Annotated in this window: 49 protein-coding genes (2 of these 49 only partly in view); 13 read left to right on the top strand and 36 right to left on the bottom strand. The window is 39.0% G+C overall.

From position 1 onward, the window contains the following. The 3 genes from secA to WFY05_RS17630 all read right to left on the bottom strand — a co-directional run. Nucleotides 1-482: the start of a preprotein translocase subunit SecA gene (gene secA, locus WFY05_RS17640; RefSeq protein WP_340114234.1), read on the bottom strand. 2830 nt of this gene lie to the left of the window's left edge; 482 of the gene's 3312 nt are visible here — the first part of the coding sequence; its start codon is at nt 480-482; its stop codon lies off the left edge, out of view. Between the two features lie 423 nt (nt 483-905). Further along, nucleotides 906-1556: an outer membrane lipoprotein periplasmic chaperone LolA1 gene (lolA1, locus tag WFY05_RS17635; protein ID WP_340114233.1), complete on the bottom strand. Its 651-nt coding sequence runs from the start codon at nt 1554-1556 to the stop codon at nt 906-908. Between the two features lie 15 nt (nt 1557-1571). Next, entirely contained in the window at nt 1572-4001 is a 2430-nt protein-coding gene (locus WFY05_RS17630; RefSeq protein ID WP_340114232.1) for an FtsK/SpoIIIE family DNA translocase, read from the bottom strand. Between the two features lie 313 nt (nt 4002-4314). On the opposite strand from WFY05_RS17630, the gene arcC reads away from it, so the two are divergent. From arcC to rimK, 5 genes are all read left to right on the top strand, one after another. Beyond that, on the top strand, nt 4315-5271 hold the full coding sequence (gene arcC, locus WFY05_RS17625) for a carbamate kinase (protein WP_340114231.1): 957 nt from the start codon (nt 4315-4317) through the stop codon (nt 5269-5271). A gap of 66 nt (nt 5272-5337) precedes the next feature. Further along, nucleotides 5338-6336: an ornithine carbamoyltransferase gene (gene argF, locus WFY05_RS17620; RefSeq protein WP_340114230.1), complete on the top strand. Its 999-nt coding sequence runs from the start codon at nt 5338-5340 to the stop codon at nt 6334-6336. Nucleotides 6337-6594: 258 nt separating this feature from the next. After that, nucleotides 6595-7026: a hypothetical protein gene (locus WFY05_RS17615; RefSeq protein ID WP_340114229.1), complete on the top strand. Its 432-nt coding sequence runs from the start codon at nt 6595-6597 to the stop codon at nt 7024-7026. A 30-nt stretch (nt 7027-7056) separates the two neighbouring features. Continuing rightward, nucleotides 7057-7647, top strand: coding sequence for a c-type cytochrome (locus tag WFY05_RS17610; protein WP_340114228.1), 591 nt, complete (start codon nt 7057-7059; stop codon nt 7645-7647). 262 nt (nt 7648-7909) lie between these two features. Then, nucleotides 7910-9295, top strand: coding sequence for a 30S ribosomal protein S6--L-glutamate ligase (rimK, locus tag WFY05_RS22325; protein ID WP_340114227.1), 1386 nt, complete (start codon nt 7910-7912; stop codon nt 9293-9295). A gap of 18 nt (nt 9296-9313) precedes the next feature. Here the strand turns inward: rimK and WFY05_RS17600 are convergent, their stop codons facing one another. Continuing rightward, nucleotides 9314-11539, bottom strand: a complete 2226-nt coding sequence (locus WFY05_RS17600; protein WP_340114226.1) for a tetratricopeptide repeat protein — start codon at nt 11537-11539, stop codon at nt 9314-9316. A gap of 298 nt (nt 11540-11837) precedes the next feature. On the opposite strand from WFY05_RS17600, the gene WFY05_RS17595 reads away from it, so the two are divergent. Further along, entirely contained in the window at nt 11838-12476 is a 639-nt protein-coding gene (locus WFY05_RS17595) for a LysE family translocator (protein ID WP_340114225.1), read from the top strand. A gap of 12 nt (nt 12477-12488) precedes the next feature. Here WFY05_RS17595 and WFY05_RS17590 read toward each other — a convergent pair whose 3' ends face one another. The 9 genes from WFY05_RS17590 to WFY05_RS17550 all read right to left on the bottom strand — a co-directional run bounded on the left by WFY05_RS17590 (nt 12489) and on the right by WFY05_RS17550 (nt 24674). Further along, entirely contained in the window at nt 12489-13292 is an 804-nt protein-coding gene (locus WFY05_RS17590; protein WP_340114224.1) for an SDR family oxidoreductase, read from the bottom strand. 122 nt (nt 13293-13414) lie between these two features. Then, nucleotides 13415-15892, bottom strand: coding sequence for a DUF748 domain-containing protein (locus tag WFY05_RS17585; protein ID WP_340114223.1), 2478 nt, complete (start codon nt 15890-15892; stop codon nt 13415-13417). Between the two features lie 180 nt (nt 15893-16072). Further along, nucleotides 16073-17332 carry a competence/damage-inducible protein A gene (locus WFY05_RS17580; protein WP_340114222.1) on the bottom strand — a complete coding sequence of 420 codons (1260 nt, stop codon included), beginning with the start codon at nt 17330-17332 and terminating at the stop codon, nt 16073-16075. A gap of 92 nt (nt 17333-17424) precedes the next feature. Further along, nucleotides 17425-17844 (bottom strand): DoxX family protein, encoded by a 420-nt coding sequence (locus WFY05_RS17575; RefSeq protein WP_340114221.1) that lies wholly within the window; start codon nt 17842-17844, stop codon nt 17425-17427. 92 nt (nt 17845-17936) lie between these two features. Next, complete coding sequence (locus tag WFY05_RS17570) at nt 17937-19697, bottom strand: arylsulfatase (RefSeq protein ID WP_340114220.1); 1761 nt, start codon at nt 19695-19697, stop codon at nt 17937-17939. 33 nt (nt 19698-19730) lie between these two features. Continuing rightward, a complete protein-coding gene (locus tag WFY05_RS17565) occupies nt 19731-20186 on the bottom strand; it encodes a DUF1801 domain-containing protein (RefSeq protein WP_340114219.1) in 456 nt (151 codons plus the stop codon). A 38-nt stretch (nt 20187-20224) separates the two neighbouring features. Continuing rightward, nucleotides 20225-22012 (bottom strand): cation:proton antiporter, encoded by a 1788-nt coding sequence (locus tag WFY05_RS17560; RefSeq protein ID WP_340114218.1) that lies wholly within the window; start codon nt 22010-22012, stop codon nt 20225-20227. A gap of 128 nt (nt 22013-22140) precedes the next feature. Beyond that, nucleotides 22141-23397 (bottom strand): MFS transporter, encoded by a 1257-nt coding sequence (locus tag WFY05_RS17555; protein ID WP_340114217.1) that lies wholly within the window; start codon nt 23395-23397, stop codon nt 22141-22143. Nucleotides 23398-23438: 41 nt separating this feature from the next. After that, the gene (locus tag WFY05_RS17550; protein WP_340114216.1) at nt 23439-24674 is read right to left on the bottom strand and encodes a M48 family metallopeptidase; all 1236 of its coding nucleotides are present in this window, start codon (nt 24672-24674) and stop codon (nt 23439-23441) included. A gap of 135 nt (nt 24675-24809) precedes the next feature. On the opposite strand from WFY05_RS17550, the gene WFY05_RS17545 reads away from it, so the two are divergent. Continuing rightward, a complete protein-coding gene (locus WFY05_RS17545; RefSeq protein ID WP_340114215.1) occupies nt 24810-25856 on the top strand; it encodes a M20 family metallo-hydrolase in 1047 nt (348 codons plus the stop codon). A gap of 25 nt (nt 25857-25881) precedes the next feature. Here the strand turns inward: WFY05_RS17545 and WFY05_RS17540 are convergent, their stop codons facing one another. From WFY05_RS17540 to WFY05_RS17495, 10 genes are all read right to left on the bottom strand, one after another. Continuing rightward, a complete protein-coding gene (locus WFY05_RS17540) occupies nt 25882-27057 on the bottom strand; it encodes an alpha/beta hydrolase-fold protein (RefSeq protein ID WP_340114214.1) in 1176 nt (391 codons plus the stop codon). 107 nt (nt 27058-27164) lie between these two features. Next, on the bottom strand, nt 27165-28556 hold the full coding sequence (locus tag WFY05_RS17535; protein ID WP_340114213.1) for a glycoside hydrolase family 140 protein: 1392 nt from the start codon (nt 28554-28556) through the stop codon (nt 27165-27167). Then, on the bottom strand, nt 28553-29218 hold the full coding sequence (locus tag WFY05_RS17530; protein ID WP_340114212.1) for a class I SAM-dependent methyltransferase: 666 nt from the start codon (nt 29216-29218) through the stop codon (nt 28553-28555). The genes WFY05_RS17535 and WFY05_RS17530 overlap by 4 nt, the downstream gene beginning before the upstream one ends. 185 nt (nt 29219-29403) lie before the next feature. Continuing rightward, the gene (locus tag WFY05_RS17525; protein WP_340114211.1) at nt 29404-29910 is read right to left on the bottom strand and encodes a cupin domain-containing protein; all 507 of its coding nucleotides are present in this window, start codon (nt 29908-29910) and stop codon (nt 29404-29406) included. Between the two features lie 205 nt (nt 29911-30115). Continuing rightward, nucleotides 30116-31918, bottom strand: a complete 1803-nt coding sequence (locus WFY05_RS17520) for a T9SS type A sorting domain-containing protein (protein ID WP_340114210.1) — start codon at nt 31916-31918, stop codon at nt 30116-30118. Nucleotides 31919-32296: 378 nt separating this feature from the next. Then, nucleotides 32297-33046: a LytR/AlgR family response regulator transcription factor gene (locus tag WFY05_RS17515; RefSeq protein WP_340114209.1), complete on the bottom strand. Its 750-nt coding sequence runs from the start codon at nt 33044-33046 to the stop codon at nt 32297-32299. Between the two features lie 2 nt (nt 33047-33048). After that, on the bottom strand, nt 33049-33924 hold the full coding sequence (locus WFY05_RS17510) for a sensor histidine kinase (protein ID WP_340114208.1): 876 nt from the start codon (nt 33922-33924) through the stop codon (nt 33049-33051). A 161-nt stretch (nt 33925-34085) separates the two neighbouring features. Further along, entirely contained in the window at nt 34086-34919 is an 834-nt protein-coding gene (locus tag WFY05_RS17505; RefSeq protein ID WP_340114207.1) for a hypothetical protein, read from the bottom strand. 176 nt (nt 34920-35095) lie between these two features. Next, nucleotides 35096-35809 carry a LytR/AlgR family response regulator transcription factor gene (locus WFY05_RS17500; RefSeq protein WP_340114206.1) on the bottom strand — a complete coding sequence of 238 codons (714 nt, stop codon included), beginning with the start codon at nt 35807-35809 and terminating at the stop codon, nt 35096-35098. A gap of 6 nt (nt 35810-35815) precedes the next feature. Further along, nucleotides 35816-36433, bottom strand: a complete 618-nt coding sequence (locus WFY05_RS17495) for a sensor histidine kinase (protein WP_340114205.1) — start codon at nt 36431-36433, stop codon at nt 35816-35818. Nucleotides 36434-37082: 649 nt separating this feature from the next. On the opposite strand from WFY05_RS17495, the gene WFY05_RS17490 reads away from it, so the two are divergent. The 3 genes from WFY05_RS17490 to WFY05_RS17480 all read left to right on the top strand — a co-directional run bounded on the left by WFY05_RS17490 (nt 37083) and on the right by WFY05_RS17480 (nt 39904). Further along, nucleotides 37083-37430: a hypothetical protein gene (locus WFY05_RS17490; RefSeq protein WP_340114204.1), complete on the top strand. Its 348-nt coding sequence runs from the start codon at nt 37083-37085 to the stop codon at nt 37428-37430. A gap of 2 nt (nt 37431-37432) precedes the next feature. Then, nucleotides 37433-38794 carry a serine hydrolase gene (locus tag WFY05_RS17485; RefSeq protein ID WP_340114203.1) on the top strand — a complete coding sequence of 454 codons (1362 nt, stop codon included), beginning with the start codon at nt 37433-37435 and terminating at the stop codon, nt 38792-38794. A gap of 255 nt (nt 38795-39049) precedes the next feature. Then, nucleotides 39050-39904, top strand: a complete 855-nt coding sequence (locus WFY05_RS17480) for an IS91 family transposase (RefSeq protein ID WP_340114202.1) — start codon at nt 39050-39052, stop codon at nt 39902-39904. Between the two features lie 282 nt (nt 39905-40186). On the opposite strand, the gene WFY05_RS17475 is transcribed toward WFY05_RS17480, so the two are convergent. The 7 genes from WFY05_RS17475 to WFY05_RS17445 all read right to left on the bottom strand — a co-directional run bounded on the left by WFY05_RS17475 (nt 40187) and on the right by WFY05_RS17445 (nt 47429). Then, nucleotides 40187-40747, bottom strand: a complete 561-nt coding sequence (locus tag WFY05_RS17475; RefSeq protein WP_340114201.1) for a hypothetical protein — start codon at nt 40745-40747, stop codon at nt 40187-40189. Between the two features lie 185 nt (nt 40748-40932). Continuing rightward, nucleotides 40933-43299, bottom strand: coding sequence for an arylsulfatase (locus tag WFY05_RS17470; protein WP_340114200.1), 2367 nt, complete (start codon nt 43297-43299; stop codon nt 40933-40935). Nucleotides 43300-43587: 288 nt separating this feature from the next. Next, on the bottom strand, nt 43588-44226 hold the full coding sequence (locus tag WFY05_RS17465; protein WP_340114199.1) for a hypothetical protein: 639 nt from the start codon (nt 44224-44226) through the stop codon (nt 43588-43590). A gap of 197 nt (nt 44227-44423) precedes the next feature. Next, nucleotides 44424-45431 carry an alpha/beta fold hydrolase gene (locus tag WFY05_RS17460; protein WP_340114198.1) on the bottom strand — a complete coding sequence of 336 codons (1008 nt, stop codon included), beginning with the start codon at nt 45429-45431 and terminating at the stop codon, nt 44424-44426. A gap of 102 nt (nt 45432-45533) precedes the next feature. Next, nucleotides 45534-46001, bottom strand: coding sequence for a hypothetical protein (locus WFY05_RS17455; protein WP_340114197.1), 468 nt, complete (start codon nt 45999-46001; stop codon nt 45534-45536). Nucleotides 46002-46225: 224 nt separating this feature from the next. Further along, nucleotides 46226-46744 carry a DUF4943 family protein gene (locus tag WFY05_RS17450; RefSeq protein WP_340114196.1) on the bottom strand — a complete coding sequence of 173 codons (519 nt, stop codon included), beginning with the start codon at nt 46742-46744 and terminating at the stop codon, nt 46226-46228. A 232-nt stretch (nt 46745-46976) separates the two neighbouring features. Next, a complete protein-coding gene (locus tag WFY05_RS17445; RefSeq protein WP_340114195.1) occupies nt 46977-47429 on the bottom strand; it encodes a hypothetical protein in 453 nt (150 codons plus the stop codon). A gap of 120 nt (nt 47430-47549) precedes the next feature. Between WFY05_RS17445 and WFY05_RS17440 the strand changes: the two genes are divergently transcribed. The 3 genes from WFY05_RS17440 to WFY05_RS17430 all read left to right on the top strand — a co-directional run bounded on the left by WFY05_RS17440 (nt 47550) and on the right by WFY05_RS17430 (nt 48782). After that, the gene (locus tag WFY05_RS17440) at nt 47550-48053 is read left to right on the top strand and encodes a helix-turn-helix domain-containing protein (protein ID WP_340114194.1); all 504 of its coding nucleotides are present in this window, start codon (nt 47550-47552) and stop codon (nt 48051-48053) included. 72 nt (nt 48054-48125) lie between these two features. Next, nucleotides 48126-48548, top strand: coding sequence for a YopX family protein (locus WFY05_RS17435; RefSeq protein WP_340114193.1), 423 nt, complete (start codon nt 48126-48128; stop codon nt 48546-48548). Nucleotides 48549-48578: 30 nt separating this feature from the next. After that, nucleotides 48579-48782, top strand: coding sequence for a hypothetical protein (locus tag WFY05_RS17430; RefSeq protein ID WP_340114192.1), 204 nt, complete (start codon nt 48579-48581; stop codon nt 48780-48782). 131 nt (nt 48783-48913) lie between these two features. Here the strand turns inward: WFY05_RS17430 and WFY05_RS17425 are convergent, their stop codons facing one another. From WFY05_RS17425 to WFY05_RS17400, 6 genes are all read right to left on the bottom strand, one after another. Next, nucleotides 48914-50905 (bottom strand): DUF6242 domain-containing protein, encoded by a 1992-nt coding sequence (locus tag WFY05_RS17425; protein ID WP_321373059.1) that lies wholly within the window; start codon nt 50903-50905, stop codon nt 48914-48916. A 157-nt stretch (nt 50906-51062) separates the two neighbouring features. After that, nucleotides 51063-52226, bottom strand: coding sequence for a site-specific tyrosine recombinase/integron integrase (gene xerA / locus WFY05_RS17420; protein WP_340114191.1), 1164 nt, complete (start codon nt 52224-52226; stop codon nt 51063-51065). Nucleotides 52227-53256: 1030 nt separating this feature from the next. Then, complete coding sequence (locus tag WFY05_RS17415; protein ID WP_340114190.1) at nt 53257-54570, bottom strand: Gfo/Idh/MocA family protein; 1314 nt, start codon at nt 54568-54570, stop codon at nt 53257-53259. A 119-nt stretch (nt 54571-54689) separates the two neighbouring features. Beyond that, a complete protein-coding gene (locus WFY05_RS17410; protein ID WP_340114189.1) occupies nt 54690-55616 on the bottom strand; it encodes a DUF6807 domain-containing protein in 927 nt (308 codons plus the stop codon). Continuing rightward, complete coding sequence (locus WFY05_RS17405) at nt 55606-56547, bottom strand: FAD:protein FMN transferase (RefSeq protein ID WP_340114188.1); 942 nt, start codon at nt 56545-56547, stop codon at nt 55606-55608. The genes WFY05_RS17410 and WFY05_RS17405 overlap by 11 nt, the downstream gene beginning before the upstream one ends. A 129-nt stretch (nt 56548-56676) precedes the next feature. Continuing rightward, on the bottom strand, nt 56677-57671 hold the 3' portion of the coding sequence (locus WFY05_RS17400) for a Gfo/Idh/MocA family oxidoreductase (protein WP_340114187.1). Its footprint extends 349 nt past the window's final position; the window shows 995 of its 1344 coding nt (coding positions 350-1344); its start codon lies off the right edge, out of view — the gene reads right to left on this strand; the stop codon is at nt 56677-56679.

Genomic DNA, 57671 nt, shown 5'->3' with positions numbered 1-57671 from the left:
GCCAGCCAGGTGTTGCTCCACAATGCTTTGTCGCCTTTTATATTAATGCTGTCGCGTGAAGCTGCAAGGTTTTTATCAAAATCGTTGGCGGTAACTTCAACCTGTTCGTTTTCGGCAAAACGACGAGCGGTTTCTTTAACCACCGAAAAGGCAACAGGAAGAATCTCATTCAGAACTTCTTCCAGTTTATCATCGATCTGCTCTTCAAGCTTATCAATGCGTTCGTATATTTTTTCAGTATCCTGAATCTCAACTTCTTCGGCTTCTTTTTTGAGTGCCGCTATTTCGTCTTCTTCCGACTTAACACGTTCAGCAATAATCTGCCTTAACTTATCAGATTCAACCCTAAGTTCGTCGTTCGAAAGTTGCTCTATTCTTTTATATTCTTCCTTTATTTTCTCAATAACTGGAGAAATTTCCTTTATATCTCTTTCCGATTTATCTCCGAGGATCTTCCCCAGAATTTTGGTTACAAATGCCATTTTATTTCAAATTGAACGTTAAAATCAAGCACCGCAAATTTAATCAAATGTGCAGGCTAAAAAAACTATTGTTTCACTATTGTATCACAGCTGTATAATAAATGTGCCAAACACTAAATAATCACTTTTTCAGACAAATCGACCGCAAAAAACGCGGGATACTGCCAAATGTTGTCATTTCCCGCATCGTCAATATTTTCTTATTTTTGCACCAAACATATTCGAATGGGAAGCATTAATACAACTTGCTTTGTTTGTAAAAAGAAAGTCACACCGGAAACCTCCGAGTTAAATCCGATTATTAATCTGCCAGTTTGTAATGATTGCAAAGGTAGTGAACAGGAAAAAAAAGAAGAACAGGAAGTTCTGAATAGTCTTGCCGACGGGTTTGTCTGCGGCTGCATTTAAATCAGGCTTATCTGCCTACCTAAAGTCAATCACTTCCAAATCGCCGTATTTACTTTCGTCGAATACAAAATCCGAGTCTGAAAATACTTTGTTTGGCTCCATCTTTTTCACCACAATGCTGTACAGATTTTCGTCGGTTGCATACAGCGTAGCCGAACTCAACATCAAAGTTGCTTTATCGATAGCGACCTCAATTTTAGTCACCTGGTATTCCTCCTCGTCCGGGAACAAGTTAATTTTGTAAAGGGTTTTATTGCCTTCCTGAGTTTCGGCAACAAACTGCGAACGAAATCCACGTTCGTAAATGCTGAATATCGATGATGGATCCATCAGTTCATTTTCCGAATCTTCCAGGCTGCTTATCGTTACCTGGTTACCGTCTTTCATGTATGTCCATATGGTCTGACCATCCGAAAATACTTCTATACCTGAACCAGGAAGTTTCACTACATATTTTTGTCCTTTTACTATTATGGTTCCTTCATCTTTTTCATGAATATCCATTTCATCGTTATCCATAGCAAAAACAAAATCAGCCGACATACTTTTAAACGTCTTGGTCTTTGCGCTCACCTCCTCTAAAATCTGCGTGGCTTTTGCGTCGCTTTGTGCCCACGTTAAATTTGCAGCAAGTACCACTGCAATCACAATAAAAATCTTTCTCATTATTTATTCTCCTGGCTATAAATCATTCAATAATTGTTCCAAACTGTATTCATCGGAAATCAGCACCTGACGTGCTTTGCTGCCTTCACTCGGCCCAACAATACCAGCTGCTTCCAGCTGATCCATTAATCTTCCGGCGCGGTTGTAACCGATTGAAAAGCGTCGTTGTATCATCGAAGTCGATCCCATCTGGTTTGCAACGACAACACGGGCTGCGTCATCAAACAACTCATCTCGGTTTTTCAGGTCCACTTCACCCGGACCAGGTTCTTCATCACCCACATATTCCGGCAACAGGAATGCTGTTGGATATCCCCGTTGTTCAGAAATAAACGAGCAGATACGTTCTACTTCAGGCGTATCAACAAAAGCACATTGCACACGCGTTATATCGCTGCCCGATGCAATCAACATATCTCCTTTACCAATTAGCTGGTTTGCGCCGGGTGTATCAAGAATGGTGCGCGAATCGATCATCGAAGCCACCTTAAAGGCTATCCTCGCCGGGAAGTTCGCTTTGATAACGCCGGTAATAATATTGGTAGACGGGCGCTGTGTGGCTATAATCATATGAATACCAACAGCACGCGCCAACTGAGCTATTCGGGCAATCGGGAGTTCAATTTCTTTACCTGCCGTCATTATCAAGTCGGCAAACTCGTCGATGATCACCACGATGTAAGGCATATATTTGTGTCCTTTCTCCGGATTCAGTTTTCGGCTTATAAATTTCTTGTTGTATTCTTTTACATTTCTGGCGTGCGCAGCTTTCAGCAAATCGTAGCGGGTATCCATTTCAACATTCACCGAATTCAACGTATTTTTTACTTTCTGAATATCAGTGATCACCGGTTCTTCGGCATCGGGCAATTTAGCCAGGTAATGTTTCTCGATCACCGAATATATGTTAAGTTCCACTTTTTTCGGATCGATAAAAACAAACTTGAGTTGCGCCGGGTGCTTTTTATAAAGCAACGAAGTAATGATTACGTTCACCCCAACTGATTTACCCTGCCCTGTTGCACCGGCTACCAGAATGTGAGGCATTTTTACCAGGTCGAACATATAGGTTTCGTTCGAAATAGTCTTTCCAAGTGCGACCGGCAATTCAGCAGTACTCTCCTGAAATTTCTTCGAGCGAATGATCGAATGCATTGAAACCACCTCGGGATTTTGGTTCGGCACTTCAATACCGATGGTTCCCCGTCCAGGAATAGGCGCAATAATACGAATTCCAAGCGCCGCCAAACTCAATGCGATATCGTCCTCCAGGTTTTTGATCTTCGAAATGCGAACACCGGGTGCAGGCACGATTTCGTACAAAGTAATGGTTGGCCCGATGGTTGCCCTGATCTTTGTGATCTCTATTTTATAATGGCGAAGGGTCTCTACAATTTTATTTTTATTGGCCACAAGCTCTTCCTGCTTCACTTCGGCATTACCAAACTTATGGTCTTCCAGCAATTCAAGTGTTGGAAATTTAAACGATGACAGGTCGAGTGTTGGATCGTAATCCTCTAGTTCCTGTGGATTAATGGTTTCCGCTTCCTCCTCTTCCTTTCGTTCCACATCCAGATTCAGTTCGTCGGTTTCTTCTTCCTTTTTATTCTTAACCTCTACTTCTTCGGCCTCTTCCGCTTCAGGCTCTTCGTTTATTTCGGCTTCGAAATCATCATCACCGTCCGACTCAAAAATAGCCCTAACAACATCGTCTTCATCAACAACTTTGGTTATGTCATCCTCTCCCAGTTGCTCATCCTCTTCCAATTCTTCTTCAAACGGTTTAAGATCATCCTTTTCCTCCTGCACATCAACACTATTTTTTTGTCCGGGGCGAACCAGTTTGTTCAGAAAGGCAAAAGCTTTTTCGAAGCGAATAATAATGATCAAAACACCGGTAATAAGCAGTAAAAGCGATAATCCCACCAAACCGATGAGCGAGCGCATCCAGTTGCTGAGCATAAAACCGTAATGCCCGCCGAGATAAATAAACGACTCGGAGGATGTTTTATTGAACGCTAATCCAAAGGCCAGCGACAACCAAATGATGGTAACCAGGCTGTACACCATGCTTTGGCGGTAACGGTTAATATTTCGTCCCAGAACTTTTAGTCCCGTGAGTGCCAACATGTAAATAAATATGAAAGAAGCCAGTCCGAAACCACCATTAATGATTTTTTCCGACAACAGAGCTCCCACTTTCATGCCGTTGTTCTTCACATTAATATCGGAATTAAACAAAAACTCCCTCCAGGGAATATCCATAATACTCTGGTCTTCTGCGCCATAAAACAGAAAAGAAACAAATGAAATCAGTAAATATGCTGAAATACCCAGCAACAAAATCCCAAAAATGAAGCGGAACTTTTCATTTTTAAATATTGAACTCCGCTTTTTTTTCGCTTTCGATTTGGTTTTAGCCGGCTTTTTTCGTCTAAATGCCATTGAACTGTTTTTATATTGGCGCAAATTTAGTTAAAAAATGTCAGCTTGTTCGGTGTGTTCCCAACAGAGATTTAAAAGCTATTAAGAATAATGTGTTAACAAAAATGCCCCGCTCACTTTAAAACTGAAAGCGCACAAAATAACTGTTATTCAAACCATAATCCCGCTTCGTTTTTAGCTGTTATAGAATAGTATTTTATGCACGAAAACAAGATTTTTTACAGGATTTTCTCAGTACATATATTTTAGATTTACATCGAACAGTTGTGAATTGTGAAACTTCTGATTTTTTACGGATTTAATATTAAGGCGTATGAAGGAAAAATTAGCGGTTGTAGCGCTGGGTGGCAATGCCTTACTGCGAGGTTCGGAAGAAGGAACCATAGAGCAACAGGAGAAAAATGCCACTGCAACCATTGAAAACCTGGTACATCTGATAAAGGACGGTTATAATCTTGTCATCACACACGGTAATGGTCCGCAAGTGGGCAACATTTTAATGCGCAATGATGCCGGCGAACAATTGTACAATATTGCTCCAATGCCACTCGATATTTGTGTGGCCGATTCACAGGGAGGAATTGGCTATATGATCGAACGCATGATGCGCAATGTGCTCAACAAGTACAAAATCGATAAAAATGTGATAACGCTGGTGACACTGGTTGAGGTACATCAACACGATCCCGCTTTTCAGAATCCTTCGAAACGAATCGGTAAAATTTATATGAAAGAAGAAGCCGAAAAGATTGCACGCGAAAAAGGTTGGGAGTTTAAACCTACAAGTAAAGTGCCGGGTGCCTATCGACGCGTTGTTCCTTCGCCTGTTCCTATCGAGATCATCAACAAAGATTTAATCGAAAAGCTGGTGCGGGCCGGAAACATTGTAATTGCAACAGGTGGTGGCGGAATTCCGGTGTATTACGACGAAAACAACGACATAAGAACCGTGGATGCGGTTATCGATAAAGACATGGCTTCGAGTCTGCTGGCTGTAAATATTAAAGCAGATGAACTTTACATTTTAACCGACGTACCTTTTATTTTTAAAGACTATGGCCTGCCAACACAGGAAAAACTGGAGTTTTTAAATTATACCGACACGATAAAACACCTCGAAAATGGTACTTTTGCAGAAGGCACCATGGAACCAAAAATTAAAGCTTGCCTGAATTTTATAGAACGAGGCGGAAAAAAGAGTGTGATTACTGAGGCGACAAAACTCGAAGATCATTCTTTCGGTTCAAAAATCACCATGGAATATGATTAAGACAATATGTAGGTACAAAGTATCGACGCCAGAAATTAAAACTGAAATCCATAAAAGACGAATAAAATGATCAATCTTAAAAACCGCAATTTTTTGAAGTTACTTGATTTTACTCCCGACGAAATCAGGTATTTACTTGATCTGTCTGAAAAACTAAAAAGTGATAAATACCTCGGCAGCGAGCAAAGGAACCTGACCGGGAAAAACATTGCCCTGATCTTTGAAAAATCGTCGACACGAACACGCTGTGCTTTCGAGGTGGCGGCTTATGACCAGGGAGCCAACGTTACTTATCTCGGTCCTTCAGGATCGCAGATCGGACAAAAAGAATCGATGAAAGATACAGCACGTGTTCTTGCCGGAATGTACGATGGCATTGAATATCGTGGCTTTGGGCAGTACATTGTGGAAGAACTGGGCAAATTTTCAAAAGTCCCGGTTTGGAACGGTTTGACCAATGAATTTCACCCCACACAAATTCTGGCCGATTTCCTGACCATGAAAGAACACTGTCACAAACCGCTATCAGAAATTAAATTTTGTTACCTCGGCGATGCCCGTAACAACATGGGAAATTCGCTGATGGTAGGTGCAGCCAAACTCGGAATGGATTTTCGCGCTGCAGCTCCGCCAGCCTGTCAGCCATCGGAAGAATTGCAGAAGCAGTGCCGCGAAATAGCAATGGAAACAGGTGCCAAAATTTTGGTTACCGATAATGTAGCTGAAGCCGTCAAGGATTGCGATTTCCTTTACACCGATGTTTGGGTATCGATGGGCGAATCCGATGAAGTTTGGGCCGAACGAATCGAGCAGCTACTTCCCTATCAAGTCAATAAAAAAACGATGGAATTAACTGGTAATTCAAATGTAAAATTTCTGCATTGTCTGCCGGCTTTCCACAACAGGGAAACTAAAATTGGTGAAGAAATCTTCCGGAAATTTGGCATTGAAGCCATGGAAGTTACCGAAGAAGTTTTTGAAAGCGCTGCCTCGGTGGTATTCGAACAGGCCGAAAATCGCATGCATACTATTAAAGCTGTGATGGTTGCAACTCTTGCAGGTTAAAACCGATTCCATTAGTAAAGAGGTTGTATCAAAAATCAGGATGTCAAAACCGGGTTTTTTAATGCGGCCTTTACTTTCATATTTTCCACCAAGCTCTTTTTCTGAAAATGACAAAATCAAATCATCTATTTTGAATTAGTCTAAATTAATCGTAACTTTTTTAAGTATTTCCCCCAACTTTCATAACCACAAATCATCCGACTGAACGAATTAGTTAAATATGAAGGCTTTACAATACATTAACTAAAAAGTAAGTTTATGAAAAAATGGAATTTATTATTTGTTCTGGGGTTTTTCATTGTAACCTCAGTGAAGGCGCAGGATGAAATAAAACCTGTAAAATTTGAAAATGTTGAGTGGTACCAAGTTGTTCTTATTGATTTTGAGCAGGGAAAAGTCGGAGAAGTTCAGGAGATTATCAAAAAGTTTGAAGCAGCGGGAGTTGAAGCCGGAACTCCGGGGCCCGAATTGTACTGGATGTCGACAGGTGAATATGACGCAATGGCCATTTGGAAATTGGTTGGCGGTCCATCCGACCTGGAATGGAAAATCACACCCGACGATGTAAAATGGTGGGACGTTTTTGTAGAACAGCAGGGTTCGGAAGAAGCGGCCCAAAAACTTCAGGATCAGTTTGCTGATTATATCGAGAAATCGACAAGCTATTTGAGCAGAAAAGCAAACAACTAATTCATTTAAATAATTCAAAATTTTCACAAAATGAAAAAATTTACATTTCTATTTGTGTTTGGCGTCCTCGCATTAGCACTTCTAAATTCTTCATGCACCAACAATTCATCCACAAAAGATAAAGGTGCAGAAAAAGTGCTTTCGGAAGCCGAATTAGTTAAGCACGGTGAATACCTGGTAAAAAGTATGGGATGCCATGATTGCCACTCCCCCAAGACAATGGGACCAAACGGACCTGAGATAATTCCTGAATTGATGTTGTCGGGATTTCAGGCTAATTATCCTCCTATGGTTACCGATACTTCACTAACCAACAAAGGTTATGGAATATTTAATCCCGATCTCACCGCTGCTGCCGGTCCATGGGGAGTTTCTTACGCAGCCAATCTCACACCCGATGTTACCGGAATTGGTACCTGGACTGAAGAACAATTTAAACGTGCGCTTACCGAAGGAAAATTTAAAGGTATTGAAGGTAGCCGCATGTTGTTACCTCCTATGCCATGGTTTAACTTTACCGAGTTGAAGGACGAAGATGTGAAAGCCATTTTCCTTTACCTGAAAAGTATACCACCGATTAGAAATGTGGTACCCGCCCCGGTCGCACCAGAAAATATGTAATTTTCTTATAGCTAAACTAACCAGAGTATTAGGATGTCAGAAACTGGCATCCTTTTTTTTGTTTATTGAGTTAAAAAGAAGAAAATAATGACACGGTCATTATGATATTGTACAGGAACAAAAGTATCGGTTAATCGGTCATTTTAACTTAATTGAAAATTTATTCTGAAAATGGATTATTTCCTGTTTAAATATTTACTTTGCCGCCGCAAATTTTAGAAATTTGGTTGGAAATGTGTTTCCATTTTCTTATCAAGAGAACATGAGTGTGAATAAGATAGTAGTTGGAAGTGAAGAATGGTGCTCACTTCCCGATTTAAAAATAAAAGCCATAAAAGTGCGTGTTGACTCCGGAGCCAAAACTTCAGCCTTGCATGCCGTAAATATCACTCCGTTTAAAAAGGACGGTAACCAGTGGGTACGATACGATGTACATCCCTTGCAGGACGACGGAAAAACAACCATTCACTGCGAATCGCCCGTAATCGATAAACGTAAAGTAAAAAGTTCGAGTGGATTGGTTGAGGTACGCTATGTTATAAAAACGTCGCTTAGTATGGCCACTTCAACCTGGGATATTGAAATTACTCTCGCCAACCGCGATTCAATGGGCTACCGCATGCTATTGGGGCGCCAGGCCATGTCGGGAAAGATTTTAGTCGATCCCGAAGCTTCATTTAAACTGGGTGAAGTATCGGCGAGTATGCTCGAAAATTTTTACAAAGTTCACATTATCAAACCATCCGGTTTGAAGATCGGTCTGCTGGCCAGCAATCCCGAATTGTACAGCAACAAAAGGATTTTGGAAGCCGGAGAGGAACGCGGTCATGATATGGAATTCCTGAATATTAAAGACTGCTATATTAAACTCGATGCACGTACACCGGAAATGCACTATCGTGGTGGCCGCATACTCGACGATTTTGACGCCATCATTCCGCGTATTCGGCCCAGCATGACTTTCTACGGAAGTGCACTTACCCAGCATTTCGAAGCGATGGGCGTTTATGCCTTAAACTCTGCTACTGCCATTCGTCAGTCACGCGACAAACTGTACGCACTGCAATTGCTTATTAATAATGGATTGCCCATTCCCACAACCGGTTTTGCAAAATCGCCACTCGACACTAACGATCTGATAAAAATGGTTGGAGGCGCCCCGCTAATTGTAAAGCTATTAGAAGGAACGCAGGGTAAAGGCGTAGTGTTAGCCGAAACCAAAAAGGCGGCTGAAAGTTTGATTAACGCATTTAAGAGTTTGCAAGCCAACATTCTGGTTCAGGAGTTTATAAAAGAAGCCGACGGGAAAGACATCCGGTGCTTTGTAGTAAACGGGAAAGTGGTTGAAAGCATCATGCGAACTGCGGCACCGGGGGAGTTCCGGGCCAACATTCATATGGGTGGTACAGCTCAGTTAATTAAAGTTACGCCCGAAGAAAGAAAGATTGCGATTTTGGCTGCAAAAACCATGAACCTGAAAGTGGCCGGTGTTGACATTATTCGTGGCCATAACGGTCCACTGCTGCTCGAAGTGAATTCTTCGCCGGGTCTCGAAGGAATTGAAGGCGCTTCAAATAAAGACATAGCAGGTAAAATGATCGAAGCCATTGAAAAAGAACTAAAACAAGGAAAGCGGATACGAAAATAATACTACCGCTGCCCTCTCCTATTCTTCCACAAAATACCGAAGCTGATCGAGCATAATCGGTACATCCTCGCGATCGATGCCCTGGGTGATCAAATGTGACAGGTCTTCCTCAAACAATTCAAAAAACTCCTGCTCGGTAAATTCGGTTTGTGTAATCGACTTTTTATAAAAATCCAACGCATTTTTTCGGTTTCCTATGCTCCATTGCACATGTCCCATATTCATCAGGTCGTGCTTGTTGGGCTCATCGTCAACAAGCTTTTGAAAATAGTTCTCAGCCTGTTTCTTTTTCCCCACCAAGAAGGAGCACCAACCAATCGGGCGCCACACCTTTTTATTTCCGGGTGCCAGGTATTCCACTTTAAAATACGATTTCAGCGCCTCTTCATATTCTCCTAATTCAAGTAGGCAGTGACCGATATTCAGCTGGATGTTTAAATTCTCCTCGTCAAGAGTTTCAGCTTCGCGGTAATACTCAAGCGCTTTTTGAGGCTGCTTCAGATTACGGTAACACAAGGCAATTTTATTCAGGTTCCATTTTCGATTCAGTTCATACAATTCGGCCTTTTTATAAGCTTCCAGTGCCGTTTCAAAATCGTTAAGTTGCTGGTGGCAATAACCCAATTTCTGGTATAGTTCCCCGCTCTTTTCAATGTTCCTCAGCAGGTAATCGAAAACTTCGGCAGCCTCCTGGTAATAGTTTTTCGAGAAATAATACTCGGCAATATTTCGCAAAATGGAGTCATCTTCCTTTAAAATCTCACCCAGCGTTATTTTATTATGAAAGTCGAATCGCCACGAAAAGATATCTTCGAATCCGCCTTTACGCGGATGGAGTTTATAAAACCGATACAGATCCTGAATAAATTGATTCGATATGAATCCTGCTTTTTTGCCCGGTTCGGTCAATTCTTCATCTTCCTGCAATTCTTTGAACTGATCCATCTCAGCTTTCATTCCTTCCGCCATAAATTCGCGGTTTTCGGCCGGTAAATTATTTAAACTGAAACAAAACGAGTACTTATCGGAATTACACAAAACGGGGGCCATATCAATAACTTTAATGAAGCGGGAATTTACATCATCTTTCAGGTCGAGCGTTCTGCTAATCGCCGGATTCGATGCAAAGAAGGGCATAAACCAATTGCTGAATTCATTAAAGAACGGGAACATTTTTAACATCGAGAACGAACTCATAAACACATCGGCACCTTCCATCTGCATTTCCGAGAATTCTTCCATCTTGTTCATCAGCCCCGGTGCATCTTTAAAAATCTTCTCCCACTCTGGATTTTCATCTTCTCCTAAACTGTCATCCATCAAACTATCAAGATTGATCTTATCCTTCAGATTTGGACTTATTTTGATCATTTCAGGAATGATCTCATCCGTAATCTTTTTCTGGATCTTTTCAGTTTCTTTACTTTGGATAAACTGAATAATAACGGTTTCAAGGTTCCGCTTAAATTCAGGATCTTCATTGAGTAATGCTAAACGCCCTGGAATCTCGGGATAATACTCGATGCGATCGTCGTACTTGTAAAATGCCACCAAAAGTGCGACCAAAGCCCGCTGGCTGATCTCAGGAAATTCATTCTTGTATGCATCAAAAAGCAAGGCAAATTTCGTCACATCGAAATAGCGAATCAAACTCAGCATTAAAGCCGACGTAATAAACGATTTATAAGGCACAGCGATTAAATTACTCTGATAAAAGCCGGCTATAAAATCACTTTCTTCAGCATTCAACTTGTTCGATAACCAAATGTGGTTGAATAAGTTCACTATCTTCTGCTGCAGTTCTGAAGCTCCTTCCGCTCGCTTATGGCGCTCCACCTCCACTTCTTCGAGCAAAGAATTCAGGTCATCCTCAAACTCATAATGCTCCAAATCGGATAAATACGCCGAAAGATCGATCTGATCTTTTTGCATTCTCATCTTTTCGTATTCCAGCGAAGACGAAAACTTTTTACGGGAACCGTCATAGACCTGGTCCAGCAGATTAAAAGCTGAAACAATGAGCGAGCGGTAAACTTTTTGCCGTTCCGGATCGCGTATGCCTTCAACAGTATATTTTAACATGTAGCTGTAAGTCTGTTCAAGGTTTCGCCATTCATCCAGAAACAAAGGCTGCTCACTTTCTTTAATCAGAATTTCGAGGTGATCGAATGCCGGTTTTAAGCGCCGTTCGGTAAGATGTTTACTAATTGTTGTGTATTGTATATTTTGTTCCTTTTCGGTCATATTATCAAATTTAAGTCACTCCCTATAGAAACTCAAAAAACAATCCAAAAAAGATTTTTCGGTGATAAAGCTGCCATTCGAACCGAAAGGCTGACAATATTACCCCATTATTAGTGATTAAGAGATGGAAGGATTGAAAAATGAAGATTGTATTTGTGAATCCTTAAAAGATTTAGAAACACATTGAGCTAGGATCCGGAATCCAGAATCCAATATCTGGTATCCGGCTGCCAAACTAATAGCCGTATTTTAATATTTGCTTCGTTTGCAAAACGACTGAATAAATTATATTTGCAGCATGTTTTTACAGTATTGGGCAATAGGCATTCTCATTGGTATTTTGGCCATTCTTCCCTTAGGACCGTTAGGAATCCTGGTGATTCAACGCACCCTGAATCATAACCGAAAGACCGGATTTTACTCGGCGATTGGTGTAGTTTTATCCGATACCATTTACGCTTCGCTTACCGGTTTTGGCATGGCCCTGATTTTAGGGATAATCAGGCAGCACGAGTTGTGGTTCAAACTGGCCGGGGCAGTAATACTAATCGTCCTCGGAATCGTAATCTTTCTTTCGCATCCCGAACGTCAATCGGCAAAAAAACTTAACAATACCGGTTCACCGGCAAAATACCTGGGCAGCACATTTATGGTGGCTCTTTCAAATCCATATATCATGTTCTGGCATCTGGCCATATTTTCTGGTTTTGGCATCGCCTTAACCATTCAAAAACCAATAATGGCAGGTTTTATATTATTCGGATTTATTACCGGAGAAATGTTGTGGTGGTTCTTTGTAACTTGGATAATGGACAAGCTGAGAAACCGTTTCAGCATTAAATTCTTACTGTGGTTCAACCGACTGGCAGGTGCAGGAATTGTGGTATTTGTGATCGTATTTCTGGCGCACACGATTTTCAATGAGGTTACTGCCTGATTATTTTCACTATTATTTTAACGGGGAGTCGGGTTCGTTTTTAAACACCTGGTAAAGCACCTGATCGATGAGCCAGGCCCAGAGTTTGGCAATCAGCACCACGAATTTTCCGTCCCAAAAAGAAATGATCATTTTCCGGCGTCGGTTTTTTATGGCCCGGTACATGATACTCGCACAACGTTCGGCCGACATCATTTTATTCTCGTTACGTGGTGTCTCACCCTGCTGGCTGCCATCTTTGGTGAGTGCTGTTTTTCGAATTTCGGAAGCTGTAAAACCGGGTGCAGCAACTAAAACATGCAATCCAGAATGCAGGTATTCAATACGCACTGTATCCAGAAAACCACGAACGGCAAACTTAGAACCGGAGTATCCGGTTCGTCCGGGAAGCCCGATATATCCACCGGTCGAGATCACACCAACGATCGATCCTTTTTCTTTCAGAATGTGTGGCAACGCGAATTTGGTGCAGTACACAGTTCCCCAGTAGTTCACATCCATCAACTGATGAAGAACGCTGACTTCAACATCTTCGAGCGATGCCCGCATAGAAATACCGGCATTATTGATCAGAATATTGATTTTTCCGAATCTATCGATGGCTTTATCGATGAGATTTTTGCAATCCGTTTCTTTGGTAACATCAGTTTTAACAGCCAGGACCTCAACCTTGTCTAACTTCTTTTGAAGTGCTTCCAGACGATCAAGTCGACGAGCTCCAAGAACAAGGTCAAAACCTTCGGCTGCATATTTTTCTGCTAAAGCTTTACCTATTCCTGACGAAGCTCCTGTTATTACCACTACTTGTCTTTGCATAAATCCTGAAAACTGATGGGTGCTGCTTGTTTAATCAGTTCGAAAAATACGCATTTTTATTTTTGTAGCACTCAGAAAAAATATATTGTTGAGCAATAAGTCCCGGCAGAATCTGGAAACTTCTATTTTTCAAACAGTTTTAGAATTCCTTTTCCCAATTTATCAAGCGAATTTTTCACATCGTCTTTTGTAGCATCGGCAACTGCTTTTGTAGTCACCGAAAGATCGGGTTTCACCTGCGGATCGCCAACCGGACCACTGATGTTTACCCGGGCAGGTAATATTTTTATTTTCTCGTTTCCGGGAATCACGCCCAGCACTTTTTGAATATCGGGGCCAAACGCATCGCGCTGCACCAGGAAATCCAGTTTCATGTCAATCAGACTCTCCGTGTTCAAACGTCCTTCAACGGTAGTCTCCTGCCCGATAACTTTGGTTGTAAATGGTTTCAGAAGCAGGTTTCCATTCTCTATATTAATGTGGGCCATAAAATCATCCACTTTAATGTCGCGAAGTTTTTCTTTTTTCAGTATCCCGCTCAATTGATTAAATACCGGTGAATTCATGATCTCGAGGTTACTGGTACTGAATGTTCCTTTGCCGTTTATCGACGAAGCAATCAATCCAAGCTGCGGATTTAACCTTCCCTTTATACCAAGATCGGAACTGATTTTACCACTTGAATTACCCGTCATCGGCATCATCTTCTGAATTCCCGCCAGGGTATTGTAGATGGTAGGGATATCTATTTTACTAATGTCGAAACCAAAGTCGAAAATCGGTTGATTATTTGACGTATTCTGGTAAGAGCCATTCATTTTCAATTGCCCCTGCAACATGTCCATATCCAGATTTTCGAGGGTGAGTTTTTCGTTGGCAGCCACGATTAATCCATTAATATCACGAATGGTAATTCGGTTAATAAGTGCTGTTTTTATGTTCGATCTCAGCCTGAAATTAATACGCGGTGGTACACTGAAAGCAAGTACCTCTTCATCCGTTTTTTCCGGTGTTTTGTCATCGCTCACCTGCAATCGCAGCAGTTCGTTCAGATTGGCATGTTGCGAGTTCAGTTGTAAATTGCCGTTCAGGGTTCCTTCGCTAAATAAATACGACAAATAATCGCTGACGGCTCCTGACAAATTAAAATCGCTCGCCCCAATCAACATCTGAAATTTGCTGAGGTTGATCTGTTTGGGCGTAAAATTCATCTGCCCCTGCGGAACTTGAATTTCTTTTGTAAGTCCGGCCGACTGATAGACGAAATCGTTAAGCAATACGGCACCATCTGTCTGTATCTTTTCATAAGCTTCTTTCTCAATCGCCGAATAACGCCCTTTGGCCATAATGTTGGCATCGATAATCCCCGACATGTTCACACTGTCGAGTGGCAGTGCATTTTTTAAATGTGTCAGGTTGATTTTCCCAACAAATGCAGCATCAAAATACGGGTCGCTGACCGGTTGTGTCAATTTAATAATTAAGTCCACCGGGTTGTTCCTGATTTCGGCATGAGTGTCATCCACCTTAATTTCAGTCAGATCGAGATCGCCCTGCGGTTTTACGATATTTACTTTCGCCCGAATATTCTTTATTTCTTCAGGCATTTCGGCATATTGAAAGTTACCTTTATCAATACTTGCATTCAGATTGAAGGCAGGGTAACTGTCTTGAAAGTAGAAACCTTTTACAATGCCGTTGATAGTAGCCGAACCACTGGTTGTTATTTCTTTCAGGTAGGATTCGTAAACCGGTGGAACAAGTGCCAGAAAATTCTCGAAATCGGAGGAATTGGTTTGAATGCCCAAATCGAATTGAATGGAATCGTTTGGCATGCTTATATTTCCAGTAAGTTGTAGCGGCAGTCGATTGATCAGCAGTTCATTTTCACCGATGGTAAAGGTCATCGTTTCGAAATTTACATTGAGCAAGGTTGTGGTACTTAATTTGGTTTTCGATATGTAATTTACGTCATCGTAACTCAGCGATAATTCATTTATTCCACCTTTGGTTTTAAGTTGCGTCGATGCCCCAAACATTTCTCCCGAAACATCGAAATCAATATCATCAAGCGTGAGTTTCATATTCGTCATTTGGTCGTCGTAAACCATCGAAACGTTTCTGATTTCAATTTTATCGAGCTGCAAGTGAAAATCATCTTCTTCTGCGCTGTCCGGTTTATTGTTTTCCTTCGTTTTTGATTTAGGTTTTTCAATGTCCCAGTTTACTTCTCCGTTTTCGGCCACCAGTAAATTCACACGGGCATTGTCCACCACAATTTCCTCAATCGCCATGTTCGATGGGTGCAATACTGATTTTAAAGTTGTACTTGTTCGCAGGCTTCTCAACTGAACCAAAGTATCGTTTTCAAATGTTCCTTTTCCGCTGATGACAACACCTTCGAGTTGCAGGCTCACCTTTGGAAAACTTCTGAAAAGCGACAATTTCAGATCTGCTACTTCTACCTGTGCATTTAGTTGCTTGTTAAGTGTGTTGCGGGCATAATCGAGCATATTTTGTTTAAAAAATACAGGAATGGCTACCACCGCAGCTATTAGAATTACTACTATTATCAGAACAATTGTTATTACTCTTTTCATGGAAAAATGTTTGTTTCAAAAATACAATATAGAAACGCAAAAGTAGGTAGGAAGTTGTTAAAAGCTATTAAATATAGCTATGAGCGTCGGGTTATGAAAAGTGAAACAGATTCCTCGGTCGTGCCTCTTTATTGATGACAGAAGAATTATTGAAACTTCGGCGCCATCTCCCCTTCAGAACTATAGTTTATCAAAAAAGTCTTCCAGTACCATTCTCCGCAACATTTGCAGCGCAGTCTGGCTAGAACGCACAATGTTTCTTGTACGATGATCACCTACAAAAACATATCTTTTGGCAAAAGTTTTATTTGGTCCCGATATTGCAATCCACACTATACCAACGGGCTTTTCTTCAGTGCCTCCGGTCGGTCCGGCGATTCCTGTAGTAGCAATGGCATAATCGGCATTCAAAACGCTTTTTATACCATTCACCATTTCAAGCGCCACCTGCTCGCTTACTGCACCAAAGTTTTCAAGCGATTCTTCACTCACCCCCAGAACATTCTTTTTTGCTTCATTTGAATACGATGTTACACCTCCCTGGTAGTATTCCGAACAACCGGCGACTTCCGTTACCAAGTGTGAAATATAACCACCGGTGCAACTCTCGGCAACAGCCATGGTTTTACCTTTTTCAACCAGCATTCTCCCAATTACTTCGGCTAATGTTTCTGTATTGAAACCAAAAACGCTTTCGGGAATGATTTTTAGCAGTTTGACAATTTCACGTTCCACTTCTTCTTTAAGTGTTTCCACATCTTTTCCCATGGCCGACAAGCGTAATCTCACAGCCATTGGATTGGGCAAATAAGCCAGCTTAATGTGTTTTGGCAATGCATCTTCCCAACCGGCAATTCGCTCCGCTAACATCGATTCGGGCAGGCCTTGTGTCAAAACCGTTTTGTGGTAAATGGCTTTTGTTTTACAGGTTTCGCGCAAACGAGGCAAGAGTTCGTGCTCAACCAGGTATTTCATTTCGAAAGGTACGCCCGGCATCGATACAAAGATGGTGTCGTTCTTTTCGAACAACATTCCGGGAGCTGTCCCCAGTTTGTTGTGCAATATTGTACAAGAAGCTGGAATCAGCGCCTGATCTCGGTTGAGTTTGTTCATATCAATGTCCCGTAACCTGAAACGCTTGATGATGTGATCGAGAGTTGGCTGATGAAATTCCAGTTCCGTATCAAAATAGTCACAAAGCGCATGCTTGGTAATGTCATCTTTGGTAGGTCCCAAACCACCAGTAATCACTACCAGATCGGCGTTTTTCTCTGCATTTCTCATCGCCTCCAAAATATGATCGTGATCGTCGTGCACCGAAGTGATCTGGTAAATCTCGATTCCATTCATGTTGAATTGTTCACCAATCCAGGCCGAATTGGTATCCACGATCTGCCCGATTAATATTTCATCGCCAATGGTGATAATCTCTGCTTTCATACTGAAATGTTAGAAGTCCGAAGAATGAAGTCGGAAGTATATTTGGACGCTAAAATTAATATTATCGCGGAAGTCACAGAAATTGAATTCGATTATTGTTTGAAAAAGCGACGGTCGACAGACCAATGCCCACCTCCTCTGATCAGCAAAAATATGCTTCCGAGCAACATCGAAAAATCGGTTCGGGCAGCGTGCATCATTTGCCAGAATCCATCGTTCAGTAAAATTGGAATTTTAGTGGAGCTGATAGCCACAATCATAATGGTTATCAGGGGTATGGCTGCATAGCGGGTAAATAAACCAATTAAAATGAGCAGGCCGCAAATGACTTCAAAACCTCCTACAAAATACCCCAGAAATTCAGGCGATGGTAAACCAATACTCTCAAAACGACCGGCTCCTCTCAGTGCCGGAAATAAAAACTTTTGAACGCCTTCGGAAAAAAAGACGATTCCTACCATGATTCGGATTAACAGCGTGGTTTTTGAATTATCGGTCTTTAAATATTTCATAACAAATGTTTTCCAATTATCAGAACACTTTGAATTATCTTTTGTTCCGCAATTTTGTAATCAACAGGTTCTGCATGATTGTACAGAATGAATCATTTATCATTCTGCTTTTCCATTTCCACCCAAAACGGAAAAATCTTTTTGCCCTTAATAAAATATGTCGGTATAAGTTCTCCTTCCAGATCAGGCAATTCAACATCGTTCATTATAATAATGTCGGTGTTTACAGTAATGACTTTTCGATGAACAATACCATTCGTTTCAAGCAAAACTGTACCACCTGCTTCTACCGGTTTTATGAATTTAATCTTAACAGAATACGTCCCCTTATTGACTTTTACATTCCATTTCCCGAAAATTTCCTCCTGAGCCCATATTCCCCGTTCTCCATCTGCATCGTTACGGTTCAGTATCACCGGATTTTCATTCTGATTACCAATTTCAATTAACGGTGGATTAACAATATTCTCCGACGCAATCAATTCACGGTACATACTGTCCATCTCTGATTTTAATCCGGCTGCCAATTCTGTATTTTCCTCAATTATATTCTTCTGTTCGTAAGGATCAGATTCTATGTTGAACAGTTCAAAATCGCTGATACGTGCATCGAAAGAGGTCATACCTACTAACTTATATTTACCATTTTGCAGCGCCATGTTGTTGTATAACTCGGGATAGCGACGTGTCCAGTAGAAAAACAGCGGACGTTCCACCCAATCCGTGTTTGAATCTTCAAGCAATGGCTGTAAACTTTTACCATCGATTATCTTCTCTGGCGGCAGCGACACATGGCACATTTCTGCTATTGTAGGTAAAATATCGATGTGGGCTGCAGTAGCAGAAATGTGTTTCGGTTCCGGTAATCCGGGATAATGGATAAATAAGGGTACCCGAACTCCTCCCCGGTAAACACTCCCCTTTCTTCCGCGCATACCGGCAATATATCGTCGCTGTTGCGGACCATTATCCGTCATAAAAATAACAACCGTATTTTCTGAAAGCTGCAGTTCATTTAACCGACCTAAAAGTCTTCCAAGGTTGTCATCGATATTTGAAATCATGGCATATACTTTTCGGGCATCTTCCTTGTCTTTTTCACTCATTTCCGGAAAAGGCCGGTCATCATTTTCAAATCCTGCTGACGGATCAATGTCCTTATACATTTTGTAGTACTTTTCAGGAACCTGTAAGGGAGTGTGAGGTGCATTATAAGCGATATAACAAAAGAATGGTTGGTCTTTATTCGTGCTAATAAACCTTAACGCTTCATCGGTAAAAATATCCGTACAATAACCAGAATATGCCTGCTGCGTGCCGTTGTGCCAAAGTACAGGATCGAAATAACTGCTATCGCCGCGAAACCAGGTTGTGATATCGCCTACCTGCCCCATTCCACCTGACAGGTGATAAACCGATTCATCGAAACCCTGATCGCCGGGACGAGACGGATAGTTGTCACCAAGATGCCACTTGCCAAAAATGCCGGTTTTGTATCCTGCTTCTTTGAGCATTTCGGCAATAGTAATTTCAGAGCTTGCCATTATTGCTCCACCGTTGTAGGTATCTCTTACTCCCGTTCTCAGGCTGAAACGCCCGGTCATCAGACTCGACCGGGTTGGCGCACAAACCGGCGAGACATAAAAATTATCGAAGCAGATACTTTCTTCAGCAAAGCGATCGAGTACGGTTGTTTTTATGTGTGGATTTCCGGTAAATCCCATGTCGCCATACCCTTGGTCGTCGGTCATGATCAGAATGATATTTGGACGATTTTGTTCCTGTGCAAAAAGCAATCCCTGGTAAATGACAAGAAAAAAGAGCATTAGGATCGGTTGTATAATTTTGCTCATGACATCGAAGTTGTTGGTTTAGTTGAATGAAGTCTATCGTTTTATGGTTTTCTCATAAATATTTATCCATTGTTCTGGTTTAAGCTGTCTTGCCAGTTCGCCGATTAACTCATACGGAATCTTGTCGATCTTCTTAAAGCGAATACAACTCTTTCCCATATCCAGTTTGGTTTTACAATGTTTCGGATATTCACCAATAAACCAGTCGTGAATTTCCGGGTCGGCATAAATTCCGCTGTGATACAAAGCTATAAAATTCTTTTGCGAGGCTATATTTATAAATGGCAAAGGCAGTTTCGGATCGACATGGTAACCGGCCGGATAAAGTTTGTGTGGCACCACAAAACCGATCATTCCGTAACTCATTGTTTCTTCAAAACCATCAGGTATATTTTTCTGAATGGCTTCCCTGAGTTGCTGCACCGGCTTCTGCCTTTCTTCGGGAAGTTTCGAAATGTATTCGTCAGGCGAGCTGGCTTCGATCTTCATATTGCAATTTCTTTCTGTAAAAGATAAAGAAATTTTCGTTATGACTTTGATTTAGAAAACATAACTACTGTTTCTCCCTCTTCAAGCGTGCTTTCGGAATGGAACAGCCTGTAATCTCCTTCCTTGTCTTGAATAAGAACGGGCAATGACTTTATTGTGTCAATTTTGTTGGTCTTCATCCACGTAGTGCTATCCATTTGTTCTTTTACAACATAACTTTCTTCTTTTACCTGGTCAGTATTTGCGAGTTGTAACCATTCATCATTGAGTACAGATGTGTTAGAGAAGTATTTCACGCCCGACTCCTGCTCAACAGTTTTTTCGGATGAAGCTGCCACCGAAATCTCCGGTATGAGAAAAGAGCCGCCGGCAATTTTAGCAGCGGAAAGATTCACTTCTGCATTAGTGGTTAGCGCTATAAAAGTGGATTGGTTATCGGGTTTTAACTCTTCCCAAACCTCTTCGTTCAAGACATTGCCATATATACTCTTGAATCCCGACTTTTCAGCCATTTCAGCCATTCCCCGATTATTGTCGACCAGTGTAACAGGTGCCTGATCTTTAAAGTATTTCGCAATAATAAGGCTAAGTTGGTTGACTCCCAGGAGAAGTATGCCTTTTCGTTCGTCCATATAAACCAGTTCGCCATGTTTCCGAAGCCATTTGGTCGTCCAACTCAGAAATACAGGAACCGTTAGTGTGGTAAAAATGGCCATAAATACCAGGATGGAAAAGATGGTTTTATCAATGATCCCCATTTCTAATCCGATCTCGGCGATAATAATTTCAACCGCTCCCCTGCCGTTCATTCCCGTTCCGATCGTTATTCCTTCGCGCCAGCCGTTTTTTGAAGGCAGATAAAACAAGGCTGTTCCCACAATTTTTCCAACAATAGCCAGAAAAGTGATTAGGATAAGCAAACCCAGATCTGTCTGAAAAACCGTTACATCGACAAAGAAACCGGCGGATACGAAAAATATCGGGGCCATAAAACCGATGGAAACGTCGTAAAAAGCTTTGTTCAGTTCTTTGGAAATGTTTTTCGGGAAAAGGTTGCCTTTAATAAATAATCCGGCCATAAAAGCCCCAAGAATACTGTGCATTCCTGCCAATTCGGCCAGTTCGCAGTATCCAAATGCCACAATTAGTATAAGAGTAAAATAAGCCGTGCTGTTTTTGATTCCCGAACGTGATATGTATTTCCCCAGACGAGGCAAAACAAATACTCCAATAGATATGGTAACACCAAAAAACAGAAGGATTTTACTACCGATGATCAACAGCTCGCGAATATTTACCACGCTGGTTTCGGCAAAATTGGTTATGCCCGAAAAGATGACCAGCGCCAGCGTATCGGAGATCAATGCCCCTGCCATTAACACATAGGCAATGCGGGTGTTTAATAGTTTCAGATCGATAAGAATACGGCTTTTGGTGGCCAGCGAAGTTACACCAATGGCAATGGCCACAAACAAACCGGAAATGGGTGTCCCTCCCGACCAGATGATGGCAAAATATCCAAGGAAAAACGGGACAAAAAACCCACCAAAGGCTGCCAGCAAACCGGGCCAGGAGGCTTTTTTCAGATCCCGGAAATCGATTTCCATTCCAATGTAAACCATCAGCAAAACAATACCGATCTCGGCCAGTACCTTGATGGATTCGGTGTATTCGAGCCACCCCAGAATGGCGGGCCCAAAGAGAATACCGATCAGCAGTTCGCCAAGAATAGCCGGATAACCAATCTTCCGGATAGCAACACCGCCAAAATAAGCAGCAAGTAATACTGCTGAAATATTCAAAATATCAATATGAAACTCTTCCATAGCTTGTCATTCAATTAACTCGTTTTCTACAAGATATGAAAAAGCGGAATATTAGAACACCAAAAAGTATTAAATGAAATGTTAATGTAATTACTCCTTATTCCGGAAATCCAAAAGAGATTGCATGATTAATGATTTTCAGCAGCCTGCTCAAGGCCATTTTTAAAGAAAATGCGCAGTATCAGAGAAATAACAGCCAGAATAACCGATATCGCAATAAATGCAATCCCAATATTAAAATGATCGGCCAGGAAACCAAAAACCACGGCAATGGAAGCTGTCATAATGGTTTTAAGAAGTGATTGTGCCGAGATAACCGACGCCAGAATACTATTGGGCACCTCGTCGGCAATATAACCCGTAAGTATTGGTTTCCGAATATTCTCGACAATATAAATGCCAACGAAAGCGAGCAATGCAGGCACCCAGATCTCTGAAATGTAAAATACTCCGCTGATGGCTCCAAGCGCAAAACCTAACAGTAAGGTCAGGATAGCAATATTTCTTTTGTTATTCACTGCAAAGCGCGATGAAACCGCTGAAGCCCTTGAAGTAAGCAAGTAGATCACAGAATAAATGATCCCGATAAAAATACCGTTTTTCTTCTCGGTATCTGCATTGTTCAGCAGCGGCACAAGAACCACAACATGCACCATTAAAACCTGGATGTAATCTTTTACTGCTTTCAGGTAAGCCGAATGCGCAGCCGTGGTATTTATGATACGGATAACGCTTTTGTATTTAATTACCTTGAAAAAAGATTTAAACGTTTCGGAAATGTTGAACCGTTTTTTGCCGTTGTTTTCGCTCGAATAATTAAGTTGATTCGGATACGAAATGATCAGTCCGAAATTAACAAGATAAGGCACTATTGAATACAGAAAAATGTTGGTGTAATTGCCGGTGTAATATACCAGAACACCCGCAATAAGCGACGACAGTGCCGAGCCCATTTGCGACCACGATCGCGTGTGTCCGTAATAGTTGATCTTTTGGTCTGCCCAGTTATTGATCTTTAGGTAATCCATGATCATGGCCTTGTGGGTACCCGAACGAAACGCATCGCCAATGCCGTAAAAAATAAAAGCGGCCAGGAACAAGCCAAAACTACCCGACAGGTAAAAAATACCGAACGAAATGATGTAGGCCAGGAACGAACCAAGCAACGAAGTTTTTCGTCCGTAAGTATCGGCCACAAAACCTGAAGGCACCTCCAGCAGGTTGATCACGATTTCGCGCACGGCATACAAAATCCCGATCTGTGTATAAGGCAGCCCCTTCCCGACCAGGAAAAGAATAAAAAAGGCATCGAAGAAACGAAGGTTCTTCAGAAACCCGTACATCGAAAATTTGTAGTACTGTGTATTTTTTTTGAATTCTGCCACGATCAAAAATAGCTAAAAGCACTCAATTTCAACACTCTGCGCTATTCAAACTGCTTTAAATGTGCCAGCCGCTGTAACAAAGTTGGATGCGAATAATGGAAAAACACGTACAATTTATGGGGAGTAAGGTTGCTCAGGTTATTCACCGAAAGTTTTTTAAGGGCCGAGCCCAGTGCTTCCGGTTTATAATTCTCTGCTGCAAAACGATCGGCTTCGTATTCATTTTTCCGGGACAGCATGTTCATAAAGATTCCTGTGAAAAACGATATGGGCGAATACAAAACTCCGAAAGCAATCAGACCGATATGAAAGTTGGGCTCGTCGACACCAAGGGCTTTACTTAGCACTGGATTTCCTATAAACAATCCAAATATAAACAGCACAATACCGGTTTGCACCAGGCCGATAATTAAACCCTGTATCACGTGTTTCTTTTTGTTGTGGCCGATTTCATGGGCCAGTACGGCAACGATTTCCTCGGTACTCAGGTCTTTTATCAGCGTATCATACAATACAATTCGCTTTTTCGTCCCGAGCCCGGTAAAATAGGCGTTCGCCTTTGTCGAGCGTTTCGATCCATCAATCACATAAATGTTGTCGAGTTTAAATCCTACTTTTTCTGAAAACGCACTGATGGCATCGCGTAACTCACCGTCTTCGAGCGGAGTTTGCTTGTTAAATAAGGGCACAATCAGATTGGAATAAAACATGGCCATAAAAATGGAAAAGACTGAAACCACGATCCAGGAATAAATCCAGAACATATTCCCGGTTTTCTGGTAAATAAAAATAATGAGGGCTAGCAAACCTCCACCGATAACGGCACTTACTACCCAGCCTTTTAGCTTATCGAAAATGAAGGTTTTTGGTGTAGTGGTGTTAAAACCGTATTTCTGTTCAATTTTAAAGGTATCGTAAACCGAAAATGGCAGATTGATCAGGTCAGAGGCAAACATCAGAATTCCGAAAAAGATGATGGCTGCCAGAATTGCGCTCGAAGTAATGTCCCAAACCCATCCGTCGACCAGTGCAAAACCATAAAAAAGAAACATGCCCAGTGTAATGGCCATGCTAAAGCTACTGGTCAACATGCCAAATCGATGGTTCTCGCCAGTGTAAGCCTGCTGTTTTTTGTATTTCTCCTCGTCGTAAATACCTTTTACCTCTTCGGGCAAAGTATCGCTCCAACGAGTGGTATTCAGGTAATCGAGGTATTTTTCGAATAAAAAATCAAGTACAAGGATCGCAATAATGATCCAAAACAAAATTTCGTGCATGTTCCAAATTTTTAAGAAGCAACAAATATAACAGACAGAATGTTACAGGCATGAGCAAATGATATAAACTTGAAGAAAGAAGTATTTCAGAAATAGCAAAATTTTACCACTTTTACACACTCAATTGAATAATTTATGAGCAAGTACATTGAATTGTTAAAGTCCCTTATATCAACTCCTTCCTTTAGTAAAGAAGAATCGGAAGCGGCGAACCTGATGCGCGATTTTCTGAGCGAGGAGGGCATTCCGTTTAAAACCAAGGAAAATAACACCTGGTCGCACTGCAAATATTTCACCTCCGACAAACCGACACTTTTGCTGAATTCACACATCGACACCGTAAAACCGGCAAAAGGCTATACCAAAGATCCCTTCTCGCCTATCGAAGAAGGTGACAAACTTTATGGACTGGGAAGCAACGACGCCGGTGGCCCGCTGGTAGCTTTGCTGGCCACTTACATTCATTTTTACGAACGCAGCGATCTTCCGTTTAATGTGGTTTTTACCGCTACGGCTGAAGAAGAAATTTCGGGACGAAGAGGACTCGAAGTTGTGTTGCCCGAGATCGCGCCGATAAACTTTGCCATTGTTGGCGAGCCCACCCGAATGGAACTGGCCATGGCAGAAAAAGGCTTGCTGGTTATCGATTGTTATGCCCACGGGAAATCGGGGCATGCAGCGCGCGAAGAGGGAGAAAATGCATTGTACAAAGCGCTCGTCGACATTGAGAAACTTCGGAATTTTGAGTTCGAAAAAGTTTCGAAAGTGTTGGGGAAAGTAAAAATTTCGGTGACACAAATCGAAGCAGGAACCCAACACAATGTGGTACCCGATATCTGTCATTTTGTGGCCGATGTAAGAACCAATGAGTTTTATACCAACAAAGAAGCCGCAAGGATTATCGACGAGCTGCTGGAGTCGGATGTTAAACCACGTTCTGTGCGTTTAAATTCCTCGGGGATCAGCGAAGAGCATCCTTTTGCACAAATTGCCAAAAACAGGGGACTAAAAATTTACGGATCGCCAACCACTTCTGATCAGGCGATCATGGCCTTTCCATCGGTAAAAATGGGCCCCGGCGATTCGGCGCGTTCACACACTGCCGACGAATACATTTATAAAAGCGAGATTCTGAACGGTATTCAGCAATACATTGAAATGCTGGAGGAATTGAAACTTTAGAAGTTTTGACTACTCTGTATTTAGATTATTCTTTGCCTTGTTTGTCGTACTTTAAGAACCAATCATATAATTCCTGCCCGGGATATACCAACCATTGAATCCAGTGTCCGATATCCGGCATTCTTGTGTATTTTAAATGACCGTTTTTACCTTTTAGCAATTCAATCATTCTATCCGTTTCTTCAACAGGAACAGTTTCGTCAACTGCTCCGTGAAATGCCCAAATCGGAATATCAGTCAAACGATTGGAGTTTTTATACATATAATCGATGTGGCTGGTAAAGCCGCTAATCGGTGCAATTGCTGCAAATTTTTCGGGATATTTTATGGCAAGATACCATGTTCCTGATCCTCCCAGACTAACACCGGTTAAATATACTCTGTTCGTATCTACCCTGTATTTGGTGCATATTTCATCAAAAAGATTCTCGAACCAGTTGTCAGTCGACCAGCGAATCAGAACCGGGCATTGAGGTGCAGCTATAATAAAAGGAAATTCCCTGCCCCGATAAATTTGATCGGGTATCCCATAAGCATATAATTTATTTAAATCTGTTCCCCGGTGTGACCCTCCATGCAAATAAATAATCAAAGGATAGTTTTTCAATGTGTCTGTTTTATAATCTGAAGGTGTATAAAGCAAATACTGATAGTTGGTATCAACAGGATTTATCTTTAATCCATGGTCGTAATCAAAATCGTAAAGTAATTCTCCATCTTCCGACCAACCTTTAAAATTACCGTGCCGCATTCCGCGCGTATTTCCTTTGCTCTCGCCCGGGATCCAGTAGCCTCTGTCGCTGATTTGTCCGTTTGAATAGAATTCCTCACAAAGTCCGTTTTTCTTTCCATCCAGATAATTGTACTTACATTCTGGATTTCCATTTTCATACCACGTTTGAAAAAGCCCTTGTTTGGTATTTGTTTTATAATTGCACCAATACTTTTCTTTCCTGATTTTATCCAATTCACTGTAGGTCCCTTTCATTTGAATTTGCCCGTTCTGGAAATAATCTTCCACATAATATAAGCTGTCATCTTTCTCCAGCCGGATTATCCGCGTATACACCATTGTATCATATTTTGAAATGGCCTGATGTAAAATCAATGTATCATTTTGCTGACCCCTTAATACATTACAAATCAAAATAAGTGTAAATAAGGCTATGGTGTACTTCATTTTAAACAGCGGTAATTTCATTAGTTAGTTTAAAGCAATTGTTACTTGTCGGTCAACCACAGTGCTTTTTAATCGGTCAAACTCCTCTGATGTGGCTAACCGTGTTATTTTTCCTGAATTGTTCAAGTTTACTTCGTCATTTCATTAAAATTAACCTCAGAATCTTGGGAAGTCAGTATCAATAAAAAATCACTTCCCCATCCACTCGCCCACGGTTTAAACTCGCGAGCTACATTCGTATCAAAATTACCGATGTGTTTTACTTTTCCGCTCCGCGGATTAAACCACCAGGCGTTTATTCTTTCGGAATCTATTTTTGATACGTTTGCATTTATCGGTGTACCATTGGGAGTATAGGCCACAGCAAACTTCTTGTGAGTACCCACTGCGCAAAGAATATAGGATTCATCCTCAAGGTTATCATTTAGTATCAATGACTGATCGACTTCCATCTTTTGCCAGGGCAATTGCTCAAATATCTTTTTCATGTACCCCATTTGAGTGGAGCCCGGAAGCTGAAGTGCCGCCTGCCAATCCGTTCGTGCACTGATTACCGGTTCTTTGCTGATGTCGTACATTTGCCAGATGTCGTTACAACCGTAAGTGTATCCTGCTGCACCGGCAATTATACTCCAATAGGCCGAAACGCGCACATCGGCATCGTCGAGCCAGCCATAGGCTTCTTCCTCCCAAAACCGATCCGGTATGTTTTCGTACCTGGCTTCGCCGTTAATTACCGGACGTGTTCTGGATGTCTTTTTACTCTCAAACACGTACGAATACTCTTTGGCGGTTCTGCTGTGTCCACTCTGGAACATGTCAAGGTCAAGCCAGCGATCATCCAGAAAATCGGTGGCTTTTTTAGCTCCAACCGGATGATAAGTGATCAGGTGCTTCTCATCCACTTCTCTTATACCTTGCGCCATTGCACGTATTATCTGATAATGTCCTTCTGTTTCAAGCGGCCGGTCACCTCCAAGCACCCATATCAGGTTTGTATTGTTGAGGTATCTTTTTGCCAGGATTTTTCCGTATGTGTGTGCATTTTTAGGATTAAAAATTTCGGGACCAACTCCCCATTTCTTATTAAACTTATCGCCCCAGGTTGGCAGCAAAGCAATGTAAAGTCCCAGTTCATTTGCTTTTTCAACAACATAATCAACGTGCTTAAAGTATTGCTCATTTAATTTCGTCGGATCATTGTTTAATAGCGGCGTTTTACCATACGCATTAGAAGTATTCAGGCCGTCCAGTTCGGCAAGAACAACGGTTTGTATTACCGTAAATCCTTTATTGGCTCTATCGCCCAGGTATTTGTCTATTTCTTCCCGGTCCAGTCGGTGAATCAATTCCCAGGCAGTTCCGCCCAGCCAAAAAAACGGTTTATCTTTTTCAGTCACAAGATAGCGACTATCGTTGCTGATCTTCAACAATGGCAAGTGCTGCCCGTAACTCGTAAGTGCGATCAGGAAGATGAATAAAACCAGAAGTGCAGTTTTTAATTTTTTAAAGCTTTTCATTTCAGATACACTGTTTTAAACATAAATCTTGCAATATTTTGGGATTTCTTATCCTCTCTGAAACCGACTGATTCTGATACCTTAGTTATTTTTTTAGGAGAATAGAATTTGTGGTCTCCTTCATGCATAAAAAATGTCAGATATAAATTAAGAACCTGACGAACTATTATTGGAAATCGAGGTTCAATTATAATAAGTCTTCCATTTTTTTTTAGAACTCTATACATTTCACATAATGCTTTATCTGGGTTTATAAAATGATGATAAACTCCAGTCAATGAAATAGCATCAAATGTATTGTCAGCCCAAGGAATATTAACTTCGGAATCAGCAACTTTAAGGTCAATATGTATATTTTGTTTTTTTGCTTTATCCTTGACTTTCTCTAAAATATTCGGGGCAATATCAGTACCGTATAAGTTTTTTGCTCCTGCAAGAGATAGGGTTTCAAGAAGTCTTCCAGTTGCACACCCAATGTCTAAAATGTGAATTTTATCTAAATCATCCTGTAATTCTTGAACAACACTTTGGTCAATCTCTTTAAGTTTAAAGATAGGAATCCAGATACAATTATCATATGTGTCTAACACCTTGTCATTGTATGTTTGATAATTGCTAGCCTTATATCTCTTTTTATTATCAATATTGGATTTTGAAGTCATAATATTTTAGTTTTAGATTTACCACGATATTCGATTTTCAAAATCGCATACAACGGTTGGTACATGTTGTCGTTGCGGATTTCGGAGAGCGTTCCTGTCCGAAGGACACGGAACTGCGAAACGAGAATCCACAGTTGGCGTACCACCGAACCCCGCCCTGCAATATGTACTGTAGCGGTTGGCTGTTATTTATTTTTATTTATTAATTCATTCCATCTCTGTTTTATATTTTCTTCTCCTTTGAAATAATCAACTTGTGATTTATTTTCAAAAACTTCTCTATGTGCAGAAATATTTACTTTACCTGAATCAGGATATTCACAAATATCATTATCTTTTATCGTTTTGATATCTAGATAAGTACATGGTATCTGTGTATGATTATATAATTGATGTGATCCAGAATCTCCCATTTCAAAAAAAATTGTATCACCTTGATTTAATATTTGAAATCCTTTTGGTGTTCTCATTGTCAATGAACCTGAAATTATAAACATTAATTCTTCGGCTTGTCTATGAAAATGAAATGGAAATGAAAATTGATCAGGATTAAGTAATCTTATATCGAAAATTAAATGCTCAGATTTAACAAATTCTGATAATCTAGGAGAAGCTGTCTGAATTTTAAAATTCTCTATTGATAATTTATCTTCTTTGAATTTTAAATCTTTGCTTGTAAATATTGTTGGCATATTTTATCAATTTATTATTTATCAATTTTGAGGATGTCAAATCAGCTTACCGCTAACGGTTCCGCCATAAAAATTGAGCGGGAGTTAACCCGACAAGATTATCAGCCCGTAGCCTGTTAATATTTTTTAATTTACTAATCACAGCAAATGCCCGCCCCGCTTTGTTTTTATGGCGTGTTGTGTGGCGTAATTTATTGCCTATAAATCATTTAACTATTATTTTCAAACAATGAATCACATTATTATCTTGTGTCAAGTTTAAAATATATAATCCGGGATTAACTTGCATTTGAATGTTTCCGGCATTTACAGAACCCTGCTGTACTATTTGTCCCGTTAAGTTTAATATCCGGTAGTTTAAACCATAGCTATTTTCCATGCCTGTTATCTGTATATATCCATTCGTTGGATTAGGAAAAACAGCAACTTCCGAATCATAAGAGGAAACTACTACACTAACAGCTTCAATTGTAAAGCTATCTTCCTGGCTAAACGCCCCGCCTTTAAAGCTGTTGTCGATGGCCTGCACGCTCCAATAGTAGGTGCCAATTGCTAATTCTTTTAAAATAAAAAAGGTGTCGAGCTGGGCATTGCCCATTTGTGCCAGCCTAAAATACCCGCTGGTATCGGAACAACTGCTGACAATATCGTTACTTCCTGGTGATGTACCTACCCTTACATTATAGCTCAAACTTTTTGAGGGGGTATGGTCGTCAGTAGTAGGCAGCCACTTTAGGAAAACCGTATTTTCTGAAACTTCGCTGCTCGTGGATGTAACCATATTAGGAGGGACATTGTTTGTTGTTTCTACTTGCGATACAGACTGTACCATGCTATTGCTCTCAGTATTAATAATATTCTTATAAACTTTTGTTATCTCTGCTCCATCTTGAAAACGACCTGAAATAATAAAATCTAATTTACCATCAGTATTGTAATCTCCCCATTTAACTGTTCCAGAGTGTATTCCAATTATTATGTCAGTATATTTGGTAAAAGTATTGTCCCCATTGTTGTGGTAAATAATTGTTAAAAGCTCTAAATTTTCTGTTCGTCCTGCCATTATGATATCCAAAAAACCATCGTTGTCATAGTCTCCCCAATCTGCTGAAGCCAAGGATAATTTTTGCAGGTTAATCCCTGTTTGCTCAATAAAGCTATTATCTCCATTGTTCTGATAGATTTTAGATACCCCTTCTCCTGTTAACAATATGTCCAAATCCCCATCTTTATCATAATCACCCCATATTGCGGTTCCTTGTTGTATTCCTGTAAGTAATATGTCCGTTTGTTCTGTGAAAGTACTATCACCGTTGTTCCGATAAATTTTTGAGACTATCCCTGAATCAGAATGCCCTGTTAATAATATGTCCAAATTACCATCGTTATCATAATCGCCCCAGGTAACTGAACCTTCATATGTTCCAATAAGATCAATGCTGTTTAATTCTGAAAAAGTATTATTGTGGTTATTGAGATATATTTTAGTAAAAAAACCAAATGGTTCCAGTGAAACGCCAGATAATAATATATCCAAATACCCATCGTTATTACAGTCTCCCCATGCAGCTGTGCTATGTCCCATACCTAACACTTCAATACCTGTTTGTTCAGAAAAAATATTGTTGCCGAGATTGCGGTATACTTTGGTTGTAGGATCACTTCCAGGCACTTTACCCGTTAGAAGCATGTCTATATAACCATCATTATCATAATCTCCCGGTACAAAGTCCCCACTGAAAGCACCTAATATTGGATTATCCAATACTAAGTCAAAAGAATTGCCATTGATGTTATTATAAACAAAGGATACTGCTCCGGTATCGGAATATCCTGCTATACATACATCCAAATCGCCATCATTGTCACAATCGGCCCAATGTACATCGCTAAAATATGTCCCTGTAATATTAAAAGGTATTTCTTCAAATTGAGCCCTTGAAATCGAAGAATTTATTACAATAATAGTCGTCAGGATAAGTCTTGTGTTTTTGAATAGGTTTTTCATAGTTTCTAGTAATAAAATAATTTCCAGTAATTTTAAATAACGAAAAAGAAGATTGTTTCTTTATTAATTATTGCTACCTTTTTGTGATTTTATTATTTTCTACTTGCTCTCAGGAGCTATTATATTTACCAAAATAAAAATCAATTAAACAAAGAAATAACTCCAAATTTTTCAACTTTTGGAAAGTGCTTTAAACGCGCCATTATGCCACACAACGGATGTTGTGTGCTGCCCTTATTATCAATCTCTAAAATTAATTCTTTTTTATCAATGTACTAATCTAACCGTGCGGAAGGGCTTGAATACTCTTTGCTAAGCTTTGATTTTTGCGTTTGGCTTGTGTGGCTTGGCAATTTGTATTCAAGCGAAGGGAAGGAATCATCTATCAATCCATTCTTTAAAATCCGAAACACGTTCTCTACTTACAATTATATCTTCTTTTTCAGTACAGACTTTTAGTACAATTTTTAATCTATTCGATGAATAGGCAATAATATCCTGGATTGCCGAATAGTTAATTATAAAATTCCTGTTAATCCTAAAGAATGATTTTGAATCAATCAGTTGCTCGATTTTATCAAGGGAATAATCAATGGGATAATTTTTTCCATTATATGCATGAATAAAATTACATCTCTCATTGATGTAAAAACAATTAATCATTGATGTCTGTAACGACTTGTAATGTTCCCCAATTTTAATCAAGAATCTTTCTTTTGTTTTAGGTTGTAACTGAGTAATAATTGACTCAAACCTTGAATAATCGTTTTGTTTATAATGCACGTTGAATTTATCTATTGCATTTTTAAGTTCATCCGAATCAATCGGTTTTAACAGGTAGTCAATACTATTAACTTTGAATGCTTTTAATGTATAATCATCATAAGCGGTTGTGAAAATTATGGGGGTATGAATCGGCTTGCTTTCAAATATTTCAAAACAAATTCCGTCTTCAAGTTGAATATCCATGAATATCAAGTCAGGTCTTGGATTGTGCAAAAACCAATTTATAGAGTCTTCTACCGATTTTAAAACATCCATAATCTCAATGTCTGGGTTTATTTCCCCTAACAATCTTAATAACTTATGTGCAGCAGGTTTTTCGTCCTCTATTATTAACACTTTCATCTCTACGGCTTAATAATGGGTAGTTTTACAATAAATTGGTTGTTATCTTCCTCATATATCAAATCTTTGTCAAGAATAAGTTTTACTCTTTCTTTTAAGTTCAACAAGCCTGTTTTTGATTTACTTACTAAAATATTTTTTCTTAGAATATTATTAGAAACCACAATTTTATCATTATTTCTTTCTATACTGATTTTCAACGGTACTTTTTCTGACCTCGAATTATGTTTTAGGGCATTTTCAACCAAAATCTGTAAAGATACAGGTACAACTTTAAATTCATCTGCATTATGACATTCTATTTCCAACAAAATCTTATCATTGTCACGAACTTTCTGAATTTCAAAATACTGCTTTACAAATTCAATTTCTTTGTTTAGAGTCACTAAATCAATTTCTTCATTTTCCAAAATGTATCTGTATATCCCTGACAACTTTTGAATGTATTTGTCAGCTATTTTAGCATCTTCATATACTATTTCCGAAAGCGTATTCAGGCTGTTAAATAAGAAATGGGGATTAACCTGAGATTTTAGATTTTGGTATTTATATTTCAAGTTTTCTTCTCGCAATTTTTGCTCCCGTTCTATCGCTTTTCGCCAAATAATGTAAAAAAGGAAAGCTGAGCCGATTAAAATCCAAATTGAAAACTGTTTGATAGCACTAGAGAGTTCCACTTGAAATAAATGTTTTAGGAAACCTGTAGTATCTAATCCTTTTATAAGATAAAAAGAGTATACTCCAATACTAATAAGAGATAGAGAAATTGATAAAGCAATTATGACAAAAAGAGTGTATGACGGTAAAATACTCTTTTTTAATTGCATTGAAGTTTTACTTGTAGATTTATGGTAAGAATTATGGGCAATGCCACCCACAATTATAATATTCAGAAAAATAATAGTTCCGTATATTATTGTTTCAACCTTTAAAGGATTTCCTGTTTGTGCCCATTTGAAGAGCAAAGAGTATATAACACTAAATATTAATGCAGATACAAAAGCTATTTTCTTTTTTTTTTCATAGCATCAATAATCTTTTAATTTTCTTTTTCGAAAACAATTTCTCTCTGCATATTAATTAATTTACCATCAGTAAATTGAGGAGATTTAAGTTTTATTATAATATCTTCAACCATTTTGGCATATTCAAACTGTTTGTCGACCAATGAAATCCATATTTCGCCCCAATACAAAGACCTTCCTTGAAAAGCGTACCCTGGCACATCCATTGAAACAGGATTAAAAAATGATTCATAATTAATTATTGCACAAATTTCACCGTTCATTTTTGTAATTCCTGACCAAACGAATTTAGCATATTGTGATTTAAAAGTAATTCCATTTTCTACTTTTAGTGAAAATGTATCTAAAGTTTCAGGGTAAAATGGCGTACAAAAAGTAAGACTATCAAAAAATATTTCGTTTATCCCATGCATTTGAATTGCATCCAATATAAACCATGATGCAATTTCTTTAAGATTTGGAGGAATATCAGTATAATATTTCTCCGATGCAAAAGAGAAGAAATTTGGTTTATACTCAAAATCATCAAAAGCCTCAAGCCTGTTTCCGTTTTCTAATTTCTGTTTGAAATTATTAATATTAAACAGAAATACATCCGACCATTTAACTAAACCCGAGTCTAATCCACATGAATACTTTGCTTTAATGGCACTGCAAGTTATTTTGGATCCACTTATAGGGTCAATATTTTTCCATTTTAAGTTAACATCATATTCTTGAATTTTAGAATCCTCTTGTTTAATCTCACATGGGTTAATCTTAAAATATTTGTCAACATGCTTGTCCTGTGCAAACAAGCTTTCTGCAAATAAAAATAATGCTAAACTTAAATAAATAAATGTTCTCATCCTTTTAAATTTTATTGATTAATAATTGTCAAAGTAACAGGATGGAAAACTCATTCATAAATTTTTGTTGCAGAGTCGGTAAATTATCGTTTTAAATTGTAACTATCTATATTTAAGTCGTGCGATAGCAAAAAAAGCATGTGTTTGGCAGCGAAGGGATGGTGTGTGTCGACATTCTAATTTTGAATTTTCATTAATTCTATAAACTCTTTTCGATAGATTTTTCCAATCGGTAAAGTTTTTCCCTCAATTTTCACTTGATGAACCTCATAGGATTTTATATGTTGTATAGCTACAATATATGATTTGTGAATTCTTACAAACAGTTTTGCTGGCAATAAATCTAAAACATCTCCTAAACTTTTATAGGTAACAATTTTTTCATTATTCGTATGAATAGTTGCATAATTACCAAGCCCTTCAATATAAATGATATCGTCAATATTAACCTGATGTATTTCAGAGCCACTTTTAATCAGAATTTTTGTGTCAACCGAACTGCTTTTTACTATTTGAGTTTTCGATTTTTCATGCTTCAGTTTCTTTAATTCTTGAGCTTTAATAACTGATTTTAAGAACCGCTCAAATTCAAAAGGTTTTAATAAATAATCTACTGCATCTAATTCATAACTTTCAATAGCGTACTCAGAGTATGCGGTTGTAAAAATAATCATCGGGCTATTTTTCAATACTTTAACCAATTCAGTGCCAAAAATACCTGGCATATTGATATCCAAAAATATTAAATCAATATTATGTTTCATTAAATAGTCAATTGCCTCAATTGGGTCTCGAAATGTGGTTGCCAAATTAAGGAAATCGATTTTGCCCACATACTTTTCAATAATTTCAAGAGCTCTTGGCTCATCATCTATTGCAATACAGTACATATCTGGTTATAAACTTTTTATAGTCAGTTCTACAAGGTGTTTTTCACTCGTCGGATTAATACTCAAGCTATAATCTGTTCCATAAATCAAATCAAGTCTTTTTTTTACGTTATCTAAACCTAATTTAGAATTGTCCTCATTTTTTTTAATCTGATGAATTGTATTTTCAACTTTAAATAATAGTTTGTTTTTATCGACTGCTAACATAATGTCAATCTTAGATGGCTTTTTATAGTCAATTCCATGTTTAAAAGCGTTTTCAATAAAATTAATCAATAAAAACGGTGGTAAATTAAATATATTGGTATTTCCAATAGTATTAAAGGAAATGTTAATATCATCTGATTCTAAAAAGCGTAATTTTTGCATTTCGATATAGCTTTTTAAATATTCAATCTCTTCGTTGAGTTTAACAATAGTTTTATCCGATGTATCAAGCATGAATCGCATCATAGTTGAAAGTTTTGATAAACCTGAGGCAGTTTCTTCGTCATCATTTTTTATAGCAATCGAGTACAAATTATTTAAAGAATTGAATAGGAAATGAGGGCTGATTTGTGATTTTAAGAAGTTTAGTTCCAGTTTAAGGTTTTCTTCGGTAAGTTTTCTTTTTATTACTTCCATTTTTAACCAGTCCCGAATAATTGAATATAAAACAGACACTAGGATAAAAAACAGATTTAGAAAGCTTGTAAATAGTAATTCTCCAACTTGTAAGGTTATTACATTGTCTTTCGTTCTAAAAACTGCATATAAATAGTCAAAACTGTTTTCTATGACACTGAAAATAATAACTAGAACAATTATCCAAAGAGAATACACAATTATATTTATCTTTTTCGATTTGTATCGTGGGAATAAATAGAAAAAGTTAAAATAGAACAGTATTATATTAATAAAGGTTCCGAACAATACCGGTAAATCCATTAAATCGCCTTGGAGATAATGAAAGGACATTGCATTAAAATGGATTAACAAAATGGTGAATGAAATCCAACAGAATGCATGAACCAGAATTTCAATACTATTAAGGGTTTTATATCTCATATTAAGGCTAAAATTACACAAACGACAGAATAAATAAGAAAACCTTATTCAACATACCAATAATTCTATGTAAACGGTATTCTATTCTATCTAAGAGGTACTAAATCAATAATAAATCAGCTTAAATAAAATCCTTGGTAGTTTAAATAAATTGTTTGCACACCAGTATTTTACATTGTTGATTTGTCCATGTTTCTATTTTATTAATCATTAAAATTTAAAAATCATGGATGACGGATTAGTAGCTTCAATAATCCTCGGTATTTGCTTCTGGGGTTTAATAGGCATTATAAAATCAATCTCTGAGCACAGGCTTATTAATAAGCTTATTGAAAAAAGCAAAGAAGAAATAAAACTCGACAGTTTAAACCTGCCAAAAACAATTGTTGGCGGCAATTTAAAATGGGGAATAGTAATTTTATTAAGTGGCATTGGATTGGTATTAATACATTATTTGAAATTAAGTTCAGAAAGTCCCTTGCCCTATGGAATTGAATCTATTTTTATCGCAGTAGGTTTTATTCTACTTTTTGTTATCGAAAAATATTCAAACACCCAATCTAAAAAATCATAATTATGAAAAGGAATATCATTTTACCATTTTTGCTAATAGCATTTTTATGTTTTTGTCAGACAGCTACTTTGTCAGCTCAACACAGCGATATTCAGAAAAAGGTTGATGACTATATCAATGCTTACGTGCAAATGAAACAGTTTAGTGGTTCAATTCTTATCGCTAAAGATGGTCAAGTTTTGTCAAGTAAAGGTTATGGTAAATCGAGTTATCAATTTGATGTTGAAAATACGCCACAAACTAAATTCAGAATTGGTTCACTTACAAAGGGGTTTACGGCAGTCTGTATAATGCAATTAGTAGAACACAATAAATTAAGCCTTGATGATAAACTCATAAAATTCATCCCTGATTACCCAAGAGGTGATGATATTACAATTAAACATTTATTGACTTGTACATCGGGTATACCTAATCATACTGAATTTGAAGATTTCGATAATAATAGAAGAGTTTTTCACTTTACCATTTCAGAAACAATTGAAACATTTAAAAGCAAAAAATTAAAATTTAATCCGGGTGAAAAGTTTAAATACAGCAACTCAAATTACATATTATTAGGCTTAATCATCGAACAAATTAGTAATATGCCCTATGCTGACTATATTGAGGAAAATATTTTTGAACCATTAAAAATGGAGAATTCAGGATTTGAAAAACCTGAGAATGTAATCAATAATATGGCACAAGGATACTGTTTCAGAAACAATGAAATTGTGAACGCAAAATTCAGGAACATGTCAAATGCTTCTGCTTCAGGAGCTTTATATTCCACTGTTGAAGATTTATATATTTGGGATAGGGCTTTATACACAGAGAAACTTATTACGAAAAAATCACTTGAAACAATATTTACTCCATTTAAAGACAATTATGCCTTTGGTTGGGGAGTTGTTAATATTTTTAATCACAAGATGATAACTCATTCTGGAGAAATCGATGGTTTTACTTCCAATATCAGTCGCTTTACTGATGATGATATTTGCACTATCATTTTATCAAATTTTGAGCAAATACCAATCAGCCGAATAAACAAAGATTTAATTGCCATAGTATTTGGCGAAGATTATAAAATCCCAGAAGTTATAAATACTATAAAGCTCTCTGATGATATTATGCAGTCTTATGTAGGTGAATATGAACTTAAGCCTGGTTTTATTTTTACTGTTTCAGTCAACAATGGCAGCTTATTTTGTCAACCAACGGGTCAACCAAAATTAGAATTACTGCCAGTATCCGAATCAGAGTTTATCCTTAAAGAAGTCGAAGCTAAAATTTCGTTTTTGAAAAATTCAAGTCAAAAAGTCGAAAAATTAATCTTAAATCAAGGAGGGCATCAAATCCCTGCTTTAAGAGTCAATTAAGTTATTGGTTCAGAGCGATGGCAAATAAAGCAAGTGTGTTTCAGCGAAGGGATGGTCGTGGGACGGGCTGGAACACTCTTGCTTTGTGCGTTGGCTATCATGTTGTATTATCTTTTTATCGGTTTAATTTTCTAGTTGCACGTTGCTCCTCCGCTTGTGCCTAACGGTAAATGCAAGTGCTGTTCGTTTGCCACATTGTTTAAAGCAGCGCGTAATAAGTTAACAACTGTAAATTAGCCAAGTAACCAATAATGAATGGCATTTGCATATTGTGTTTACCCTGCCCCAGGAGTTGAACCCCCTGCCCTGTACCGGCCCAAACTGGTTTATTCGCTTCTTTTTGGTACAGCATGGCAGGTGGTAAAAGGTTTTGCCCGAAACCCTAAATTTATTGGCGGGGCGCCGGGGATGATCGCCATCCTGCATACCTGGGGACAAAACCTGAGCCTCCATCCGCACCTGCACTGTATTGTACCCGGTGGTGGAATTACCACCTCCGGTAAGTGGAAAGCAGCCAGGGGAAGAAATAAGTTCCTTTTCCCGGTAAAGGCAATGAGTAAAGTCTTCAGGGCAAAATATGTACGGGCATTACGACAGCAAGGTATTGAAGATGCAGAACTTTATAAGTCGCTGTTTTCAAAACCTTGGACAGTGTACTGCAAACAACCTTTTTTCGGGCCACAGCAGGTAGTGGAATACCTCGGAAGGTACACCCACAAAATAGCCATCAGTAACCACCGTATCCGCAGTATCGAAAACGGACGGGTGACTTTCCAGGCCAAGGATTACCGGCAGGGCGGAAAAAAATACCTGATGGGCTTAAGCGAAGACATGTTTATCCGGTGTTTTGCGCTGCACATACTGCCGCGTGGGTTTACCCGCATCCGCCATTACGGGATACTGAGCAGTACGCTGAAAAAAGTTTGTGTGGAATTGCTGCAACAGGAACTGGGCAAACCCGATCTGCCCGAACATACCGATGTACATTTACTCTGTCCGGTATGCCGAAAAGGGAAACTGGTGACCATCTGGCGTTTTCATCAGCGCGGACCACCACCGCTGGGGACTGCCATCCTAAACTTTTTGATATCCCTTGTGAAAAAGTCCTGATTACGGGACCTGGCGAAGCCTTGCCCAAAACAATAAAAAATGAGGATTAAAGTGGCTTAAAGTGATGCCTTAGCAGTGAAAAGTCCCGGTTAAAAGTAAAAATACCGGACCTGATGGATAGAAAAATAAAAGCCTTTAAACAATGTGGATCCTGAAAAGAATACACTCAAACATCGAAAAATCCATAATATACATCCCCTTTTCAAAGACCGGTTTCGTCAACACCCGGTTCAGGCTTGGCCGTGCCGACCGCCCGAACGCTTATTTGTTACCAACCGTAATTTATTCTATTTCATTTTTTATTTTCAAAGCAACAGAATTCAGAACATTAAAGTCATTCGTTTCTTGAAATTCTTTCAAACTTGGAATTTCATCTTTTATTTTTTCAAAGCACCTTGTAATTGCCTGGTCGAACGAATTTAATAACTCGATTTCTCTTTCTGTAAAAGCTTCATTTAGAATGGAGGAATCAATCTTGAAATAGTTATCCCATTCTTCGAATAATAGTTTTGTTATGTTTGATTCTGGTACACTTTTCTGAAAATTGATTTGCCTTTCTTTTGAAGCCCAAACATCAAGTATATCTAATACACCAAATTTTGTAGCTTGTAAAAAATCAGAATCTAAAACTCCTTCGCTTTCTGCTTTTATAGCCATTTCAGTTTTAATTTTTTTCATTCTTGAAAAGTAAAATGGCAAATACAAAGCATTTAAAGCAACGAGTAAGAAAATTTGGTTTGAATCTTTGTCGTACCTAATGGCAAACCAAATGCAATAAACTATGGAGGCAAATGCAATTAACCAGATAATTAAGAAAATGGGTTCAAAATAGCTCTCAATCATATTTAAATTTTTGCAGCGAGTTTATGGTTGGTAACGGTAAATTGTATGAGTAGTGGCAAATTGCGTGGTAATTTCCTGTCAAACCGCTACACAGTTTGAGCGGGCTAAAAACCTTGATATTTACCACATCGCCTGCCATTACTTATACAAAATGTTGGCAACTGGTGTCTATTCGTAAAAATTTTTTATTCTAAATACTTCGCCACAACCTTGTTTATTTTCCCGTTAAAAGTAAATGGAGCGCTGTTAAAATAGGCATCAGAAACCGGTGATCCTAAGTCCTGGCCGATATCAAATCCATCGTTATAGGAAATAGTTGATGCAATTGAACGAGGAACTTTTCCATTAGCTATCTCTTTCCCGTTTACTTTTATAGTAATATTCAAAGCTGAGGCCGGTCCGTTTTCCAGCTCCGACAAAAGTTGAATATTTACTTCACCTTCGGGAAGTTTTTCACTGGCAACAATCCTGGTGCGATCCATCAGAAAAAAACAATATTCATAGTTCAGATATCCATCTTTTATAAAAAAACTTACTCCACCTGGATAACCACCCACTGCACACAATACCCCATTCGCATCTTTTGGGACTGTAACATCAAAATCCATTTGGTTTGATGTGCTTCCAAATCGAGGCGAAGCAGCTTCGGGAATTCGTTTTATTGGCCCGGCGAAGTTCCATTCTGTCATTGGGCTAGCCGGAGCATCTTCGGGGTGCAAGGCTGCTGTTGACCAAAAAGTCCCGCCGATAGGCAATACATTGTTTCTGGCCGCCTCCACCAGGAAGGTACTCTTCATCTCATCAAGTTTATCCGGGTTACTTTTTGCCAGGTCATTGGCTTGCGACCAGTCTTCTTCTAAATTGTACAATTCCCAGGGTTCTTTCATCGGATCCCATTTATTGAAGTCTGGAAGACCTTGTACCCAAGGAGTTCGAACTCCAAATGCACAGGCAAACCAACCATCTTTATAGATACCTCGACTTGTGTGGATTTCAAAATACTGCGCTCCCTTTCTACCTTCGGCAGTTGGGTTGTTAAATGTATATTTCATACTAGTCCCGTCAAGCTCCATTTGTTCTGCCCCATTTACAACTCTCGGAGGGGTGATATTGAGTATATCATATATTGTTGGGACGATATCATTGACATGGTGAAACTGAGACCTGGGTACGTTATCATGTTTAATTACTTTAGGCCATCTAACTGCCATAGGTTGACGGGTACCACCAAAATAAGCTGCTACAAGCTTTGTTCCTTTGTAAGGAGAACTCCCCGCCCATGCCCATCCGGCATGCATCATATTTTCCACTTTACTCCCTCCCAATTCATCCAGACCACCGATTTTATTGAGTGCTTCAATTTGCTGTTTTGTAGTTGTTTTTACACCATTTTGTGCCAGCAACTCTGCAAGGGTACCTTGTTGCCCTTCCGACGAGGCGCCATTGTCTCCCCATATATAGAATACCAGGGTATTGTCCTCGTATCCTAAATTATCAAGTTCATCAATTACTTTACCTACTTGTGCATCCACATGCTCTGCATACCCTGCATACACTTCCATCAAACGCAGTTGGAATGCTCTTTCATCCTCCGGAATATCATCCCAGGCTTGCATTGTCGATGCACGTGGAGTTAGTTTTGCGTTTTCAGGTATCCATCCCAATTTTTTTGCCTTTTCATAAACACGCTTTCTGTACTCGTCCCAACCATCATCAAATTTCCCTTTGTATTTATCAGCCCATTCTTTTGTTACATGGTGGGGGCCGTGTACCGCACCACTCGACCAGTACATTAAAAAAGGCTTGTCGGGCTCTATTGCTTTGTGTTGACGCATCCAGTTGATAGCCTGGTCTGCCAAATCTTCACTCAAGTGATATCCTTTTTTGTGAAAGTGTTCCTCGGGAACCAATGTTGTATTCTCAAATAAGGTAGGTTCATATTGCGAAGCATCACCAGCCATAAATCCGTAGAAATATTCGAAGCCATAACCTGTAGGCCAGTGGTCGAAGGGACCGGCAGTACTTGATTCTTCTGGTGCAGTGTTGTGCCATTTCCCAAAAGCGGAGGTGGAATAGCCATAATTTTTTAGTACTTCTGCAACAGTTGCAGCACTTCTGGGGATCACTCCGGTATAACCATCCCAGTCATTTGCATATTCTGGAATCTGACCATTTCCTACGCGGTGGTGATTTCTCCCTGTCAGTAACGAAGCCCGGGTAGGGGAACACATAGCTGTAGAGTGGAATCGGTTGTAAGAAATCCCTTCTTCCGCAATTTTGCTTAAAGTAGGCGTGTTAAATTCACCACCATAAGTACCGGCTTGTCCAGGACCTACATCGTCAATTAATATGATGACAATGTTGGGAGCGTCCTCGGGGAGGCGATTAACCGTTTGTCTTTTTTGGTGAGTTGACTCGGATAGCGTTATTCCGGCCTTTGAAGCTGAAGGTGTTGGTGGAAATGGTAATATTTCCTGTCCAAACGTTTTGTTTGCAAAAGCAAGGGATATAAATACCACCAGAATAAAATAAGGAATGTTTTTGGTTTTCATAGTTGTTGGATTTAGAAGATCAATTTTCTATGTAATGTATGGTAATTTTTTATCACTTCATAATTACACATTAAATGTTATGAGCGTATTTCACTTGTTGCCAACGGTAATAATATGAGCAGTAGCGGACTTTAAAGCGGTTTCGTATCAAGTTGCTAAGTAGCCAAAGCTGCACCTTACCTAAATAGTCAAATCGGCAGATTTGGCGGGGCTGATTAGAACCACAAACGCCTGATTACCCACAGAAACCGCTATTGCTTATATTTAATGTTAGGTGCTGGTTTTTATTTAATTTAATTTCCTGTGAGCAATAAAATTAGGATGAGAATATTGAATCTTACCATTTTCATAAATGTTATTAGCAATCTCTAAAGCTTCAAATCCTGTTTCTACTTCCTTAACTCTAAAGTGCTGAGTTGAATATTTTGATTCTATTAATTCTAAATTTAATGTTTCGGCATAGTCTATAAATTCGGATTCAGATATTTTTTCGTTATCATTCTCAGTAAGAACTTCACTTAATAAAATCCAATAACTCATTGGGTCATCGTCTGCTAAATAAAATACAGGAGTTGCAGAATATATCTCTGAGTCTTTATTTAGGTCTAATAAATAGTTTTTAAAATCCGTGCAATCGCATTTATCATTTATTATTGCTTTAAACCTATCATAATTTCTTTCGGCATCAAAACTCCCAGTATTTATAAAAGAATATTTTTCTAAAATTGATTTTGCCTCTTCTCCATTAACTTCGGTTCGTTCAAACTCTATCCAAACCTCATATAATGAATGTTTGAAATAATTCTTCGTACCACCCGAATAATAGAAGTATTCATCTTCACATAATTGGGAATTCGAATTGCTTTCCTCTTTTTCGCAAGAAGCGAATAATGATAGTCCGATAAATAGTAAAATAATTTTTTTCATTGTTTTTCTCAGTAAGATGATTTCATCGGTTTATTGGTTGCGTTAAACTTGCACCTAACGGTGGTGGTATGAGGTCGTGGCGGTTAGACGAGAGTCTGACCAGTCCGACCGAAACTGAGGTTGGGACGAGATTCGACTTGTCGAATCCGCACAAACCCAGCCATGCATTATACCACGTGTTAGGTACAGTTTTTATTTCAATTTTTCTCCTTTAAAAAGTTAGTGACAGTTTCAACAAATAATTCTTCCTCGTCAATAAAAACCATGTGGTGGCTATTCTCAAATAGTTTGAATTCTTTTGGCCCTGCATAGTTTTCAAATTCCTTTTTAACAATATACCACGGCACACTTGTATCTTCTTTTCCAGTCAGGCAAAGTAGAGGTGTGTATATATTTTTTATAGAATCAGTCAAATCAATATTAAGAATTTCATCTTTTAAAAGTGACTCTATATGTTTTTGTTCCTTTAACCATTCTGGAAATTTATTTTCGTAATTAACAGCATCATTTATCTTTTTGAATTCAAGATTACGATTCCAGCCTCCATTGGCTTTAGACATCCACTTGACTAGTATGGCTGATTCTTCTTCAGACAAATTCAAAGAGTTGTTTTGTAAAACTTTTAGTTCATCTATTGCCTGTTGGTTATTTGTATTTAAAGCCCATTGTAAAATCATTTCGATTCTTCCTTTTAACATTTTACTAGAATTGAGCGGTGTGCAAACTGCTACAAATTTGTCAACTTCGCCCTCATAGTCTAACAAATACATATAGGAAATGAGACCGCCCCAAGAATGACCCATTAGAAAGATTTTCTGTCCTTGAAAACGGTTCTTCAAGTAACTAACAACATAATGGATGTCTTGAACATAGTTTGAAACTGTGTGTGCGTTATCTGCTACTCTTTCGGATTTCATTATCCCTCTTTGGTGTAAATAAACAACAATGAAATCTTTCTCCAATTGATAACCTGAGTATGCCTTAAATATTGGTATACCGAGTGGACTACCAGGACCACCATGGAGATATAATAATATTGGCGTAGATTTATCAACACCCCTTATATTTGCAAAAAGTTTAGTGTCTTTTGTTTTGATGAATACATCTTCGTTTATTGCATTTGCTGAATCTTTACTGGCTGTACAAGACGCAGTTGAAATTGCAATTAATAGAGTAAAAACCAATATTATATTTTGTAATTTCATTCTTGTTAGATTCCTTTTTTAAAATTGTACCTAACGGTCACTTGCAAGTTGTCGTTGCACCGCAATGCAATTTGCAACTTGTTAACGCCTGACTTTTATTTTTTAGTCCGCCCGAATAGCAGAAGAACTGTCTATTTCTAAAAATACTCCTCGACTACATGCACCATTTGTTGGCAAATCATGTCCAACGATTGTTCCGCTTACTCTTAATTTAACATGTTCTCCTACACTATTCTCCCTAATAAAATCGCTTATTTTGTCAAATACAGATTTTGTATCTCCCAAAATTGTTATTTCAGTATTAATACTTCCAACTTCAGGAGCATCATAAAATATAAATGTGTCTCCAGTAAGATTATAACCAAGTTTAGATATTCTATAATAACCAATAACAGTTACAGATTCACCTTCATGATTTAAAGGTTCGCTGCAAGGAAGTTTCCCATCTGTCTCACAATATGTTTTTAGTTCATTTACTGTTAATTCAAGGTCTGGATATTCATATTCGTTTTTGTCACACGAGTAGAACAATAAGATTGTAATTACAAATAGTTTGGCAAGATTTTTCATGATTTTGGTATTTTATTGATTTTCATACAATATGATGGTTTTTAGCTTATAATGGTTGCCCTTTTAAGTTTGGCGTTAACGGTTGGTACATGTTGTCGGGGCGGATTTCGGAGAGCGTTCCTGTCCGAAGGACACGGAACTGCGATGCGAGAATCCGCAGTTGGCGTACCACCAAACCCCGCCCTGCAATATGTACCTTGTTATGCCCTGGCTTTTAGATTTCATTAATGCCATCTGTATTCAGTCTCTGCTAAAGGGTCAATATTTTTGAAATCATTGAAGTTCTTATTTTTATTTTCTCCCCACCAGTCATAATATGCTGACGAAATAATTGCTTGAATTTCAACTCCAGATTTTAAATCAAACGGTCCTTCTCTTTGTTGTACAATCGGATTTTGAGATGGAAATCTGCCAATTAAATATTCACTGTCAATTGCGACTGCACGAATTGATTCAATTGTCCATAAAACATACATGCCTAAAGAACACTCAGGCATCCCAAGAGATGAAATTCCGTTATGTGGAAAATCTGTTATTATTTGAGTTTCATTTCTATATTCAAGAAGTGCGGAGATATCTTTAGAAGTAAATGCAGGTAAATCGAGTGATTCATATTCACCGTTTTTTAGTTGCTCTACGTATTTTTCAACGTCTAAGTTTTTTAAATCTTCTGATTCATTTTTCTTACACCCTAACATACTTATTAAGGAAACACAAAAGATTAGAATTTTCAAGGTTTTCATTGTTCGGTATTTTATTGATTTATATTTACTTGACGGTTTTCTGTTCAAATTGGTTGCGTTTTAAGCTTGGGCATAACGCTCCGGCTATGCGCAGTGCGGGATTGAAAAGCCAAAACTTTCAACCTTGCACAAACGGTAGCCAAAGCTGCGTTTTGTGTTTTTAAATTTATTCAACAAAAACGTCAAAGCGGAGCTTTGGCGGGCTAATAGAACCAACCTTTCGATTATCTCTTCAACCCGCATTGCGTATAGGTTTTGTTAGGTGCATGTTCTTTTTTCTTTTCATTCTTCTTATTAGTTGTCCGATACCGAAAACTATTAATAGATACGGTGAGTAGAAAACAAATGACATAATTGCTTTTAAAGGCCAACCAACCCCTAAATATCCGATTTCAAGTTGCTTTACTTTTTCAAGGTTTTCAGATTCAACATTTGCAAATCTTTCAGTGTCATTCATTGCATTTAAGTCATATCCGTAATGTCTCATTAAAAATTGGTCAGAATAGTCCGCCCACCAAGCAAAAGTCCACATAATTCCTGCGGTCAAAATCAGTCCTAATGCTAGGTATGCGATAAAGTCAAACTTTAGTCGATACCATTTTTTAATTGCAATGAAAAGAATAATCGGAACTGCAATTAGTCCGAGTAAAAGAATGAATGATATTACAGATGTTAATGTCTCCAATGTTATTCTATGTCGTCAGCTTTTTTTTGAATTGCACCTAACGGTGAATGTTTGTGTTGGCTGTTGCCTCAATTTACCACTGACTTAGAAACGAGAATAAAACTTTTAAATACCATAGCGATGGCAAGAATGTTACAAGACGAAACAACTGATTTTGATAAGATTGACAATAAGGAAATTATCAGAAAAGCACAAAGGTTATTTATACTTGAACGTGCAAAAGCATGGATGGAAATAAAATCGCTGGAAAGTGAGTTTAAAACCAACATGGTGACGATTGCGACAATACAAAGTAGAAATGATGAATTAAAATCTGCCATAACAAAAAGGCTTGATTGGATTCAGAACGAAGCAGAAAGAATTGACAACTTAATGTATGAAAACAATCTTGGTGAGTTTAGCGATGGAAATCCCGTTGAATCGAGTTCAAACAGCTTACATAAACATATTGTTATGCCCCGTTATTTCAAAGAGCGTAGGCGTAAATTAAATATGAGTATGCAAGATGTTACTGATAAAACAAAAATAAGCAAAGCAACTATAAGCCGAATTGAGCGCGGGGGCGATGCCTTCTTTAAAACTGTTATGCAACTGAATAAATTCTATTCCGATAATGGGGCATAACGGTTGGTGTTTGTGGCGTTGCCTCACGGACTTTTATTAAATGAAATAACGTAATAAATTAATTTTTTAGAGATGGCATTAAGAAAATTTAGATTTAGAGCATGGGACAGCTTGCGTAATGCGATGGACTATGATTTTACAACAACTGAAACAAACGGAGATAAATACTTCGTTGATATACAAAACGGGGAATTAACCGTTGGTGATATTGATGAACATAATGATTACTACGAACTTGTTTTAATGCAATTTACTGGATTACCAGACAAGAAAGGCGTTGAAATATGGGAAAGTGATATTGTTAAAATACCTGAACATTATGACGGTGATATGCTAATACCGGAAGTATTTTGCGAAGTGATGTTTGAAGATGGGATGTTTTGCGCTAAAGGAAATGGACAATATGATTGGTATTCTATTGATGAAGTGCAAATTGATAATTACGAAATAGAAGTTGTTGGTAATATTTATGAAACGCCAAACATCTTATCATAGGTGGGTCGGCAAAATTAATTTATGGGAATTATGCAGAAAATTAAATTAAATGAAACGCAGCAATGCCATAAACACTTTGTTAGCGCGTCGTTGCTTGAAGGAAACTGGAACTTTGTTCAAGACTTCAAGAAATCAGAACAATACGACAGGTTAATAAATGTTAGAGGTGTTACAGAAGAATCCGTGATTATGACCGTAAATGCTGTTTATGATTTTATCCGCAATGCGCGCTAACGGTCACTTGTAAGTTGTCGTTGCGGATTTCGGAGCTCGTTCCTGTCCGGCAGGACGGAACGATGTTGCGAGAATCCAGCTTACAACACACCACGAACCCCGCAATGCAATTTACAATTTGTTATAGCCAGTTATTTTATTTTCAATATTTTAGAAATATAAATTTCGTTTTTAAGTGATTTAATTTTAATAATATAAAGTCCAGCTGGAATATTTTTGATATTTAATTTGTTTTCATTAATCTCGGAAGCATAAATTACAGTTCCAGTAATATCAATAAATTCAATTGTTTCTCCAATATCATTTTGTGGTAATTTAAAATAAATCAAGTCTGTTGTTGGATTTGGGTAGGCTATAAAATTTTCAACTTCTTCTACAGGTATGTCAGGTAGTTGCAAATCTGAAATATCTTGTTTCCAAACTCCATAATTATTTGTTCCAAAATAAAGTATGTTTGCATCAAGTAATAATGCTCCACTCCAATAGTAGTTCGGCAACTTGGGTAATCCTTGATTAATATTCGACCATGTTTTACCTTGATTATTTGAAGCATAAACGCTGTCGGGTGTACATAAAAAGAAATAATTTTCGTTTGAAGTAAAGTCGTTTATACTCGTGGATAACCCGGGACTATTTTTCGGTAATCCTTTTCCACTATACTCCCATGTTTTACTATTGTTTTCTAATCGGAATAAATATGAAAATTCTAATGCAGCGAACAAAACCCCTTGACATTCTCCAAGTTTATAAACTCGCTCATTTGGTAATCCATCATTGATAAATTCCCAGTTCAATCCAAAATCTGAAGTTTTTATAATTTCCCGGTTTCCGCAAGCTGCAATGTAAATCTCATTTCCTACAAAAAGTGCATCATCATAATTGTTACAAACCAATCCAGAAGGGGGGCTAATATTCTTCCATGTTGTACCTTTATCTTCTGATAAAAAAACATATACATTTCCAACTGCAATAACTTTGTTTCCACTGGCTTTTAATTTGAATGTTGTATGGTCGTATATTAAATCGGTTTTGTTTTGCCAGGAACTTCCGTTATCTGAAGTAATATAGGTCAGGTTCTTTTGTGGTACATATTCAGGACTGTTAGCAACAAAAAGCAAGGTGTTGTCTAAGTCTACAATATTCCAAACAATTCCCATTGAAATTGATTCAGTAGAGTTGCCCCAGCTTAAACCTTTATTTTTTGTTATCGAGACATTATTAAAATCAATTGCTGCAATGCATGAATCGTTTTTTTCTAAGTCAAGAATATGGGAACAAATAATATGTCGGGACACGTTTTGCCAGTTCGTAATATCTCTGAATACGCCATCCTCGTTGGCTAAAAAGAATTGATTCTTATGTTTTGTGATGCTTGATGTTGACAAACTTTTTAAACCAGTATTTTTTGCTGTCCAATCAATCCCATTGTTGTTTGAAACATAAATTCCTTCAAGCTTTGTTAATGCAAAAATTGAATCATTAATAGCAATTAATTTATTTATTCTGTCATCAGATGAAAATGTATTCGATAATTGCCAAGTTGTTCCGTTATTAACAGATTTGTAGATTTTATTTTCTTTTGCAATAAACACAATGCTATCCTTACAAAGTATTGCATTCACTTTTATATTGTCCAAATTATTGTTAACGACCGACCAATTAAGATTCGTTTTAAGAGTTCTGTAAATTCCCTCTTTTGTTCCTGCAAAAATATATTGTTCGTTCCCGTCTATCGCAAATAAATCATAGGTATAAAAAATACCTGACGTTTCGTAGTATATTTCACTGGGAAGACCATCATTAAATTTGTTCCAATTTTTACCATTATTAGAATAGTAAAATCCTCCATCTTCCAACGCAGCATAAATATTTTGGTCATCCGTATAAAAACCAGAAGTTTTACCTTTTTTATATAAAGAATAACTTTCTATCCAATCTTCATTGATTTGTAAAACCTTCCGAATACTTTCTCCTCCAAGATAAAGTTCATTTTTAAAAATTGTGTGCGTGTTAAAATTTGCAGGATTTACCGGAGACCAAGAATCTCCTTCGTCTGTTGAAATGAAAGTTCCGCAAGGAGCAGAAGCAATTAATGCTGAATCATAGGATGCAATGTCAGACATACTGATATTTGTAATAGGACCTTCAGTTTGTTGCCATTGACAAAATGAATTAATCGAGATTAGTAGAAAAAATATGATTGAGGTTATTCTCATTTCTTTTTTATAATTGGCTATAACGTATGTGCATGTTGCAATGCAATATATATCTTATTAGCTATCACTGCTGTAAATTGCTGTTATTGTTTGTTTTATCCTCAAAAATACGGTCTAACGGACTTTTTATTTTGTGCAGAGCACTTTTACTTACGTGGGTGTAAACCTCTGTGGTTTTTGTCGATTCATGGCCCAACAAATTTTGTATATAGCGCATATCAACTCCTTGCTCCAATAAATGCGTGGCAAACGAATGCCGCAACATATGAGGGGTTACCCTTTTATTTAATCCTGCTATGGCCACTGCCTTGCTTAGCAGCTTCGAAATACTCGATGAATTGTATTGCTTTCTTTCAGGGCTTTCAAACATCCAGTATTTGGGCCGGTACTGCATCAGATACTTTTGCAGTAAACATGCATTGGCATCCGAAAGTATAGTTATCCGGTCTTTTTTACCTTTTGCGCCTCGAATAAAAATAATTCCTTTGTCAAAATCCACATCTTCTTTTCGCAGCTTTATTATCTCGCTCCGGCGTAACCCGGCCGAATAGATGGTAGCCAATATGGTTTTATGTTTCAGATTGGTACTTGCATCAAGAATTTGCATTATTTCCGGTTCCGACACTACCTTCGGCAACTCCAGGCTTTTCCTCGGGCGTTCAATATCATAATACTGCCCGGGCATTCCCAGCACTTTCTCGTAATAGAATTTTATGGCGTTAATCCGTTGATTCTGTTGCGACGGAGAGATCTTTTGCTTTTTAATCAGTTGAAGAATATATGCGTTAATTTCATTTTTAGTAAGCTCATCAATATCCCTCTCGCTGAAATAATAGACGAAATCTTTAATATAGGCCACATACGACTTTATGGTGCTGGCACTGTAGCGTTTCTGTTCAAGCTTTTCGAGGTATCCTTCCGGAAGTTTAGTACTTGTTCGGTAGCTATATTGTACTGGTTTTGCAGCTTCTTTCTCCGGTGCTTCACTTTTATCCTTTTTCAGATCGTCGTAATTTATATAAGCATAGTGCCTGAATGTTTCGAAAAAATAATGCAAATCGAAATCGTCCTGTACTACATACCAGCACTTCCTGGTAGCACTCCAACGCACCGGGAAGAGCGCTTTCAACCTGTTTATAATTGTTTGCTTATATATAAACCGAACAAAAACAACCTGCTGTTGGCGGTGTTCTCCTTTTTCAAGATTTATTTGCGGGCGCGTATTCAACGGTTTAAAACTTTTGGTGCATTAAATATAAAAATAAAAGCAAAAAGCAGGGAGCTTTCGGGCAATTATCTTATCCGGCTCGCTTAAAACGAGCCCGTTGGTGTAAAAAGAGTCGTTTGGCTCACTTTTTTCGAGCATAACCTCACTTTATTTGAGAACATCCTTACTTTTTCGGAGCTAAAATCTGCAAGACTTTTTTATTTCACGCAGATGACGCTGAATATCGCTGATTTTCTTTTACCTGTTGAGGTGAAAAATTTTCTGCGCAAATCTGCGCTATCAGCGAGACACAATTTTTTACCTGCGGAAATAAGAAAGGATTCGCGCGGGAGCAAAGCATTACACCAACTTCATTCCTGCTCAATCATAAAAAAAAGGAATTTTCTTTATTTTATCCCTCTCTGAGCCATAAAGGATGACAGCTCCACTCAACGGGCTACCCTTTATACATATCTTTTTATAGTAATGCCGTTACATTTCGTCCGGGAGAACCAATTAGCTTCGATCATTTTCTTTCGCCGGACGATTCAAATCACATTCTCGTTACCCGGGGCGACGTAATTCGTTGAATTACTTGCCCCGGGTTATTGTATTAAGCACTTTCAGCGCTTATTTTTTGCTAAAACCCAACAGGAACTTTGTTATCGGGCTGAAAGTCCGTAATAATTTAGCCCCGGGCAAACGAACCGCCGGATGGCGGAAAGTGTCGCCCGGGGTTAACAAAAAGCATTAATAGAAGGCGCAAATGCGAAAGCTGACTGAAAATAAAACCTGTCATGCGCCGCATCCTGCAACCTTTATTCAGAAATTGATCTCAAATTAAATGTCACAAACCCAATCAATCAAAATTATTGCCGGCAAAAACAAATCACGCAGATTGCAGAAAGGATTCGCGCGGGAGCGAATGTTATTGGAAAAGACAAAAAAAGAAGGATCCGATCGGTGTTGCTTCAAACGCATACAGATCGGATCCTTTTACCGCTGCCGCAAAGGCATGCAATTTATTTCATCAAAAAAAAACGGAACAGCATTACACTTTGGGCTGTGGCCAGTCGGGATTGTAGTTTAATTTTATTAAATCGTTTGCTGTAGCTTCATTAAACGACTTGCTTTGGTCGTTCCAGTGAATTCGCTGCCCTACCCGGTACGCAATATTTCCCATTTCGGACACAATGGCCGTTTTTGCTCCCACTTCGACCGGTGCGTTAACATCGCCGCCTTTTCTGATGCAATCAAGGAAATTCACCACGTGTTCGTTCAATCCGTCACCATAAGCTTCCTGAGACCTCGCTTCGAAGAACGGTCCTTTTAATGCGTTGCTGTGATCGGGAATCAGTTCGTAGCCTCCGCGCGAAACTACCAAAGTCCCTTTCTGTCCTACATATGCCACACCATGACTCCGCTGATACGGCCCGATTCCGGGATTCAATCCCGATTCCCAGATCATCGTATGATTTGGGTACGCATAAATCGCCTGCTGAATATCGGGAGTTTCAATAGCGCCTTTTTTATGGTAATAGATACCACCTCCGGGCGATATCGATTCCGGCATTCCGGCATCCATGGCGTATAGTGCAAAATCGAGCAGGTGAACGCCCCAGTCAGTCATGGCGCCTCCTGCGTAATCCCACCACCAGCGGAAATTATAGTGAAATCGGTTGAGGTTAAATGGGCGTTTTGGTGCCGGCCCCAGCCACATATCATAATCCACATAATCGGGTGCCGTTTCGTCGGGCATCACAGGATATGGAGTATCATAGCCTTTATAGATCCAGGCTTTTACCAGGTGTACATCGCCCAATTCGCCCGATTTTACAATTTCCGAAGCTTCGAACCAGTGTTTCGAACTACGTTGCCACATGCCCACCTGTACTTTTAAATCGGGATATTTCTGCTGCGCAGCCACCATGGCATTGCATTCTTCAATGCTGTGCCCCATGGGTTTTTCCACGTACACATGTTTTCCGGCTTCCAGGGCATCCATCATCATATGGGCATGCCAGTGGTCGGGCGTTCCGATAATCACCACATCTACATCCGGATTTTCAAGCACCCGGCGGTAATCACCAAAAGTAAGCGGACGTGTCCCTGTTTCTTTTTCGAGTTGAGCAGCCCTTGAATCAAGAATCTTACTATCAACGTCGCACAAAGCCACACAGTTTACATTGTTACCTTCACGCAAAAAACTTTGCAGGTCATTAAATCCCATCGAGCGGCATCCAAGAAGTGCCACATTAACTGTTTCGCCTGGCGAAGCGCAGGCATTTAAAATTGCGGGAGCCACTCCCACTGCAGTGGTTGCAATGGCTGTATTCCTTATAAATTTTCTTCTGTTGGTATTCATGATACTATTTTGAATCAGGTTGAACTATCAGGTTGTTGGTAAAATATATCGGATAAAAAGTGCGAACTGTAAAATTATAAAAGTCGCTCGGCTTGTCAAAAACAGACAAGCTTTAATCGTTATTGCCACGAGGAAATTAAACGCTCAATTTTGCGCGCATTTAATTTTCCTGAATACACGAACAAAGTATATTTCAGGATCAACGGATCCTCGGTGCTGATATCAACGGGTTCGCTGCCCGGCCACACCGCATTTTGCATGCTGTTTTTAGCTCTTAGTATCCACGACTGCGGATAACCGGGATTGTCGGGATGATCGGCAATGACGATCCCGCCACTTTTATCGTTATCGATTTTACCGGAAATGTTGATGTAGCCCTTCGAGGAAACCGGAGTATTCAAGGGTTCCACAATCCCGTCAGGACCGCTGAACGAAACATCATCGGGCAATACCATTCGTACCGAAAAACCTCCGTAACCTTTATCATCAGCCGAACCACCCAACTGAACGCCTTTTACCAGGGCTTTTAAATTGATCTGAAAATCGATACGTCTAATTTTCCCCTCGATCGGCCATATCTCCATGGTGGTGTACTCGTTAATAAACGGTTCCGGTTTACCCATCACTTTCCAGTGATCGGACAACCAGTTCACTTCGTTCTTCAGGAGAATGTTGCCATCTTTTCGCTTCATCAATTCAAACTCCACAATCTCCTGACTATAATGTTCCATCAGCCACTGATCAGCTACATTCTTACCATCTATAAGAATCTGATGCCAGGCCCAGAATATTCCTCGCTGGTGCGGATGATCTGCGGGCTCATCTTCAGTCAGCACACCGCCTCTTATACCATACAAAGGATGTATGTAGTTGCAACGGGTGCAATAGCCTCCCATATTCTGACGTGCGGTGCGGTAGAGCAACACATCCGAGCCATTTTCCGTGATCACGATTCCCTCATCTACTTTTTTCATCGAAAGCTGTGCACTCAACGATGTAAAAGCAATAAGAAATAAGACAAGAAGAATGGACTTTTTATGATTCATAACCGGACCCTCCTTCTATTATGGTCTGTTTTGTTTTGATGTCATCGTCCAGGTATTCTGCTTCAAAAATTTCTACCTGCTCCAGTTGATCGGCAATGATCGCTTTATCATTTTCAGGTAAGATCAACCAGATGTGTGCGATAAACGCGGCCATTAAAGCTGAGTTGGCTTTTACCGAAACAGTCTTCCGGCCTTCAACGCAGTAGCCCAATTCGGGACTTACCACCTTCCTGTCCTGTATTTTTCCGGTTTCAAAGTTGAGATAAACCGTGCCTGCACTTACTATACACTGGTTGTTCAGTTCGAACACATGAAGAAATTCATTGGGATTTTCCAGGTTACGAATGCCCATCGGCCAGTCATCACCCTCGGGATGTTTTCCAAGTGCCAGCACTGCTTCTTCCTCCATACTTACAATGCCACTTAATGTTTCCTCCTGTATCAGTTCTTCTTTCAGCACGTCGAGCGCATAGGCTTTCTCAAGTACTGTAAAATCAAATTCCATTCCCGGTTTTAGGAACATCATCCTTTTCAGCTCGGGCTCGAATTTAACATTATCCAGACCACATTTTTTTTGTGTTTCCTCAAGCTCCAATTCTGTCGGATCTTCGTTGGATTCCCAGAGTTGGATTAAGGGAGCCATCGTTACATCGAGCGCGCCATTGCTCATATCGAAAAAATCCATGCTGAAGTTCAGCATATCGGTAAAATCTTCACTAAGTGTTAACCATTCGTTCTCACTGGCCTGATTGATTTGCCAAATTTCGGCCACCTCCTCCGACCGACTTATGGCCAGTTCGATCTGGGAAACGCTTTTTTTTATGTTTTGAAGAAGATCTTTGGCGTGTTCGGCATCTATATCAGGAAAAACGACATCGCACTGTGCTCCAAAGGCAATAAAAGAATCACTAAAAATCTGTTTCCCCGACATAGGTTTGACGCTTATTGGTTATATCGGCATAAAATTACAAAAGTAGCTGAGAATACCTAAAACTGCCGCTACAAACAAAGAAAGGATCCTCCAAAGAAGATCCTTTCTTTAGAAGTACTTTGAAGCATTTTATATTTTTGGCGTCCAGTTCGGATCGTATTCGCGGCCCCACAATTTCATGGCATCACGATCATACATCACGCCGGTTTTATTATCAATGTCGAATCCATGACCGATGCGGTAAGCGACATTCGCATAGTGCACCATGGTCTGACTTATTGCACCAACATCGATCGGACTGCGCAAACTGTCTTTTCCGCGAATGGTTTCGAACCAGTTCACAACATGCGCAGTTGATGCATCACCCCCACCTCCGAGTGCTGTTCCGGCTTCATTTGAGCCTGAATCAAATTCCTTCACAATTTTACCTGCACGATCGTAAACAATGTACCTGCCACGATCCACAAATACGGTTCCTTCGCTTCCAAAGATCAGGGTACCACGACCACCCAAACCGTAGGTATTCTGACCACTACGGCTTCGTCCATCCCATTTAATGACTTTATCACCCGGAAACTTAAAGGTAGCATCCATGGTGTCGTACATTTCCCAGCCGTCATCAAAGAAATGGCGCTTAGCAGCTTCCACATAAACGCTGTCTGGCAATTCAACCTGAAGCGCCCAGCGTGCAATATCGAGTTCGTGCGTGGCATTGTTCCCGGTTTCTCCGGTTCCGTAATTCCAGCCATACCAGTGCCAGTTGTAATCCCAGGTTTCCGAAGTATAATCGCGATGGATCGCCGGCCCTTGCCAGATTTCCCAGTCCAGGCCGGTTGGTACCGCCGCTTTTTTCTGCACCGGAACTTCACCACGGGTATTAATGTAAAAAGCCACCGCACGATAAGGCACTCCGATTATTCCGTTGTGAATTTCCTTAATGATCTCGATGGAATGATTCGAAGAACGCTGCTGGTTCCCCATTTGTACCACTTTGTTGTATTTGTTGGCCGCCTTAACAATCAATTCGTTTTCGTACATATTATGACTGCAGGGTTTTTCTACATAGACATGTTTGCCGGCCTGCATCGACATTATTGCTCCCGGAGTATGCCAGTGGTCGGGCG

Origin of the sequence: Maribellus mangrovi (assembly GCF_037646455.1) — a bacterium.
GTDB classification, from domain to species: Bacteria; Bacteroidota; Bacteroidia; order Bacteroidales; family Prolixibacteraceae; genus Draconibacterium; species Draconibacterium mangrovi_A.
The sequence above is the reverse complement of the archived record's forward strand: the minus strand, read 5'-3'. Positions and strand labels throughout refer to the sequence as shown.

Excerpts from the sequence above, each read along its gene's own strand:
- WFY05_RS17480 (WP_340114202.1), top strand. The coding sequence starts at position 39,050 with ATGGCATTTGCATATTGTGTTTACCCTGCCCCAGGAGTTGAACCCCCT.
- WFY05_RS17460 (WP_340114198.1), bottom strand. The coding sequence starts at position 45,431 with ATGAAATTACAAAATATAATATTGGTTTTTACTCTATTAATTGCAATT.
- WFY05_RS17540 (WP_340114214.1), bottom strand. The coding sequence starts at position 27,057 with ATGAAATTACCGCTGTTTAAAATGAAGTACACCATAGCCTTATTTACA.
- WFY05_RS17415 (WP_340114190.1), bottom strand. The coding sequence starts at position 54,570 with ATGAATACCAACAGAAGAAAATTTATAAGGAATACAGCCATTGCAACC.
- WFY05_RS17595 (WP_340114225.1), top strand. The coding sequence starts at position 11,838 with ATGTTTTTACAGTATTGGGCAATAGGCATTCTCATTGGTATTTTGGCC.
- WFY05_RS17405 (WP_340114188.1), bottom strand. The coding sequence starts at position 56,547 with ATGTCGGGGAAACAGATTTTTAGTGATTCTTTTATTGCCTTTGGAGCA.
- lolA1 (WP_340114233.1), bottom strand. The coding sequence starts at position 1,556 with ATGAGAAAGATTTTTATTGTGATTGCAGTGGTACTTGCTGCAAATTTA.
- WFY05_RS17600 (WP_340114226.1), bottom strand. The coding sequence starts at position 11,539 with ATGACCGAAAAGGAACAAAATATACAATACACAACAATTAGTAAACAT.
- WFY05_RS17610 (WP_340114228.1), top strand. The coding sequence starts at position 7,057 with ATGAAAAAATTTACATTTCTATTTGTGTTTGGCGTCCTCGCATTAGCA.
- WFY05_RS17450 (WP_340114196.1), bottom strand. The coding sequence starts at position 46,744 with ATGAAAACCTTGAAAATTCTAATCTTTTGTGTTTCCTTAATAAGTATG.
- arcC (WP_340114231.1), top strand. The coding sequence starts at position 4,315 with ATGAAGGAAAAATTAGCGGTTGTAGCGCTGGGTGGCAATGCCTTACTG.
- WFY05_RS17580 (WP_340114222.1), bottom strand. The coding sequence starts at position 17,332 with ATGAAAGCAGAGATTATCACCATTGGCGATGAAATATTAATCGGGCAG.
- WFY05_RS17515 (WP_340114209.1), bottom strand. The coding sequence starts at position 33,046 with ATGAAAGTGTTAATAATAGAGGACGAAAAACCTGCTGCACATAAGTTA.
- WFY05_RS17615 (WP_340114229.1), top strand. The coding sequence starts at position 6,595 with ATGAAAAAATGGAATTTATTATTTGTTCTGGGGTTTTTCATTGTAACC.
- rimK (WP_340114227.1), top strand. The coding sequence starts at position 7,910 with ATGAGTGTGAATAAGATAGTAGTTGGAAGTGAAGAATGGTGCTCACTT.
- WFY05_RS17440 (WP_340114194.1), top strand. The coding sequence starts at position 47,550 with ATGGCAAGAATGTTACAAGACGAAACAACTGATTTTGATAAGATTGAC.
- WFY05_RS17430 (WP_340114192.1), top strand. The coding sequence starts at position 48,579 with ATGCAGAAAATTAAATTAAATGAAACGCAGCAATGCCATAAACACTTT.
- WFY05_RS17525 (WP_340114211.1), bottom strand. The coding sequence starts at position 29,910 with ATGCCAACAATATTTACAAGCAAAGATTTAAAATTCAAAGAAGATAAA.
- WFY05_RS17585 (WP_340114223.1), bottom strand. The coding sequence starts at position 15,892 with ATGAAAAGAGTAATAACAATTGTTCTGATAATAGTAGTAATTCTAATA.
- WFY05_RS17490 (WP_340114204.1), top strand. The coding sequence starts at position 37,083 with ATGGATGACGGATTAGTAGCTTCAATAATCCTCGGTATTTGCTTCTGG.
- WFY05_RS17565 (WP_340114219.1), bottom strand. The coding sequence starts at position 20,186 with ATGAAGATCGAAGCCAGCTCGCCTGACGAATACATTTCGAAACTTCCC.
- WFY05_RS17500 (WP_340114206.1), bottom strand. The coding sequence starts at position 35,809 with ATGTACTGTATTGCAATAGATGATGAGCCAAGAGCTCTTGAAATTATT.
- WFY05_RS17470 (WP_340114200.1), bottom strand. The coding sequence starts at position 43,299 with ATGAAAACCAAAAACATTCCTTATTTTATTCTGGTGGTATTTATATCC.
- WFY05_RS17550 (WP_340114216.1), bottom strand. The coding sequence starts at position 24,674 with ATGCACGAAATTTTGTTTTGGATCATTATTGCGATCCTTGTACTTGAT.
- WFY05_RS17475 (WP_340114201.1), bottom strand. The coding sequence starts at position 40,747 with ATGATTGAGAGCTATTTTGAACCCATTTTCTTAATTATCTGGTTAATT.
- WFY05_RS17465 (WP_340114199.1), bottom strand. The coding sequence starts at position 44,226 with ATGAAAAAAATTATTTTACTATTTATCGGACTATCATTATTCGCTTCT.
- WFY05_RS17560 (WP_340114218.1), bottom strand. The coding sequence starts at position 22,012 with ATGGAAGAGTTTCATATTGATATTTTGAATATTTCAGCAGTATTACTT.
- WFY05_RS17505 (WP_340114207.1), bottom strand. The coding sequence starts at position 34,919 with ATGAGAACATTTATTTATTTAAGTTTAGCATTATTTTTATTTGCAGAA.
- WFY05_RS17530 (WP_340114212.1), bottom strand. The coding sequence starts at position 29,218 with ATGACTTCAAAATCCAATATTGATAATAAAAAGAGATATAAGGCTAGC.
- WFY05_RS17590 (WP_340114224.1), bottom strand. The coding sequence starts at position 13,292 with ATGCAAAGACAAGTAGTGGTAATAACAGGAGCTTCGTCAGGAATAGGT.
- WFY05_RS17520 (WP_340114210.1), bottom strand. The coding sequence starts at position 31,918 with ATGAAAAACCTATTCAAAAACACAAGACTTATCCTGACGACTATTATT.
- WFY05_RS17570 (WP_340114220.1), bottom strand. The coding sequence starts at position 19,697 with ATGAGCAAAATTATACAACCGATCCTAATGCTCTTTTTTCTTGTCATT.
- WFY05_RS17545 (WP_340114215.1), top strand. The coding sequence starts at position 24,810 with ATGAGCAAGTACATTGAATTGTTAAAGTCCCTTATATCAACTCCTTCC.
- WFY05_RS17495 (WP_340114205.1), bottom strand. The coding sequence starts at position 36,433 with ATGGAAGTAATAAAAAGAAAACTTACCGAAGAAAACCTTAAACTGGAA.
- WFY05_RS17410 (WP_340114189.1), bottom strand. The coding sequence starts at position 55,616 with ATGAATCATAAAAAGTCCATTCTTCTTGTCTTATTTCTTATTGCTTTT.
- WFY05_RS17425 (WP_321373059.1), bottom strand. The coding sequence starts at position 50,905 with ATGTCTGACATTGCATCCTATGATTCAGCATTAATTGCTTCTGCTCCT.
- WFY05_RS17435 (WP_340114193.1), top strand. The coding sequence starts at position 48,126 with ATGGCATTAAGAAAATTTAGATTTAGAGCATGGGACAGCTTGCGTAAT.
- argF (WP_340114230.1), top strand. The coding sequence starts at position 5,338 with ATGATCAATCTTAAAAACCGCAATTTTTTGAAGTTACTTGATTTTACT.
- WFY05_RS17455 (WP_340114197.1), bottom strand. The coding sequence starts at position 46,001 with ATGAAAAATCTTGCCAAACTATTTGTAATTACAATCTTATTGTTCTAC.
- WFY05_RS17535 (WP_340114213.1), bottom strand. The coding sequence starts at position 28,556 with ATGAAAAGCTTTAAAAAATTAAAAACTGCACTTCTGGTTTTATTCATC.
- WFY05_RS17630 (WP_340114232.1), bottom strand. The coding sequence starts at position 4,001 with ATGGCATTTAGACGAAAAAAGCCGGCTAAAACCAAATCGAAAGCGAAA.
- WFY05_RS17575 (WP_340114221.1), bottom strand. The coding sequence starts at position 17,844 with ATGAAATATTTAAAGACCGATAATTCAAAAACCACGCTGTTAATCCGA.
- WFY05_RS17485 (WP_340114203.1), top strand. The coding sequence starts at position 37,433 with ATGAAAAGGAATATCATTTTACCATTTTTGCTAATAGCATTTTTATGT.